We start from the raw sequence: 56,775 nt of genomic DNA on the forward strand, positions 1-56,775 counted from the left end.
CGCCAGCAGCGCCGCCGCCCTCGTCAGTGACCGCCTTATAGAACTACCCTCCCAAAACAGTCAACACCATTTCGCAAAAAAACTATCACAAAATCGTAAGTGGCTGAATATGAATGAGAAATTCGGACCGAGGCGAAGTTTTGGCTTTGGCTCGCCTTTTTGATGTGGCGTCCACATGTCGACGCAAGGCAAAAGGGCCGGCTGTTGCCAGCCGGCCCCTGTTCATCGATCGGACAGCCTTCAGAGGCGGCCCGTCAGCCCGCCTTCCGGACGGGAAAGGCTTCCCGGCGCGGTGTCGTAGGGCTGCGTCTCGTCAAAGGTGGTCCAGCCGCTTTCGCTGTATTCGCGGCGGCGGAGGTTCCAGTCGACGCGGCGGGATTCATCGAGGATGCGGGCAGCCGTCGGCGCCATGGCATCTTCCACCCGCGCCGTGACCAGGGTACCTCCCCGGCGCAGGCTTTCCGCATAGACATGTGCTTCGTCTTCCGGAACGCCCGCATCGGTCAGTGCGCCGATGATGCCGCCCGCAGCACCGCCGGCGACCGCACCCGCAGCAAGGCCGGTGATGGTCGAGGCAAGCCAGCCGGCAGCCACGACCGGGCCCACGCCCGGAATGGAGAGCATGCCGAGGCCGGCCAGAAGACCGCCGGCACCGCCGGCGAGAGCGCCGAGCCCGGCACCGGTCTCGGCACCGTCGACAGCGCCGTCACCGTTCCGCACGTTTCCGTCTTCGTCGCGGGACACGATGCTGATCGAGTCGCGCGGGATGTTGGCATTCTCAAGGGCGCGCACGGCAGCCTGGCCGTCGGCATAGGTGTCGAAAATTCCCGTTACAGTTCGCATGGGGCAATCCTTTCGGTCGTGATGTTGTCTTGGCGGCTTACTTGGTCACCACGTTGCCCTGGTAATCCATCACCAGGTTGACGCTGGTCTGACCCTTCATGGCCGTGGCGTTCCAGAAGCCCTTGTCGTCGAGCTTGAGGTCCTTGACGTCGGTGTACCCGGCTTCCTGCATCCGCTCGCGCGCCTGCTCCTCGGTGAAGCTGTTTTCACCCGGGACCGGGGCCGACGGATTGTTGGTATCGGGCGTGGCCACTGCGGGGGTTTCCGCATCGGTGCCACTGTTTGTGCCGTTCTGGGTCTGGGCCAGGGCCGACAGCGGCATGAACAGGCCAACGGCAGCGATAAGAACGTATTTCCTCATTATTACCTCGCTCGGATTTGATGATTGACGTTCCCTCGTCGTCCTATTCAACCGATACGAAGCAAAAGCGTTCCCTATTTTGTCACGCAATCTTGGCGGAGCGGACCTTTTCCTCGAGGTGCTCCTCGATATCCTGGCGCACCTCCGCCGATTTGCCTTCCTCAGCTGCCTTGAGCTTGGCGTCGAGCAGAGCTCTCAGACGTAGAAGCTCTGCCTCGCCCAGCGCCTCCGCCCCGATGAAGCAGTTCTCCGCCCGCGCATTGGTGAGGATCAGCTCGTCCAGCTTCACCTGCAGGGCCTTGGCGTCGCGGTTCTGGGAATTCTGCAACACAAAGATCATCAGGAAGGTGATGATGGTCGTGGCGGTATTCACCACCAGCTGCCAGCTTTCGGAATAGTCGAGAAAGGGACCGAGGGCCGCCCAGATGCAGATGCCGCCGACGGCGAGCACGAAGGTGACGGGCTTGCCCGCCCATTCGGACACGGCATTGGAGAAGAGGGCGAAATAATCCGTCTTCGGCTTTTCGGTTTCCTGGGAAGCATCCATGGGGGTCATCGGGATTCTCCTTCCTGTTGACGGGGCATGAGGGGACGTTTGCCAGCGACAACCGTCGCGTCCGGGGGAAAGGGCTTGCTGAGAAACCGCGAGCGGTGCCTGCCGAAGCGCCACGGCCTGTCGACGGCGCGGCTGATCCCGATGCGCAAGCCGGTCACCACGGTGCTCGCCTCCTGCGGCGGCAGAAGGGCGAAAGGCTCCTCGAGAAGGCTGGCTCCATTGAGGCCGAGCCCCACGCCCAGCGCCTGGGCAAGTCGGCCGGGGCCGCTGCACAGCAGCCGCGCATCCTCGAGGGCCCGGCGTTCGGCCATCTCCTTCAGGCCGGAGACCGGCTCCAGCGCCCGGATCAGCACGGCGCCCGCATCGCGGCACACGAAATTGAGACAGCGATGCAGCCCGTAGATCCTGTAGACATAGGCGGTTGCCGGCGGACCGAACATCGCGGCATTGGCCGTCCTGGGGCCGCGAAAGCTGTGGGACGCCTCGTCGTCGCGCGTGTAGGCCTCCGTTTCGACGATCACGCCGCCGATACCGGCAATCCTGAAATCCCATCCGATGAGATCCTGCGCCACCGCGGGCGCGGGCCGATCGAAAAAAGCGCGGGAGATCGGCAAAGTCCGGCTCTCAGGCCCCGGCCCGGTCACGCGTGCCTCAGGCAATGGCAAGCCGGTTGTCGACATCGACGCCCTCGAAGGCCTCGCGCAGGGCAAATTCCGCCCGCTCGGCTTCTGCAGCCGAATTCACGAAACCGCTCAGCACGAAGCGGCCATCGGCGACTACCAAGGACACCTGGGTCACGTCGAGCTCGGCGAGGCTGGCAAGAAAATCCGCGCCCTCGGCCTCGAGGGCGGCCGCATCGCTCGTTGCACGGGGCAAGACGCCTTCGTCTTCCGGCTCGGACTGATGAAATCTGCGTTCCTTGAAAATCATGATCTTCTTTCCTCGCCGTCGGCATCCGGTCTCGTCTAGAACGCCGGCGATACTGCCCGGTTCCTTTATTGCCTCGAGCCGGGAGATTTTTTGCCGAAGGTTGGAACCCGCGCCGCTTCCGGGCGTTCAGCGCAAAGCGGCCATTGCATCCATGCCGCGCCCTGAGGGAGGCAGCACGACATGAGAGGACCGTTGAACCGGACAGACACGGGCGGGCGCTCCCATGCGCTCGCACTCGGTGCGACCTATCCATACTGGACCGCCCTGCCCTATCGGGAGCTTCCCGTCGCCCAGCGGCCGGCGTCGCGATCCTATGACGTGGTCATCGTGGGCGCCGGACTGACGGGCGCTCTGGCCGCGGAAGCCCTGAGCGACGGGCGCCGCAGCGTTCTGGTCGTCGATCGCCGGATGCCGCTGGCCGGCAGCACCTCCGCCAGCGCGGCCCTCATCCTTTCGGAACTCGATGCGCCCCTGACCGCGCTGTCCGCCTCGATCGGGCAGGAGCGGGCGGAGCGTCTCTGGCACCGGTCCGCGACGGCGGTGGAAAAGCTGCTGTCGCTGATCGCACGGCTGGGCATCGACTGTGGCCTTTCCACCCGCAAGAGCCTCTACCTTGCCGGAGACCGGATGGATGCCGAGGCCATGGCGGCGGAAGCGCGCGCCCGCAACCTCACCGGCCTGCGCAGCCAGTTCATTCCGCGCGACGCCCTGATGGCGCAGTACGGCATCGACCGTCCTGCCGCCCTGCTGTCGTCGATGGCGGCGGCCCTCAATCCCGTGCAGCTGACGGCCGGGCTCCTGGCAGCCGTGGCCCGCCGCGGTGGCGAGATCGTCGCCAATACCGAGGTGCTCGATGCCCGCCAGAGCGGCGGAAGGATCCACCTTCTCACCTCCGACGGCGATTTCCTCAGCGCGGGGCATGTCATCTTCTGCACCGGCTATGACATACCCGATGGCCTTCAGCCGCACGAAAGCCAGATAATGTCGACCTGGGCGATCGCGAGCGAGGCGGGCTGCGCCCGGCCCCGGTGGCTCGATGCCACCCTCCTCCGCGAGGCATCGGCGCACGGGCTGCACATCCGCACCACGCCGGACGGCCGGATACTGGCCAGGGGCGAGGAAGAACCCGATCCGTTCGCCTATCACGCCCCCGACAAGCTGGCGGAAAAGACGGCGCGTCTGGCGGATCGCGTCTCGACGCTGATCGGCATGGACATCGGCAAACCGGAACATGCCTGGAGCGGCGCCTTCGGCACGACGCCCCTCGGGCTTCCCGTGATCGGGGAAATCCCCGGGCTTCCGCAGGCCTGGGCCATTCTCGGCTATGGCAGCAATGGCATGACCTTCAGCCAGATCGCCGCAGACATCGTGCTTGCCGCCATTCACGGCCGGGACGACCCCGACGCGATGCTCTTCTCCTATCCCGAGGGCTCTCTCAACCGAATGCCCGCCTGATCCTCCCATATCCACGCATGGACACGAAGGAAGAATGCCTGATGAGCCTCGCCGCAGATCCGCCCGCTGATGCAAGGCCATCCCCATCCGACGCCAGTGACGACGGTACCGTTCCCTTCCAGTGGTCGGACACACCGCTCGGACCCGTTTCGGCCTGGCCGGCATCGCTGCGCGCCACGGTCAATCTCGTGGTGGATGCCGCGGTCCCCATGATCATCCTGTGGGGCCCGAGAGGCATCGCGCTCTACAACGACGCCTTTGCCCCGCTCGCCGGGGACCTGCATCCCGATCTCTTTGCCAAGCCCATCGGCGCCTTCAACCATCCGCTTTGCAGCCTGCACGCCCGCGCCCTGGACGCGGTGTTGAAGGGCGAATGCGTCTCGATGCGCGATCAGGCGCTCACCATCCGCCAGAACGACCGGCCCGAAGATATCTGGGTCACCCTCGACTACAGCCCCTTGCGGGACGAGGACGGCTCCATCGCGGGCGCTCTCTGCATCATGAAGAACACCACGGAGCGCAAGCGCGCCGAGCAGGAGATCCGGGAGAACGAAAGCCGCTGGAAAGCGCTTTTCGAACAGATGAAGGAAGGCTTCTTCATCGGCGAGGCTGTCCGGTCGACTGAGGGCGAGATCGAGGATTTCCGCCTGCTGGAGTTCAACACCGCCCTGCAGCAGCAGTTCAGCCTGCCCCCGGATCGGCCATCCGGCCGGTCGCTGCGGGATGTCGTGCCGCATATGGAAGGGCCGGTGCTGGAGGCGCTGCGGCGCACCCTGTCGAGCGGGGAGCCGACGGAATTCGAGCTGAGCCTGAACGGCCCGCCCCTGCGCTGGTACGAGGCGCGGGCGCAGAAGGTGTCACAGGAAAGGCTCGGCGTGCTGTTGCTGGACGTGACCTCGCGCAAGCAGGCGGAGCTGACAATCACCGAAAGCGAGGCGAAATTCCGGCTTCTGGCGCAGTCCATGCCCAACCATGTCTGGACCGCCCGTGCGAACGGGCATCTGGACTGGTTCAACGAGCGGGTCTACGACTTCGGCGGCCTGGCGCGCGGCACGCTGGACGGGGAAAACTGGATCCGCATGGTTCATCCGGAGGATCTGCCGCGGATCAGCGAGGCATGGCAGGCCGCGGTCGCCAACGGCCACCTCTACAACAAGGCGGAGCTTCGGCTTCGCCGCCGCGACGGCGTTTACCACTGGCACATCGTGCGCGCGGTTCCGGTCCGCAACAAAGCCGGGGACATCAAGCGCTGGATCGGGACAAACACCGATATCGACGATCAGAAGAGCGCAGAGACAGCCCTGGCAGAACTTGCGGCAACCCTCGAGCAGCGCGTGGAAACCCGCACCGCCGAGCTTCTGAAAACCCAGGATGCCCTGCGCCAGAGCCAGAAGATGGAGGCAATCGGCAACCTGACGGGCGGGATCGCCCATGACTTCAACAACCTGCTGCAGGTCATCAGCGGCAACCTCCACCTGATCGCCAAGGACATGACGGGCAACCCCGTTCTCGAGGCGCGGCTGCAGAACGCGATCAAGGGCGTGACCCGCGGCGCCAAGCTCGCCTCGCAGCTGCTGGCCTTCGGGCGGCGCCAGCCGCTGACGCCCAAGGTTCTGAATATCGGCCGCCTGATCCGCAACATGGACGACATTCTCCACCGGGCTCTGGGAGAAGCCATCACGGTGGAAACGCTGGTCGACGACCATCTCTGGAACACGGAGGTGGACCCCGGGAACATGGAAAATGCCATCCTCAACCTGGCCATCAACGCCCGCGACGCGATGGACAACAGCGGTCATGTGGTGATCGAGGCCCGCAACGTCATCATCGATACCTACACGATGCGCGGCAACATGGAGCTGACAGCCGGCCAGTATGTGATGGTGGCCGTCCGCGACAGCGGCTGCGGCATGAGCGAGGCGGTGATGGAAAAGGTGTTCGAGCCCTTCTTCACCACCAAGCCGGAAGGCAAGGGAACGGGCCTCGGGCTTTCCATGGTCTATGGCTTCGTGAAGCAATCGGGCGGCCACGTCATGATCGAAAGCGAGGAAGGACGCGGAACGACGATCCGCCTCTACCTGCCCCGCTCGGCAGCGGGAGAGGAATCCGAGCTCGCCAGCGAGGAAGAGGGGCTGCCGGTCAGCGGCGGTTGCGAGACCATCCTGGTGGCGGAAGACGACGAGGCCGTGCGCGAAACGGTGGTGGCGATCCTGGCCGATCTCGGCTACCGGGTGTTGCGCGCCCGTGACGGTGCGACCGCATTGACCGTGCTTGAAAGCGGCGCCCCCATTGACCTTCTCTTCACCGACATGATCATGCCGGGTGCCATGAAGATTGCGGATCTGGTGCATCTGGCCCGCCAGCAGCGCCCGCGGATCGGCATTCTTCTGACATCGGGTTATGCGGGGGCAGGAGAACCGGAATTGCAGGACAGCGGCATCGAACTGTTGCAGAAGCCCTATTCGCGCGAGGCACTGGCGATCAAGGTGCGCCGGGCCCTCGATGGCGCCCGCGCGGGCGAACCCGGCCTTCCGCAAAGATCGCAGGCACCGTCGGCGCCAGCCGCGAGCGAGACGCCGGACGATCAGCGGCAGGCGCGCCCCGATGGAAAGCGCGTGGTGCTTCTGTGCGAGGACGATTACCTCATCCGCCTGACGACGGCGGAAATCCTGGAGGAGGAGAATTACGCCGTGCTGGAGGCCGGAAGCGGGGCGGAAGCCCTGGCGGCGCTCGAAACCACGGAGGTGGATGTGCTGGTGACGGATTTCGGCCTGCCCGACATGACGGGGGTCGACCTTCTGCACCGGGTGCGGGACCTGCGTCCCGGCCTGCCCGTCCTTCTGGCCACCGGCCATGTGGATGTGGGCGAACTTCCCGAAGGGCCGACGGAGCAGCTGACGAAGCCTTTTGCGGATACGGACCTGACCGCAGCGCTCGGGCGTCTTCTGAAAGCCTGAAATATCGAAGGCCCGGGCGGTTCCGGGGGCGCGGCGCCCGCCTCCCCCGCCGCCGCTCCCTCAGAGCGGCGAATTGGTGACGGGACGGGACGTGACCGCGGTCGAGGCGGCGTCGGGGCCATAGTCGCTCTCGCCTGAAACCCCGAGGATCTCCTGCAGGCGCTGACGCGCGCGGCTCACGCGGCTCTTGATCGTGCCGACGGCACAAGTGCAGATCTCGGCGGCTTCCTCGTAGGAAAAGCCGGATGCACCGACCAGAATGATCGCCTCGCGCTGGTCCGGAGGAAGGGTGTTCAGCGCCATGCGGAAATCCTGGAGATCCAGCGCACCGTGCTGGGCCGGATGCACCGAAAGCCGTTCTGTCAGGATGCCATCGCTGTCCTGCACCTCGCGTCCGTTCTTCCGCATCTGGCTGTAGAAGCTGTTCAGCAGGATCTTGATCAGCCAGGCCTTGATGTTCGTACCGATCTCGAAGCTGTCCTGTTTGGCCCAGGCCTTCATGATCGTGTCCTGCACCAGGTCGTCGGCGCGGTCGTGGCGCCCCACCAGCGACACCGCGAAGGCACGCAGGTTGGGAAGCGCGGCCAGAAGCTCGCGTTTGAAACGGCGCTTGTCGGATTCAACTGTATCGTTCATGGATTCTCGGTCGCCTTGGCAGAATTTTCCGCCATATCCAGTTTCTCGAGGAGGTCGAGGAACCGCTCGGGGATGGCTTCGTTTTGAACGCTGTCATAAAGTTCCCGCAGAACGCGCGACACCAGAGAGTTCGGGTCTATGATGTGGGATTCCGCATAAGTCTGAACATTTTCGTCAGCCTCGTTCGGTTTTTCGTGCATGATGAATGGCGACCTGTATTGGTTTGTTACGGGGTAAATGTCCGCCGGGAGAAAAAGTTCCAAGCGAAAGGAACTTTATTTTTTCGTGCGCGTTTAGTCGACCGTCGGGGTATACCGACGCAACTGGAAAGCTACAAAATGTCTCTATCGGTTCGCATTGCAGCCCATCTTCCCCTCCTCCGTCGTTATGCTCGCAGCGTCAGTGGTTCCCAGACCTCCGGTGACGCCTATGTTGCCGCCACGCTCGAGGCCCTGATCGCGGACATCAGCATCTTCCCGAAGACGTCCAGCGATCGCGTTTCGCTCTACCAACTCTTTGCAACTATATTTGGTTCCGCTGAAATAGAAATTCCCGAGGTCGAGTCGCCCTTCGCCTGGGAAAAGCGGGCCGCCGCAAACCTCGCCTCGCTGCCCACCCGTGCCAAGCAGGCCTTCCTGCTGACAACCGTCGAAGGTTTCACGGTGTCCGAGACGGCGGAGATCCTCAAGGTTGCGGAAGACGACGTGAAGCCGCTCCTCGACCAGGCCTCGCGCGAGATATTGGAGCAGATCGCCACCGACATCATGATCATCGAGGACGAGCCTCTGATCGCGATGGACATCGAGCAGATGCTGCAGGAGCTCGGCCATTTCGTCACCGGCATCGCCCGCACCCACCGGGAAGCGGTGGAACTGTTCCACAAGACGAAGCCGAAGATGGTGCTGGCCGATATTCAGCTCGCCGACGGAAGCTCCGGTCTCGACGCGATTTCCGACATCCTCAAGGAAGCAAGCATTCCGGTCATCTTCATCACCGCCTGCCCCGAGCGCCTGCTGACCGGCGAGCGTCCGGAGCCGACCTTCCTGGTGACCAAGCCGTTCAATCCTGACGTCGTCAAGGCAATGATCAGTCAGGCCCTGTTCTTCAATGCGAGCGTCTCGAACCCCGCGTGACCGGCATTGCCGGTCACGGGAGTTCCGGTAGAGGAGCGAACTTTACCATGACACGCGCTCTTTGGCTTCAGCCCGCACCTGGCGGCACGGGCCGAAACAGCTTGCTGGCCCTGGCCCTGTCAGGGTCGGCAAGCTGCATTCTCATGCAGGACGAAGCCTGGAACTATCTGCTGGTGGCGAACCTTCCGGAGTGCTGGCAGCGCGACCAAACGGAAGACGGCGTGCGCACCGACGACAGCCTCTTCGGCGCGGAAATCGCCGAGAAGCTCGCGGATCTCAAGCGCAACCTGGAGGCATCGGGCGTCGAGCGCAGCCTCGAGGTGGAGGTCGACGAACAGGTCTTCCGCTTCACCCTCACCCGCATCGCCGATGGGGAGGGCGGCCTTTTCTACCAGACCCGCATCGAGGACATCACCGATGCCCGCAACAGCGAGCAGATGCTGCACTCGCTGCAAAGGGAAGGCAGCCATCGCTCGAAGAACATGCTGGCCGTGATCCAGAGCATCGCCTCCCAGACGGCGCGCCATTCGGCCTCGCTGCAGGAGTTCCTGAAGAAGTTCAGGGATCGCCTGCACTGTCTGTCCCAGTCACAGGACCTGATCACCGGTTCGCGCTGGCGCGGCGCCCATTTCTTCGATCTCGTCTACCAGCAGACCAAGCATCTTTCCCCGGAAAACCGGCGGCTGCTCGAGATCGAGGGCGACAACGTCTTCCTGACCCCCAATGCATCCATGCATCTGGGGCTGGCCATGCACGAGCTGATGGTGAATGCCGCCAATCACGGCACCGTCTTCGAAAGCCGCGACGCGCCGATATCGGTGACCTGCACGCGCATCCACGAGTCCGACGGCGAGGCGATCCGGTTCGAATGGCGCGAACCTTTCGAGGCGGAGTGGAAACGCCTGACCACGAGCGGATACCAGAAGCATTTCGGCAGCACGGTGCTGGAGCATGTCGTGCCTGCCTCCGTCGGCGGCGATGCGGACTACCGGCTGACGGACACGGAGATCACCTACATCCTGACCTTCCCGCTGGAGCAGCACAGCTGAAAGCCGGCCGGCGCCCGGTCAGCACGCCAGGCGGTCGTCCGAGCGCTCGATCAGGTCGGGCATCAGCAGGGCCTGAAGGCGCTCCGCCGGCTCGCCTTCCATGCGCCGCAGGATGAACTGGCCGAGCAGAGCGCTTGGCGTGCTGATCGGCAGGAAATAGGTGGTGATGGGCGGGGCGAAGTAGCCGCTGATGTTGAGGTCGTCCGTGGCATTGACGACGGCATCGCGCCCGTGGACGAGGCCACGCGCATGAAAGCCGGAAAGCGCGCCGAGCGCGGACGCCTCGTTGGCGCAGATATAGGCCGTCGGCGGGTCCGGCATCTGCGACATGGCGATCACGTTCTCCCGTCCGAAGGCCGGGATCAGCCGTCCCTGCGCGACAAGCGCCGGATCGAAGGAAAGACCTGCCTTTTCCAGCGCCTCCCGATAGGCTTCCAGGCGGACCGCCGAATAGGTGAGCTCGGCGACAGGGTTGATCAGCGCAATGCGCCGGTGCCCCCGCTCCGCGAGGCGGGCGACTGCCGCAAGGATCATCTGCCTGTTGTCCTGATCGACGAAGGCGTGCACTCCGTTGGACAGCGTCATGCCATAGGTGACGAAGGGAAAATCCGCATCCTGCATCAGCTGCACGCGCGGATCGTCCGTCCGGGTCCCGGAGATGATGATGCCATCGGCCTTGCGCAGCGTGACGATCTGGCGGACGGCGGCCAGGCTTTCGGTAAAGTCTCGCACCGGATGCAGGGCCACGCGATAGGGCGTTTCCTCAAGCGCGAAGGAAATGCCGCTGAGCAGCTGGGCGTATTCCACGCCTTCCCACTCGCTTTCGCCAGCCGCCGGCGCGGTCATCACGGCGGCAACCTGATAGGTCTTGCCGGTTCTGAGCTGCACGCCGTGCAGATTGAGCTCGTAGCCCACGCGGGCGGCGGACTTGAGCACCAGTTCCCGGGTCTCCGGCCGCACCTGCGGGGAATTGTTAAGCGCCTTCGAAACGGTCGCAATGGACAAGCCGGTGTCCTGCGCAATGGTCTTGATCGTCGGTCGCTGCGTGCTCATGTCGTCCCTTGTCGGGCGGCGAATCGCGCCTGTGCCCTTGCCCCGGAAATCCAGTTATAAGGATGACTTCGGCTTGCGCCAGAGCCGGTATGCGGCAGCGTTTGGCAAAGGCACTCCCGCCGGCGCCGGAGATAGGGTAAGGCACGGCCCACAGGAGACGGACGAAAGGATTTCCAGGCCATGGCGGCAGCAGGCGTTGCGATCTTCGGGGGCGGTCCGGCCGGCCTCATGGCGGCCGACCGGCTTTCGGCGGCGGGCCATGCCGTGACCGTTTACGAGGCGATGCCGACGGTCGGGCGAAAGTTCCTGCTGGCCGGCAAGTCCGGTCTGAACCTCACCCATGCGGAAGGACTGGAAAGCTTCCTCGGCCGCTACGGGGAGGCGCGGGCCGTTCTGGAGCAGGCCGTTCGCCGTCTCTCCCCGGACCGGCTGCGCCAATGGGCGGACAATCTCGGCGCGGAGACCTTTGTCGGCAGCTCCGGGCGCGTTTTCCCGAAGGTCATGAAGGCCTCGCCGCTGTTGCGAGCCTGGCTGAAGACGCTGCAACTGCAGGGCGTCACCATCCACACCCGGCATCGCTGGCTGGGGATGGCCGCGGAAGGCGGCCACAGGATTGCAACGCCGGACGGGGAGCGGATCGTCAGGCCGAAAGCGGCGCTGCTTGCCTTCGGCGGTGCAAGCTGGCCGAAGCTCGGATCGGATGGCGGCTGGATCGACAGCCTGCGCGCCCTCGATGTCGAGGTCACGCCCTTTCGTCCGGCCAATTGCGGTTTCGAACGGGCGTGGTCGGCGTACTTCCGGGAGCGCTTCGCTGGCGCACCGGTCAAGTCGGTGACCGCCACCAGCGAGGCCGGCACCGTGCAGGGCGAGTTCGTCATCAGTACAAGCGGCGTCGAGGGCAGCCTGATCTACGCCCATGCCGCGGCGCTCCGCGATGCCATAGACCGCTCCGGACACGCCGTTCTCGCGCTGGACCTGGCACCGGGACGCGACCGGGCGAGGCTGATCGGCGAGTTGCACCGGCAGGGCGGCAAGGCCTCCTTCTCCAACAGGCTCAGAAAGGCGGCTGGCCTCGATCCCGTCAAGATTGCCCTCCTGCGCGAGATTTCCCCCGATGCGCCCGGCCTGTCCGCCGCCGACCTCGCGCACCGCATCAAGGCGCTTCCCCTCCGCCTGGACCGGACGCGGCCCATAGAGGAGGCGATATCTTCCGCCGGTGGCATCCCCTGGTCGGAGATCGACGAGCGATACATGCTGCGCCGTATTCCCGGCCTCTTCGTCGCCGGGGAAATGATCGACTGGGAGGCCCCGACCGGCGGATATCTCCTGACGGCCTGCCTCGCGACCGGCGATGCCGCGGCATCCGGAATCGACACCTATCTCGCCGCTGGCGCATAGAACCCCTCGCCCGTTTCGGTGAAAACGAGCAAGTTCGGCGCGGAAGCGTGCCTTTGCGCATAAAGGCTGCGCGCACCCTTTCCTTTTGCCTCGAGATCGCCGAGATTCCTCTCAGGCGCTCACGCTATCATCGGGTCCTCGCTGAACACGGGAGGATTGAGCGATGCATCTGGGAAATGGCAGGGATCTCTGCCAGCCGCCGGCAGCCGTCACGGTCCCGGCCGCCTTCCCCCGCGCCACGAAATTCCGTCCCGAGGCTTTTCAATGCGGAGTGGCATCATGACATCCACCTATCCCTTCACCTCCGATCCGGTCGTCATCGTATCAGCGGCGCGCACGCCGATGGGCGCCTTCCAGGGCGCGCTGGCGCCCCTTGCCGCCCCCGAACTGGGAGCGATCGCGATTTCCGCGGCCGTCCAGCTTTCCCGCGTGGAGGCCGGCGAGGTGGATGAGGTCTTCATGGGCAACGTGCTCAGCGCCGGGCTTGGCCAGAACCCGGCCCGGCAGGCAGCGCTGAAGGGCGGATTGCCCGAGAAGACGCCTTCGACCACGGTTTCCAAGGTCTGCGGCTCCGGCATGAAGGCGCTGATGCTCGCCCATGACGGGCTGATCGCCGGCAGCAACCGCGTGGTGGTGGCCGGGGGCATGGAGTCCATGACCAACGCGCCCTACCTTTCGATGAAGACCCGCTCGGGCGCCCGGCTCGGGCATGTGGAGCTCAAGGACCACATGTTCCTCGACGGGCTGGAAGACGCCTATTCGGGCCGTCTCATGGGCACCTTCGCCGAGGATAGCGCAGCATCCTACGGCATCGGCCGCGAGGCACAGGATACCTATGCCCGCCAGTCTCTGGAGCGGGCCCTTGCGGCGGAAAAAAGCGGCGCATTTGCCCATGAGATCATCGGAATTTCCCAGGGCGAAGGCCGAAACGGGGTCCGGCTGGACCACGACGAGCAGCCGCGCAAGGCCGATCCGGAAAAGATCGCGCGCCTGAAGCCTGCCTTCCGCGAAGGCGGAACCGTGACTGCCGCCAATGCCTCGTCCATCTCCGACGGAGCCGCCGCACTCGTCCTGATGCGGGAGAGCGAGGCGCGTTCCCGCGGTCTTGAGCCGATGGCACGGGTGCTCAGCCATTCCGGCCATGCGCGGGCACCGGCGCACTTCACCTCCGCTCCGGTCGGCGCGGTCGAAACCCTTCTCGCCCGGATCGGCTGGAAGGCCGGTCAGGTCGATCTGTGGGAGATCAACGAAGCCTTTGCGGTCGTGGCCCTTATCGCGATCCGCGAACTCGGCCTCGACCGGGAGAAGGTGAACATCCATGGGGGCGCCTGTGCGCTCGGCCATCCGATCGGCGCCTCCGGCGCAAGGATCGTCGTCACGCTTCTGCATGCCCTGAAGGCACGCGGCCTGAAGCGGGGCGTCGCTTCGCTCTGCATCGGTGGCGGCGAGGCAACGGCGCTGGCGGTCGAACTCTACTGAGGAACGGGCATGAAGATCGAAGGACATCATTTCGTCGTGACCGGCGCGGCCTCCGGACTGGGGGCTGCGACGGCAGAGCATCTGCTGTCGCGCGGCGCGAAGGTCACGCTCGCCGATCGCAATGCGGATGCGGGGCAGGCGCTGGTCGGGAAGCTGGGAGACAATGCCCGCTTCGCAGCCCTCGACGTCAGCGACGACAGGGGGATGGAGACGGCGCTTGCCGAAGCCGCCGTGGCCTTCGGCCCGCTGCGCGGTGCGATTGCCTGCGCCGGCATCGCGCCATCGGAAAAGGTGCTTGGCAGAAACGGGATCCATGCGCTCGAGAGCTTCGAGAGGACCCTTTCCGTCAATGTCACCGGCACCTTCAATCTGATCCGTCATGCGGCAAAGCTCATGGCGGAGAATGAGCCGCTGGAGGACGGCGAGCGCGGCGTGCTGATCGCCACCGCCTCGGTGGCCGCCTTCGAGGGCCAGATCGGCCAGGCGGCCTATGCCGCGTCGAAGGCCGCCGTTGCGGGCATGATCCTGCCCGTCGCGCGCGAACTGGCCCGCAGCGGAATTCGCGCCATGGCCATCGCCCCCGGCATCTTCGAGACACCCATGATGGCCGGGTTTCCCGACCATGTGCAGGCGGCACTGGCCCAGTCGGTTCCCTTTCCGCAGCGGCTCGGACGGCCGGCGGAATATGCCCGCCTTGCCGCGGAAATCATTGAGAACACCATGCTGAACGGCTCGGTCATCCGTCTCGACGGAGCGCTCCGCATGGCTGCGCGTTGAACCCGGACATCAGCCGGGAGGAGGAAAGACATGCCCATGAATGACAGGTTGAGCCTGCATGTGCCGGAGCCCGAGGTGCGCCCCGGCGACAAGCCCGACTTTTCCCGGGTGGAGATTCCCGAGGCGGGATCGGTGCGCCGCCCGCCGGAGGACGCGGAAGCAGAAAGCATGCGCGACCTCGCCTATTCCATCATCCGGGTGATGAACCGAGACGGCGAGGCGGTCGGCCCCTGGGCGGGCTCGCTCAGCGACGACGAGATCATCGAGGGCCTGCGCCACATGATGACCCTGCGCGCTTTCGACCAGCGCATGCTGATGGCGCAGCGGCAGGGCAAGACTTCCTTCTACATGCAGCATCTGGGCGAGGAGGCGATCTCCTGCGCCTTCCAGAAGGCCCTGAAGCCTGGTGACATGAACTTCCCGACCTATCGACAGGCGGGCCTGCTGATCGCGGGCGGCTATCCGATGGTCGACATGATGAACCAGATCTACTCGAACGATGCCGACCCCCTGAAGGGCCGGCAGCTGCCGGTGCTCTACTCGGCGCGCAGCCACGGTTTCTTCTCGGTCTCCGGCAATCTCGGCACCCAGTATATCCAGGCCGTGGGCTGGGCCATGGCCTCCGCCATTCGCCAGGGAACGGAGATTTCGGCCGCCTGGATCGGTGACGGCTCGACGGCGGCTTCGGATTTTCATGCCGCGCTCGTCTTTGCCTCCACCTATCGCGCGCCGGTCATCCTCAACATCGTCAACAATCAGTGGGCCATTTCCACCTTTCAGGGGATTGCCCGGGGCGGTTCCGGCACCTTTGCCGCGCGCGGCCTCGGCTTCGGCATCCCGGCGCTCCGGGTGGACGGCAACGATTACCTCGCCGTCCATGCGGTTTCCCAGTGGGCTGCGAACCGCGCCCGCCGCAATGGCGGTCCGACCCTCATCGAGCACGTCACCTACCGGGCCGGCGCCCATTCCACCTCGGACGACCCGTCCGCCTACCGTCCCAAGGAGGAATCCAACGCCTGGCCGCTCGGCGATCCCGTCCTGCGGCTGAAGAACCATCTGACCCTGCGGGGCCTGTGGAGCGAGGAGCGCCACCGCCAGGCGGAAGCCGAAATCCGCGCGGAGGTGATCGCCGCGCAGAAGGAGGCCGAGCGCCACGGCACCCTGCATGCGGGCGGAAAGCCGTCCGCCCGCGACATGTTCGAGGATGTCTATGCGGAAATGCCCGCGCATCTGAAACGCCAGCGCCAGCAGGCGGGAGTCTGACCCATGCCACGCATGACCATGATTGAAGCCATTCGCAGCGCCATGGACGTTTCCATGGAGCGCGACGACCGGGTGGTCGTCTTCGGGGAGGATGTCGGCTATTTCGGCGGCGTCTTCCGCTGCACCCAGGGCCTCCAGCAGAAATATGGCCGCACCCGGTGCTTCGACGCGCCGATCTCCGAATCCGGCATCGTCGGCGCCGCGATCGGCATGGCGGCCTATGGCCTGAAACCCTGCGTCGAAATCCAGTTCGCGGACTACATGTATCCGGCCTACGACCAGCTGACCCAGGAAGCGGCGCGCATGCGCTACCGCTCCAACCACCAGTTCACCTGCCCGATGGTGGTGCGCATGCCGACCGGCGGCGGCATCTTCGGCGGCCAGACCCACAGCCAGAGCCCGGAAGCGCTCTTCACCCATGTGTGCGGCCTGAAGGTGGTCGTCCCCTCGACCCCCTATGATGCCAAGGGGCTGCTGATCGCCTCCATCGAGGATCCGGATCCGGTTATCTTCCTTGAGCCGAAGCGGCTCTACAACGGCCCCTTCGACGGCCATCACGACCGGCCGGTAACACCCTGGGCGGGTCATCCCGCGGCCGATGTTCCGGAAGGGCATTTCGTCGTGCCGCTCGGCGAGGCGGCAACGGTGCGGGAAGGCTCTGCGGTGACGATCGTCACCTACGGCACCATGGTTCATGTGGCCGCCGCAGCAGCAGAGGAGACGGGGATCGACGCCGAGATCATCGACCTGCGCACGCTCCTTCCGCTCGATCTCGAAGCCATCACCCGCTCCGTGCGCAAGACCGGACGCTGCATGGTGCTACACGAGGCGACGCTCACCTCCGGTTTCGGCGGGGAGCTGGCGGCACTGGTCCAGGAGCACTGCTTCTACAATCTGGAAGGCCCCGTCGTCCGCGTTGCCGGCTGGGACACGCCCTATCCGCACGCGCAGGAATGGGACTACTTCCCCGGCCCGGCCCGCGTCGGGCAGGCACTCAAGGACATGATGGAGGCCTGATCATGGCGATGCAAACGATCAAGATGCCCGATGTGGGCGAAGGTGTCGCCGAGGCGGAAATCGTGGAATGGCACGTGAAAGTCGGCGATCTCGTGCGCGAGGACGACGTGCTGACCGCGGTGATGACCGGCAAGGCGACGGTGGAGATCCCCTCACCCGTCGAAGGCAGGATCAGCTGGATCGGACCGGCCATCGGCGACATGGTTCCCGTGGGAACCCCGATCCTCCGGATCGAACATGCCGACGAGGGAGAAGACCATGCCGGCGCGGACGAGGACATACCGGCGCTGGCGCCGGACGCCGCGACCGAAAGGCCGGCAGCGGCTCCCCAGCCCGCCGAAGCCGCACCGGCACCGGCGCGGATGCAGACGGAGCGGCCCGCGCCTGCGGCCGCTGCCGCACCCGCAGCAAGGCCCGTCCATACGCCCGGCGCTCCGAGAGCGGAGGGCGAAAAGCCCCTCGCCTCCCCGGCAGTGCGCCTTCGGGCGCGCGAGGCCGGTGTCGATCTGCGGCAGGTTCCGGGTACCGGCCCGGCAGGGCGGATCACCCACGAGGATATCGATCTTTTCCTGGAGCAGGGTCCCGTAGCGCCGGCCGCTGCAGGCCGCAAGGCCGATCTCTCCGTCAAGGAGATCAGGATGGCCGGTCTTCGCCGGCGCATCGCCGAGCAGATGAGCCGCTCGAAGAGCCGCATTCCGCACATCACCTATGTGGACGAGGTGGACATGACGGCACTGGAGGAGCTGCGCGCCGGCATGAACAGGACGCTGAAGCCCGGACGCGTGAAGCTCACCCTGCTGCCCTTCCTGATGCGGGCCATGGTGAAGGCCATCGCCGATCAGCCGATCTTCAACGCCCTCTATGACGACGAGGCCGGCATCATCCGCCAGCACGGCGGCGTCCATATCGGTATCGCGGCCCAGACCCCCTCGGGGCTGATGGTGCCGGTTGTGCGGCATGCGGAGGCCCGCGACATCCACGATTGCGCCCGGGAAGTGGTGCGCCTGAGCGAGGCGGCACGGACGGGCACGGCGCTCCGGGAAGAACTTTCGGGATCGACGATCACCATCTCCTCCCTCGGCGCGCTCGGAGGGATCGTGTCCACGCCCGTCATCAACCACCCGGAGGTCGCGATCATCGGCGTCAACAAGATGGCGATCCGCCCGCACTGGGACGGCACGCAATTCGTGCCGCGCAAGATGATGAACCTCTCCTCCAGCTTCGATCACCGCGTGATCGACGGCTACGATGCAGCAACCTTCGTGCAGCGCATCAAGGCGCTGCTCGAAAACCCGGCCATGATCTTCGTCGAGGACTGACATGAAGGAAATCCACTGCAAGCTTCTCGTCATCGGCGCCGGCCCCGGCGGCTATGTCGCGGCCATCCGTGCCGGCCAGCTCGGAATCGACACGGTCATCGTCGAGCGCGCCCGCCCCGGGGGCACCTGCCTCAACATCGGCTGCATTCCGTCGAAGGCGCTGATCCACGCCGCCGAGGACTTCCACGCGGCCGTGGGCCGGGCCGGGAAACCCTCGCCAACCGGCCTCAGCCACGGCGCGCCGAGCCTCGACTTTTCGGCGACACAGGCCTGGAAATCCGGCATCGTCGGCCGTCTGACGGGGGGCGTGGCGGCCCTTCTCAAGAAGGCCGGCGTGAAGACCGTCGTCGGCCACGCCCGTTTCCGTGACGGCCGGACGGTGGCCGTCGAGACCGAGATCGGGACGCAGGTGATCCATGCGGAAAACACCATCATCGCCACCGGTTCCGCCCCCGTGGAGCTTCCCGTGCTGCCCTTCGGCGGCAACATCATTTCCTCGACCGAGGCATTGTCGCTCGGCGCGGTGCCGGAAAGCCTGACGGTCATCGGCGGGGGCTATATCGGCGTCGAACTCGGAACCGCCTATGCCAAGCTTGGCGCCAGGGTGACCATCGTCGAAGCACAGCCTCGGATCCTGCCGCTTTACGATGCGGCTCTTGTGCGTCCCGTCGAGAAGCGCCTGGCATCGCTGGGCGTCACCCTTCTCACCGGCACCCGGATCAAGGGCGGCTCCGAGGATGGCCTGGTCACGATCGAGGGGACGGATGGCCGGCCGCGCGAGATACGCGCGGACAAGGTACTCGTCACCGTCGGGCGTCGCCCCGTCACCGAAGGCTGGGGCAGGGAGGAACTGGTGCTCGACATGGCCGGGCCGTTCATTCGCATCGACGAGCGCTGCCGCACCTCCATGCGCGGCATCTACGCGATCGGCGACGTGACCGGCGAGCCGATGCTTGCCCATCGCGCCATGGCACAGGGGGAAATGGTGGCGGAGCTGGTCGCCGGCCGTTCCCGTCTTTTCGACAAGCGCGTCATCCCGGCTGTGTGCTTCTCTTCACCGGAAGTGGTGAGCGCCGGACTGTCGCCGGAGGAGGCAAAGGCCGCCGGTTACGAAACCGTGCAGGGGCAGTTCCCCTTCCTTGCCAACGGACGCGCGATGACGCTCGGCTCGGACGACGGCTTCGTCCGGATCGTCGCCCGGGCGGACAATCATCTGGTGCTCGGCATCCAGGCGGTTGGGGAGCATGTGTCCGAACTGTCTGCCGCCTTTGCGCTCGCGATCGAAATGGGGGCGCGGCTGGAGGATGTGGCCGGCACGATCCATGCCCATCCCACGCTTTCGGAGGCCTTCCCCGAGGCTGCCATGGCCGCCCTCGGCCACGGCCTGCACATGTGAGCGTGACGGCGCTGCCGGTCAGCCGATCGGCAGCGCCGTCTTGTAGACGACGCGGCGCAGCGCGGAGCTGGAGCGGATCGACTTCACCTGCTTCATCTTGATCAGGCGCGAGCGGAGAAGCTCCTCGAATTCGTTGAGATCACGGGTGACCACGCGCAGCAGATAGTCGTAATCGCCGGTCATCAGGTAGCATTCCATCACCTGCGGGATGGTGGCGATATCCCGCTCGAAGGAGGAAATGTTCTCGTCATCCTGGCTGACAAGCTGGACGGAGACGAAGACGCTGACCTTGAGTCCCAGTTTTTCCTGGTCGAGCAGCGTGACGTAGGACTGGATCACGCCATCCTTTTCCAGCTGCTTCTGCCGGCGCTGGACAGGAGACGGCGACAGGTGGATTTTGTCCGCAAGCTCGATGGATGTGAGGCGCGCATTGGTCTGGAGCGCCTTCAAGAGCTGAAGATCCTTGTCATCCATGCGATTCGAGTTCCTCCCCCTGACGCGAGGAGCGAGTTAGCCCTCCGATCGGGCGATTGGCAAGCGAAAGTCCCGACAAGGCGGCCTCTCCCACCGCTTTCGGTCCCGCGCGACGGACCGGCGCTCCCCGACCCTATCCTTGCCCTCGCCCGGCCCGCGGCTATTCCGCAGCCAGCGACTGGCTGAGAATGGGCGCTCCCGTGTTCTTGCGGCCGATGCACCAGTATTCGAAACCCGCCTCCGTGACCGCTTCCTCGTCATAGATGTTGCGCAGGTCCACCAGGAGAGGCAGCCGCACGCGCGAGCGGAGCTTCTGAAGATTGAGATCGCGGAATGCGCTCCACTCCGTCAGCACCACCACGGCGTCGGCACCGTTTGCCACGTCGTAGGGATCGTTCACATATTCCACGTTCCCCAGGATGGCCCTGGCATTGTCCATCGCCTCGGGATCGTAGGCCCGCACGATCGCACCGAAATCCTGCAGCGCCTGGATGACCGGAATGGCCGGGCTGTCGCGCATGTCGTCGGTATCCGCCTTGAAGGCGAGGCCGAGCACGGCAATCGTCTTGCCGCGCACATTGCCGTTGCAGGCATCCACCACCCGCAGCGCCATGGCGCGCTTGCGATGCTCGTTCACCTGGATGACGGTCTCCACCGTCCGCAGCTGCACGCGGTAGTCGCGCGCGGTCTTGGAGATCGCCAGCGTATCCTTCGGGAAGCAGGAGCCGCCATAGCCGGGCCCGGCATTGAGGAACTTCTCGCCGATGCGGCTGTCGAGGCCGATGCCATGCGCCACATCCCGGACATCGCCGCCGACGGCCTCGCAAAGATCCGCGATCTCGTTGATGAAGGTGATCTTCATCGCCAGAAACGCGTTGGCGGCATATTTCAGAAGCTCGGCAGACCGGCGGGAGGTCTGCAGGATCGGAACGCCCTCGAAAGCCCCGGCGTCATAGATCCTGGAGATGATCTCGCGCGCCCATTCGTCCTCGCTGCCGATCACGATCCGGTCCGGGCGCATGAAATCGTTGATCGCGACCCCCTCGCGCAGGAATTCCGGATTGGAGACCACCGAAAAGCGGATGTCCCGCCCGGCGGCTCTGAGGATGCGCTCCACCTCGTCGCCCGTTCCGACCGGAACGGTGGACTTGTTGACAACGACGAGGTCGCCCGTTGCCTTTTCCGCGAGCGAGCGGGCGACGGCGTAGACATACTTCATGTCGGCATGGCCGTCCGTTGCCCGCGGCGGCGTTCCGACGGCAATGAAGGCGGCATCCGCATCCCTGACGGCTTCGGACAGGTCCTGGGTGAAGGACAGGCGGCCTGCGGCGAGATTGGTCTTCACCAGCACGTCCAGCCCCGGCTCGTAGATCGGCATGATGCCCTTGCGGAGCCGTTCGATCTTCGCCTCGTTGTTGTCGACGCAGACCACCTCATTGCCCGTTTCGGCAAAACAGGCTCCGGCGACAAGCCCCACGTATCCTGATCCGATAATGACGATTTTCATCTGGGATACTCCAATTAGGCCCGGCCGGCGCTGGAAAAGGACGGCATGTCTACGAACTGGCGGAAATAATCGATGGTCTTCTCGAGGCCCTGGCGCAGCGGCGTCCGGGGCTCCCACCCCAGATGATCCCGCGCCCGGGAAATGTCGGGGCAGCGCTGGGTCGGGTCGTCCTGCGGCAGGGGCAGATTGACGAGCTTCGAGGGGGATTTCGTCATGTCCAGCACGAGCTCGGCCAGCTCGCGGATGGTGAACTCGCACGGGTTGCCGAAATTGACCGGGAAGCTCACCGCGTCCGGCGCATTCATTAGGCGGATGATACCCTCGACGAGATCGTCCCGATAGCAGAAGGAACGGGTCTGGCTGCCGTCGCCATAAATGGTGAGGTCGTCGCCACGCAGCGCCTGGATGATGAAATTGGATACCACGCGGCCGTCCTGGGGATTCATGCCGGGACCGTAGGTGTTGAAGATCCGGACGACCCGGATGTTCAGCCCGTGCACCCGGTGATAATCGTACATCAGCGTCTCGGCGCCCCGCTTGCCCTCGTCGTAACAGGAGCGGATGCCGATGGAATTGACATTGCCCCAGTACTCCTCCCGCTGGGGGTGGACCAGTGGGTCCCCGTAGATCTCGGAGGTGGATGCCTGCAGCACCTTCGCTCCGGTCCGGCGCGCAAGCTCGAGGATGTTGAGCGTTCCCAGAACGCTCGTCTTGAAGGTGTAGATGGGATCCGCCTGATAATGGGGCGGGGACGCGGGTGAAGCCAAGTTGAATATCTCGTCATAATTCCCATCCAGCGGATCGATGACCGACTGCTCGATGAGTGAAAATCCGTTTCGCCCTATAAAGCGGCGAATGTTTGCCTTGGTTCCCGTGTAGTAGTTGTCGAGGCACGTCACCTGGTTTCCTTCATCCAGAAGACGTTCGCAGAGGTGGCTGCCCAGAAATCCAGCACCTCCGGTTACAAGTATTTTCTTCATCACTTGGTCCTCAGATAAACAAAAAAGAATAAATCGGCGAGCGCCCGACAATCCTGCTCAAGCGGGCCAATGAACTCTTAGGGTGGTGTACCGAAGCTCCAAGTCAAGCCAAAGACAGCTGTTTTCATCGCGAAAGAAGGCCATGCGGGCGTGATTCCGCACGCGAGGGCGACGGAGCCATTCCCGGGCCGGCCCGGTTCGTTAATCTCAATTTTAGCACGAGATTTTCTTCAAGCCCATGGCCGCCCGTTCACCGTCGGGGAACTGTGCGTTGCCGGGAGGTTCACGGGTTCAGAAAGCGGCGGATGCGCGATTGCGCCTCTTCGCTTTCCCACCGGTCGGCCAGTGCCTTTTCGCTGAAGGCGACGGGATCTTCCACTTCCCCCCGCGCCAGGGTGCGGATCAGGCTCTTGGCCTCGGAAATCGCGCCGGGCGCACAGTCGAGCAGCAGCGCGACCTCTTCCTCGACGGCGGCATCGAGCGCATCGGGCGCCGCGGAGCGCGAAACCAGCCCGAAGCGGAGCGCCTCGTCCGTGCCGAAACGGTGGCCATTGAGGAAGGTGCGGCGCGCCGCCCCCTCGCCGATGCGGCGGATCACATAGGGGCCGATGGTTGCGGGTATCAGGCCCAGCCGTGTCTCGGTAAGGGCGAAGCGGGCATTCTCGGCGGCAACGACGATATCCGCCACGGCCATCATGCCGACGCCGCCGCCAAAGGCATTGCCCTGCACCCGCGCGATCAGCGGCTTGGACAGGCAATCGAGCCGGGAGAGCATGGTGGAGAGCTGGCGGGCTCCCTCGATCTTACCGTGCCGGTCCCGGGCTGCCTGCGCCTGCATCCAGTTGAGGTCGCCTCCCGCGCAAAAGCTCTTTCCATGGGCGCTGAGAATGACCGCACGAACGGCCGGCGTGGCTTCGACGATATCGGCGGCCTCGACCAGCTCGTGCATCATCGCCTCGTTGAGCGCATTGTGCTTTTCGGGCCGCGCGAGGCGCAGTGTCGCCACTCCCCGTTCGTCCCAGCTGAGATCGATGGTTTCGAAGGACATCAGGCTACCTCCCTGAGACGGCGGACGAACGCTTCCGCTTCCGCCAGTGCAACGAGATCGATGCCGGTCCGGTAACCGGCCTCTTCCAAAAAGCGCACCACCGGGCCCGTCGCCACATTGCCCGCGGCGCCGGGAGCATAGGGGCAGCCGCCGAGGCCGCCCGCTGCCGCGTCGAAGACGCGAAGCCCCTTGCCGAGGGCGACCGCGATGTTGTCGAGCGCCCGCCCTCCCGTATCGTGAAAGTGCCCGGCAAGTCGGTCAGCCGGCACCCGTTCCAGCACGCAATCGAGCATGGCGCCGATGCGGTCCGGCGTCGCCCGGCCCAGCGTATCGCCCAGCGAAACCTCGTGGCAGCCTAGCCCGAGCAGCGTTTCCGCAACGCGGGCGACCGCGGCGGGTTCGACACGTCCCTCGTAGGGGCAGTCGGTGACGCAGGAGACATAGCCGCGCACGGGAATGCCGGCTGCCCGGGCAGCCTCCATGACCGGGCGGAAGCGCTCGATGCTCTCTTCGATCGAACAGTTGATGTTCTTGCGGCTGAAGCTCTCCGAGGCGGCGGCGAAGATGGCGACGCGGTCGGCTCTCGCCTGCCTTGCTGCCTCGAAGCCGCGCAGGTTCGGCGCAAGGGCGGTGTATTCGGTTCCGGGGCGCCGCGAAATGCCGGCCATCACCTCTGCCGCATCGGCAAGCTGCGGCACCCAGTCTGCCCGCACGAAGCTGGTCACCTCGATGCGGGGAAAGCCGCAGGCCGACAACAGGTCGACCAGCCGGATCTTGTCGGCGGTCGGGATGAGCGCCTTCTCGTTCTGAAGCCCGTCGCGCGGGGACATTTCATGGATGAGCACGAAATCTCCCATGATCAGCTTTCCCCGGCCGCGTCGAATGTGGCGATCAGCGTGCCTTCGCCAACCTGCTGGCCCTCCGATACGCCGACCGTCCTGACCTTGCCGTCAAAGGGCGCGGCGAGCGTGAGCTCCATCTTCATGGCTTCCATCATGGCGACCGGTTCGCCCGCCTTCACGATCTGTCCCGTTTCCACCATCAGCCGCTTGACGAGGCCGGGCATGGGAGCGGCAATGGTATCCCCGCCGGCACCGGTCGTCACACTGCCCTCCAGCGGATCGTGCAGGCGGAAGCGGTTTGCACGCGAGCCCCTGCGCAGTTCGACGGACCCGGCGGTCTCCAGAACGCGCCAGCGGCTCGAATGGCCGTCGCTCTCGACATGGAGGATGCTCCTCGAAAGCGGTTTCAGCCGGAAGGAAACCGTCTCGTCATCCCGCTTCGCCTGCCACTGCCCGGCGCTTCCCGGCAGGAGACGGATGCAGTGCGGCCCATGGCTGCCCTCGAGCAGGACCACTTCTTCCGCCTCGCCCCACAGCCTGAAACCGGCAAGCGAGGACCACGGATCGGCGTCGGCAGGGCGCTGGTGAAGGCCGGACAGGACGATGGCGGCAACGGCCTCCTCCAGCAGGGACGGCTGATCCTCGGCCACGAGCGCATCCTGCGCCCGGGCAATCAGCCCCGTATCGGGCCGGCCGTCGGCAAAATCGGGATGCCGTGCCAGCCGGGCGAGGAAGCGGCTGTTCGTTTCGACACCCGCCACCTCCGCCCCATCCAGCGCGGTCAGCAGCTTCGCAAGCGCATCCGCCCGCGTCTTCCCATGGACGATCACCTTGGCGATCATCGGATCGTAGAAGGGCGTGATCGTATCGCCTTCCCGGATGCCGCTATCGATGCGGGCTGTTGCTTCCGGCAGATGGAGATGGGTGATCGTGCCGGTGGAGGGGAGGAATCCTTTCGCGGGGTTTTCGGCGTAAAGCCGGGCCTCGAAGGACCAGCCCTCGATGGAAAGATCCTCCTGACGGAGCGGCAGCGGCTCACCGGAGGCAACCCGCAACTGCCATTCGACCAGATCCTGACCGGTGATCGCCTCCGTGACGGGATGCTCCACCTGGAGCCGGGTGTTCATTTCCATGAACCAGAACCGGTCCATGCGCAGCCCTTCCGAGGCATCGGCGATGAACTCGATCGTGCCGGCGCCGGAATAGCCTATAGCCCGGGCGGCGCGAACGGCGGCCTCGCCCATCGCCTGCCGCATCTCCGGCGGCATGCCGGGAGCGGGCGCTTCCTCGATCACCTTCTGGTGCCTGCGCTGCGCCGAACAATCCCGCTCGAACAGATGCACCACGTTGCCGTGATCGTCGGCAAAGACCTGGATCTCGATGTGGCGGGGATGGGAAACGTATTTCTCGATCAGGCAGGCGGGATCGCCGAAGCTAGCCTGCCCTTCGCGCTCGGCGCTTTCGAGTGCCGCCAGAAAGTCTTCGGGCCGCTCGACGCGGCGCATGCCCTTGCCCCCGCCCCCGGCGCGCGCCTTGATCAGCACCGGAAAGCCGATGCGCCGCGCCTCCTCGAGAAGGACGGCCGGATCCCGGCTTTCGCCGTGATAGCCGGGAACGACCGGGACGCCGGCCTGCTCCATGGCGGCCTTTGCGGCATCCTTCAGCCCCATGGCGCGGATGGCCGATGCGGGCGGACCGATGAAGCGGATCCCGGCTTTCGTCACCGCCTCGGCGAAATCGGGGTTTTCCGAGAGGAAGCCGTAGCCCGGATGAACGGCGTCGGCGCCGGTCCTCCGCGTAGCCTCGATGATGAGGTCCCCGCGCAGGTAGCTTTCCGATGCGGTCTGCCCGCCAAGCGACACGGCTTCGTCGGCCATGTCCACGAACAGTGCATCCTTGTCAGCATCCGAATGGACCGCAACGGTGGCAATCCCGAGCCTGCGGCACGTGCGGATGATGCGGACGGCGATTTCGCCGCGATTGGCAATGAGGACCTTGCTGATCACGTCCAGTCTCCTCACATCCGGAACACGCCGAAGCGGGTGTCGTCCACGGGGGCATTCAGCGCGGCAGACAGGCTGAGGGCCAGCACCTCGCGTGTTCTCGCGGGTTCTACGATGCCGTCGTCCCACAGGCGCGCGGACGCGTAGAGCGGATGACCCTGGGTTTCGAACTGGTCGATGACCGGCTGTCGGAAGCGCGCTTCGTCTTCGGCGCTCCAGTCCTTGCCTGCCCTTTCGAGCGCCTCACGACGGACGGTGGCCAGAACGCCGGCCGCCTGCGGGCCGCCCATCACGGAGATCCGGCTGTTCGGCCATGTCCAGAGGAAACGCGGCGAATAGGCCCTTCCGCACATGCCGTAATTGCCCGCGCCGAAGGAGCCGCCGACCAGCAGCGTGATCTTCGGAACCGAGGTGGTGGCAACGGCAGTGACCAGCTTGGCGCCATGCTTGGCGATCCCTTCTGCCTCGTATTTCCGACCCACCATGAAGCCGGTGATGTTCTGCAGGAAGACCAGCGGGATCCGGCGTTGCGAGCAGAGCTCGACAAAATGCGCCCCCTTCAGCGCGCTTTCCGAGAAGAGCACGCCGTTATTGGCGATGATCCCCACGGGAATGCCCATGACATGGGCAAAGCCGGTCACCAGCGTCGTGCCGTAGCGGGCCTTGAACTCGTCGAAGCGGGAGCCGTCGACCACGCGCGCGATCACTTCCCTGATATCGTAGGGGGTGGTGAGCGAGGCCGGCACGATGCCCGCGATTTCTTCCGGATCGTAGAGGGGCGCTTCGACCGGCTGAAGCGCCACGTCCGGGCGCTTCCGGTGATTGAGCGAGGCAATCGCGCGCCGGACCAGGGCGAGCGCATGGGCATCGTCCCGGGCCAGATGATCAGCCACGCCGGACAGCCGGGTATGGACATCGCCGCCGCCCAGCTCTTCCGCAGAGACCTCCTCGCCCGTGGCCGCCTTCACGAGCGGCGGGCCGGCGAGAAAGATCGTGCCCTGTTTCTCGACAATGATCGATTCGTCCGACATGGCCGGCACATAGGCGCCGCCGGCCGTGCAGGACCCCATAACCGCGGCGATCTGCGGGATGCCCGCAGCGGACATGCGCGCCTGGTTGAAGAATATCCGCCCGAAGTGATCGCGGTCGGGAAAAACCTCGTCCTGGTTTGGCAGGTTCGCCCCGCCGCTATCCACCAGATAGATGCAGGGCAGACGGTTTTCGGCGGCGATTTCCTGCGCCCGCAGATGCTTCTTGACGGTCATCGGATAATAGGTGCCGCCCTTCACCGTGGCATCATTGGCCACGATCATCACTTCCCGGCCCTCGACGCGTCCGATCCCGGTGATGATGCCGGCGGATGGAGAGGCCCCCTCGTAAAGCCCGTGCGCGGCCGTGGTCGCGACCTCGAGGAAGGGGGAGCCGGGATCGAGAAGGCGCTGGACGCGCTCGCGCGGCAGGATCTTGCCGCGCTTTTCATGACGGCTGCGGGCTTCCGCGCCGCCGCCGGCACGGGCGATCTCGATCGCGTGGCGAACCTCCGCAATCTTCTCGGCCATGGCAGCACGATTGGCAGCGGCCTCCGCGCTCGCCGGATTGTAGGACGACTTCAGGACAGTCATCGGGCGGTTTCCTTGAAGAGTTCACGCCCGATGAGCATGCGCCGGATTTCGGAGGTGCCGGCGCCGATCTCCATCAGCTTGGCATCGCGCAGGAGACGGCCGGTGGGGTTGTCGTTGATGTAGCCGTTGCCCCCCAGCGCCTGGATCGCCTGCAGCGCCTGCTGCGTTGCCTGTTCCGACGCATAAAGGCAGCAGGCGGCAGCATCCTGCCGCGTGACCTCGCCGCGGTCGCAGGCGGACGCGACGGCATAGACATAGGCGCGCGCCGAATTCATCGCCGTGTACATGTCGGCGATCTTTGCCTGGATGAGCTGGAATTCGCCGATCGCCTGGCCAAACTGCCGGCGCTGGTGCACATAGGGCATCACCACGTCCAGGCAGGCATGCATGATGCCGACGCCGATCCCCGCCAGCACCACGCGCTCGTAATCGAGCCCCGACATCAGCACCTTGACACCACCGCCCGGCGATCCGAGCACGTTCTCCTCCGGCACCTCGCAATCGGTAAAGACCAGTTCGCAGGTATTGGACCCGCGCATGCCGAGCTTGTCGAGTTTCTGCGCCGTAGTGAAGCCGGCAAAGCCCTTCTCCACCAGAAAGGCAGTAATCCCCTTCGGCCCGGCCGCGGGATCCGTCTTGGCATAGACCACCAGCACGTCCGCATCCGGTCCGTTGGTGATCCACATCTTGTTGCCGTTCAGCACGTAGCGGTCGCCGCGCTTTTCCGCCCTGAGCTTCATGGATACCACGTCGGACCCGGCGCCGGGCTCCGACATGGCAAGCGCACCCACATGCTCGCCGTTGCACAGACGCGGCAGATATTTCGCCTTCTGCTCGGTGTTGCCATTGCGGTTGATCTGGTTGACGCAGAGATTGGAATGGGCGCCGTAAGACAGAGCGGTGGAAGCGGAGAACCGGGCGAGTTGCTCGACGGCGATCACATGAGCGAGATAGCCGAGGCCCGAACCGCCGAATTCCGGATCGGCGGTGATGCCGAGAAGGCCGAGCGCCCCCAGTTCCGGCCAGAGATCGCGGGCAAATTCGTTGCTCCGGTCGATCTCGTCCGCTCGGGGGGCCAACCGCTCGCGACCAAAGCGCTCGACCGTCTCCCTGACCGCATCAACGTCTTCACCGAGCGCAAAGCGCATCGTTGCCTGAAACATGGAAACCGCTCCTCCGGGACAGCGCGGCATCTCTCCCGCTAGCCGCTCTACGTCCTTCTAAATCAATGACTTAAGCCATCACCTGGTGAAAAAGGATGCCACAGTCGAGCGGGCTTGAGAAGTGGCGAGACCGTCAAATTCTATTTTATTGTTACGTCGTTGCGCAATTTTATTGCTCATTTTGATCTCGGACGAAACAAGCGCCAAGCCTCGCTGCGCTCAGGCCAGATCTTCCATCGGAATGCGGATCCGACAGCGTATGCCCTCGGGGAGAAAATCCAGATCTGCCCCGCCGGCCGGCGAATATTGCAGGCTGCGGGTGATGACGGTCTGGCCGAAGCCGCTGTTGCCGGGGGTGCTTACCGGCGGGCCGCCGCTTTCGAGCCATTTCAGCTCCGCGTAGGCGCGGCCGGCCTCGCACAGAAGTTCGACATCGACCCGCCCCTCCGGCGCGGAAAGCGCTCCGAACCGGACCGCATTCGCCGCCAGTTCGTGAATGATGAGCCCGAGCGCAATCGCGGCCCGGGGCAGAAGGGCAATCTCCTGCGCCTTGAGATGGACACGCTTCGACACGTCGGGCGGAAAGGGCCGAAGCTCCGCCTTGATGATGTCGGCAAGCAGGATCGACGACCAGGACCGCTCCGCGAGCGTATTGTGCGTTTCAGCAAGCGCCCGCATGCGCCCGGAAAAGGCGGTCCGGAAACCTTCCACCGTCTCGGCCGAAGAAGCAGTGCGGTTGGAGATCGACAGCACGAGTGCGAGGGTGTTCTTCACCCGATGCTCGACTTCGCGCATCAGCTGTTCAGCCTGCTGCTCCATCAGCAGCTGACGGGAAATGTCGTAGAAGGTCATGGCAACCGCGGGACGGTCGCCGGCTTCGAAGGGCACGGCGACCACGCGCAGCACCCGCTGCACCCCGGCAAGGGGAAGACGCAGCTCGGACTCGCATCTGCCTGCCTGCAATGCCTTGGGAGCGAGAGACCGGAAGAGCGTCTCGGCGCCTTCCGGCACCGTTCGGGGGTTACGCTCGAGATCGCTCCGGGAGGGATCGGACTGGAGGAGACGCAGCAGCGCGGGATTGGCGTAAAGCAGGTCGCCTTGCGCCGAAACGGCCGCGACTGCGGCATCCTGCGCAGCCAGCAGCGATCGATGGGCCTCTGCCTCAGGCAGTTCCGGCAGCGCATCGGCGCGCTCCCGGTGCCATTTCGACTGGTTCAGGTCGAGGCGGTAACGGACCCGTGCATGCTTTTTTTCCACAAGATCTTTCCCACCCGCCTTCATACGCATGCCCATAATGCAAGATGGGGCCGAGGCCCCCTGACCGATCACGATACGCCGGCAGGAATGGGGAGCGCCCGTCCCGATCGAAGCGGCAGGCTGGCCCGGGTAAGCGGGCCAGGCGTGCGCGATTCCATCCTCAGCGTTCATCCGAAACCGCTGAAACGGATAATCGTTGCATGTGGGTGAGAGATTTGGCCATGAGTCCTCGAGTGACAAATGGCGTGTGGAAACAAGGCCATCCCGGCGGTTCGCCGGAATGGCGCGCCTGTGTCAGGCCTGTTCGGCGGCAACGCCTTCCGCAGCGGCCACCAGCTCGCGGCCATAGGCGCTGCCGAGGTTCCGGTGACGCAACTGCTCGACGCCGGCAATTTCCTGGATCTGCCCTGCCTTCAGCACCGCGAGACGATCGCAGAGAAAGGACACCACCGGCAGGTCATGGGTGACCAGCAGGAAGGTCAGCCCCCGCTCGGCACGCAGGCCCTTCAGAAGATTGAGGATCTCGGCCTGCACAGAAACGTCGAGGGCGGAAGTCGGTTCGTCGAGCAGCAGGATGTCCGGCTCCAGCATGAGGGCACGCGCGATGGCGACGCGCTGCCGCTGACCGCCCGAAAGCTGATGCGGCAGGCGGAAGCGAAATTTCCGCGCGAGACCGACGGCATCCAGCATCGAAAGAATCCGCTGGTCGCGATCGCCGAGACCGTGGATCTGCAGCGGTTCGTCGAGGTGGTCGTCCACGGTGCGGCGCGGGTGCAGCGAGCCGTAGGGGTCCTGAAACACCATCTGGACACGGCGGATCAGCTCCCTGGGATGCTTGCCCGGTGACAGTCGGACATCGCCGAGATCGACCGTGCCGCTCCAGTCCCGGATCTGCCCGGCCAGTGCCTTGAGCACCGTGGACTTGCCCGAACCGCTTTCGCCCACCAGGGCAAAGCTCTCCCCGGTCGCTATGTCGAGCGAGACATCCCGCACCACATGGGCCGATCCATAATGCACATTGAGCTTGTCGATACGGATCATGTCACAGGCCTCCCAGGGACTGGCGGTCGAGGACGGGCAGCGTCTGGCGGGTCTCGTCGAGCCTTGGCAGCGAGGCAAGCAGGCCGCGCGTGTAGGGATGGGTCGCCTCGCCCAGCTTTCCGGCGGCGCAGGTTTCCACCACCCGGCCGTTGAACATCACGAGAATGCGGTCGCACCAGCGCGCGACCATGTTGAGGTCGTGGCTGATCATGATGAGGCCCATGCCGGTCCGCTGCACGAGATCGTCGAGGATCTCCAGAACCTGCCCGCGAACGGAAACGTCGAGCGCCGAGGTGGGCTCGTCCGCGATCATCAGGTCGGGCTCGAGCACGGCCATCATGGCGATCATCACCCGCTGGCCCATGCCGCCCGAAACCTCGTGCGGATAAAGCCGGTAGACCCGCTCCGGATCGGTGATGCGCACCGCCTCCAGCATCTTCAGCACGCGCTGCTTCTGTTCGCGCGCCGACATTCGCCCATGGAAGGCCAGCGCCTCGCCGATCTGCTCGCCGATGGTCATCACCGGGTTGAGGGAGAATTTGGGGTCCTGCAGGATCATCGAAAGCCGCGCCCCGCGCAGCCGGCGGAACGCCCTTTCGTTCAGGCGGGTAAGGTCTATACCGTCGAACTGCATGCGGTCCGCGGTGACCACGCCCGGCTTCGGGATAAGGCCGAGCAGCGCACGGCCCGTCATGGATTTGCCCGATCCGCTTTCGCCCACGATGCCGAGGCGCTCCTGGCCGAGCGAGAAGCTCACGCCCTTCACCACCTCGACCATGCCGGATTCGGAGGGAAACCGGACTTTCAGGTTTTCGACTTCGAGAAGGGCCATGTCACTTGCTCCGCTGGCGAGGATCGAGAACATCGCGCAGCCCGTCGCCGAAGAGGCAGAAACCGAGGCTGACGACGACGATGGCGAAACCGGGCATGGTCGCGACCCACCACTGATCGAGGATGAAGGTACGTCCGCGGGAGATCATCGCTCCCCATTCGGGTGCCGGCGGCTGTGCGCCGAGACCTATGAAGCCGAGGCCAGCCGCGGTGAGGATGATGCCGGCCATATCGAGCGTCACGCGGATGATCGTGGACGAAAGGCAGAGCGGCAGGATGTGGCGGGCCACGATCCGCCAGTGGCTTCCGCCCAGCATCCTTACGGCGGCGATGAAGTCGCTGTTGCGGATGGTCAGCGTTTCTGCCCGGGCGATGCGGGCATAGACGGGCCAGGCGGTGATGGTGATGGCGATGACCGCATTGCCGATGCCCGGCCCCAGCGCGGCGACGAAGGCAAGCGCCAGGATCAGCCGCGGCATGGAGAGAAAGACATCGGTCACGCCCATGAGGGCCCGGTCCACCCAGCCGCCGAAATAACCCGCGACGGCCCCCAGCACCAGGCCGATAGGCGCCGAGAGAACGGCCACGAGCAGAACGATGTAGAGCGTGATCCGCGAACCGTGGATGACGCGGGAGAGAATGTCCCGCCCGAGTTCGTCCGTGCCCATCCAGTGTTCGGCAGAGGGTGGCAGGAGGCGGTTCGAGAGCGACCCCTCGATCGGCGAATAGGGAGCAAGCCAGGGCGCGAAGGCCGCGACAACGAGCAGGGCGAGGATGATGACCAGACCGAGAACCGCCAGCGGATTGCGCATCAGGGCGCGCGTCATCCGGTAGGACTGGCCAAGCTTCGCCTGAAGGCGCGTTTCGGGGTTTTCGTCCAGCAGCCAGTCACGGGAAAGAACAGAGAGGGTCACGGGCGTCTCCTCAGCGGGCGCGCGGATCAAGGATGCGGTAGAGCGCATCGGAGATCTTGTTGATGGCGATGAAGACGGCGCCGATGACCAGCGTGCCGCCCAGAACGGCGTTCATGTCCGCATTGAGAAGCGCCGTCGTGAGGTAGTTGCCGATCCCGGGCCATGAGAAGACCGTTTCCACCATCACAGAGCCCTCGAGAAGGGCCGCATAGGACAGGCCGATCACGGTGATCAGCTGGACGCGGATGGGCCGGAAGGCATGCCGCCAGATGATCACGCGCGCCGGCACGCCCTTCACCCGCGCCGTGATGATGAACTCCTGGCCCAGCTGGTCGAGCATGAAGCTGCGCGTCATCCGGGCGATATAGGCAAGGCTGAAGAAGCCGAGGATGGTGGCCGGCAGGATGATGTGGCTGAACGCATTGGTGAAGCTTTCGAAATCGCCTGCAATCAGGCTGTCGACCAGAAGCAGGCCCGTCACCGGCGGCACCATGCCATCGAGGAAGATATCGATACGGCCGGGACCGGCCACCCATTTGAGCTGCGCATAGAAGAGGACGAGCCCGACCAGGCCCAGCCAGAAGGCCGGAATGGCATAGCCGGCAAGTCCGATCACCCGGATCACCTGATCGATGATGCTGCCCTGCCGGGCGGCGGCAAGCGCGCCGAGCGGCACACCGATGACCACGCCGATGAGAATGCCGAGCGTCGCCATTTCCAGCGTCGCCGGGAAGTAGCGGGCGATATCCTCCATCACGGGACGCTGGGTGCTGACCGAAAGGCCGAAGTCGCCGCGCAGGATGCCTGCCACATAATGCACGAACTGGAGGATCAGGGGATCGTTGAGGCCCATGCGCTCCTTCGCCGCCTCGTAGACGGCGGGCGGAGCCCGGTCCCCGACGACGGCCAGAACCGGATCGATGGGCACCACCCGGCCGATGAAGAAGGTGATCGCCAGCAACCCCAGGCCGGTCAATGCCAGCGAAAGGACAAAGCCGATCGCCGTTTTTGCCCAGGCGGGGAGAAGACGGCCGCTTCCCTTTTGTGTCATAATAGGTCCCCCATAAAGTTTTTTTGACATAGCAAAAAATTTTTACTAGGGTCAAAAGAAATATCGGAACAGCTTCGCATGAACTCGCCACTTCCCAGATCCGAGGGTCCCTACTCTCCCCAGTTCGGCAGCCGCATCCGCGAGCTGCGCCGAAAAAATGAGTTGACGCTTCAGGCGCTTGCCGATCAGGCGGGCATCTCGGTCGGCTTCCTGAGCCAGGTGGAGCGCGACAAGGCGACTCCCTCTCTCGGCACCCTTGCGGCGCTTGCCTCCGCACTCGGGGTGGAGATCGACTGGTTCATCGCCACACCCAAGCCTCGCGACAGCATAACACGGGCCGGGGAACGCGAACGATTTTCTCTGGCGGACAGCTCGCTTGTCTATGAGCGCATCACGACAAGCCTTCCCGGCGGCACGCTGTCTTCGCTGATCATCGAGATACCGCCGGGCTACCAGTCCGAAATCACCGCGCATACGGGCGAAGAGCTGCTTCTGGTGCTTGAGGGCACCGTGCGGCAGACGCTCGGGGATACCGCCATGGTGCTCTATCCCGGCGACAGCCTGCATTTCATGGGGGATACCCCGCATTCCTTCGGCAATATCGGCGACCGTCCTGCCCGTCTCCTGTGGACCGGCACGGCGCCGCGCTTGCTGGGCAAGACCCCTGAATAAGCCCGAGGGGGCGGGGTTTTTCGGTCTCCGGCGTCGACAGGCTCCGGGACCGGCACGACAAAAATCTGAAAAAACGAACTGGAGGGAACATGTCCATTTTCAGAACGACACTTGCCGTCAGCCTTCTGGCGCTCGCCACGGCGCCGGCAATCGCGGCCACGCCCGACGATGCGCTCGTCGTCGCCCAGAACATCGACGACATCGTCACCATCGACCCGGCGACCGCCTATGAATTCAGCTCCGGCGAATATGTAGCCAACGTCTACGACCCGCTGGTGCGCTACGACGCTGCCGACCCGTCCAAGCTTGCGCCTGGCCTCGCCAGCGAGTGGACGGAAGATGCCGCCGGCAAGTCCATCACCTTCACCCTGCGCGACGGCGTGACCTTTACCTCCGGCAATCCGGTGACCGGCGAGGATGTGCTCGGCTCCTGGAAGCGTGTCGTGAAGCTGAACGACGCCCCGGCCTTCATCCTGACCCAGCTTGGCTGGACGCCCGAGAACATCGGAGAGATGGTCAAGGTCGACGGCAACAAGGTTACCGCCAAGTGGACCGGCGACTTCTCGCCCTCCTTCGTTCTGAACGTTCTCGCATCCCGCCCGGCATCGGTCGTGGACATGAAGACGGTGATGTCGCATGAGGAAAACGGCGACATGGGCAAGGCCTGGCTGAACCAGCATTCCGCCGGCACCGGTCCCTTCGAGCTCGTCAATTTCCGCCCGGCGGAAATGCTGTCGCTGAAGGCAAACCCGAACTATTTCGGCGGCGCGCCCACCATGCAGAAGGTGGTGATCCGCCATGTGGCCGAGGCCGCCACCCAGCGTCTGATGCTGGAATCGGGCGATGCCGACATGGCGAAGAACCTTACCCCCGACCAGATTGCCGGCCTGTCCACCAATGCCTCGATCAAGGTCGAGACCTATCCGCAGGCCGCGGTTCACTGGCTGTCCTTCAACCAGAAGGTCGAGGCCCTCACCAATCCCGCCTTCTGGGAAGCCGCCCGCTACCTCGTCGACTACAAGGGCATGACGGACACCATCCTGAAGGGCCAGATGGAAATTCACCAGGCCTTCTGGCCGAAGGGCTTCCCCGGCGCACTGAATGACACGCCCTTCACCTATGACGTGGCCAAGGCCAAGGAAATCCTCGAGAAGGGTGGCGTGAAGCTGCCGCTCACCATCAAGATGGACGTCATCAACGCCAACCCGTTCAACGACATGGCCCAGGCGCTGCAGCAGTCCTTCGCACCCGCCGGCATCAATTTCGAGATCGTGCCCGGCACCGGCTCGCAGGTCATCACCAAGTACCGTGCCCGTACCCATGAGGCGATGCTGCTCTACTGGGGCCCGGACTTCATGGATCCGCACTCCAACGCCTATGCCTTTGCGCACAATGCCGACAATGCGGATGACAAGTACGCTTCGACGACGACCTGGCGCAATGCCTGGATGCCGCCGAAGGAGCTGAACGACAAGACCATGGACGCCCTCAAGGAGCAGGATTCGACCAAGCGCCTGAAGCTCTATGAGGAACTGCAGAAGTCCGTGCAGGACAGCTCGCCGATCGTCGTGATGTTCCAGGAAGTCAAGCAGGTCGCCATGAATGCCAAGGTCACCGGCTACGTGAACGGCGCGATCTCCGACTTCGTCTACTACCGCCTCGTCAAGAAGAACTGATCGCGGCGACGAACCGATTTTGCGAATTGGCGGGGCCTTCAGGCCCCGCTTCACTCAGAGCCACTGATTCAGGACCATTGCGCATGTCTTCCGATCCCCAGACCGTTTTTGCAGATCTTCACCGGACAATCGACGCGGCCGTCGGTGCACGCCTGTTCACCGTCACCGTGCTTGACCGCAAGGCAAAGCTTGCCCGCCGCGCCTATACGTCCCATCCGGCGGAGTATCCGACCTCGGGCGTCAAGCCCATGCTGGTGGACGGCTGGAGCGAAAAGGTGATCGACCGCGGCGAAACCTTCATTGCCAACACCACGGACGGCTTCTCTCCCTATTTCCCGGATCATCCGCTGATCAACAGCCTTGGATGCCATTCCGCGATGAACCTGCCCGTCATCGAGGAGGGCGAGGTGATCGGCACGGTCAACCTGCTGGATATCGAACAGCATTTCACCCCGGAGCGGGTGGAGCGTATCCGTTCGCTCGTCGAGGAAAACAAGCCCGCCCTGGTGCGCGCCATGCGCGATACCCCGATGACGGCCTGAGAGAAACCGCATACCCTTCAGGAGGGCGCCCCGGTGGCGCCCTTTTCGCATTCAGGGAAGGTGGAACATCTTCGCGAGCGGCACCTGAACCGGGGTGTTGTCCGGCTCCGTCTCCATGATGTCGGCCATCATGTCCCACCAGCGGCGCACGATGGGCTCCATCGGCAGGCGATCCATTCCATGGTCGTCGCTCCGCTTCAGGACGCCGAAGAGATGGTTCGTCTCCTCGTCCAGCCAGATCGAGTAATCGGCAACGCCCGCCTCTTTCAGAAGAGCGGCAAGCTCCGGCCAGATCGCATCATGACGGCGTTTGTATTCCCCGGCCATGCCGGGGAAGAGGTTCATGCGGAAGGCAATCGTCTCGGCCATGGAGTCCTCCTTGATCAGGGGCCGGCAAGCGCACGCCAGCGCGCGGCATAGGCAGCAAGCTGCGGGTCCGGCTCGGCGGCGGGGGAGTGATCGGGCTGCAGCGCAATGCCCGCAGGTCCAAGGGCAAGACAGGCTGCGCCGAAGGAGGTCCCCGTCTTTCGCCCTTCGCTGACGATGGGCTGGCGGCCTGTGAGCGTGGCCAGCATGGAGATGAAATCGGCATTCCCGGCAAAAGGCCCCTCCACGATCGTGTCGCCCTCGGCACCGATCAGTTCCCGCGAGACACCTGCCATCAGTGCCAGATGAAGCGAGACGGCAAAGAGCCTTTCGCCCGGCGTCTGCGGCTCAGCCATCCAGCGCCCGGCGACATGGGGAAAGGGTCCTGAACCCGCTGGTACGGACGGCAGCAGCATGACCCCGTCACTCAGCACCCGCCGCCGCTCTTCCGGGCTGATCTGAACCAACCCGCCCGGCACGAGCATTTCAAAGGCCCGTCCGCCCATGAAGCGGGAAGATGGCGTTTTCGCCCCGAGTGCATTGACGTTGAACAGCGTGTCCCGCTCCTCGTCCAGCGCCATCTCCCGGCCTCCGACGGCAAGCGTGACGACCCAGGTGCCTGTCGACATCACGCAGAAGGGCGCGCGCCGTGTAAGAAGATGCGGGAGAAGCGAGGCGTTGGAATCGTGGATGCCCGAATGGACGGGGATGCCGGCTGGCAGGCCCAGCTCCGCCGCAAGCGCCGGGCGCACCGCCCCGAGCACGGCGCTCGCCGGGCGGATTTCCGGCATCAGCCGCTCCCAGCCGAGGTCTGCGACCAGGCTGGAAAAGCGGCTTTGGTGCGGATTCCACAGGTCGGTATGGACACCGAGCGAGGTGAGCTCGTTCGCAATCACGCCGGTCAGCCGGTAGGCCCAGTATTGCGGCCAGGGCAGGATGTGACGCACACGCCTGAAATCCTCCGGATGGGTCTTTGCCTGCCAGTGAAGCATGGCGCCGGCATTGAGCCCCATGGGCAGGCGCGGCGACCCGGTTTCCGCAAAGGGAGGACGCAGGGCGCGGTAAGCGCCGTCGAGCGAGTCCGGCGACGGATCCTCGTAATCCATCACCGGCATGGCGAGCTCTCCCGCCCCGTCGAGCAGCGCGAAGCAGGCTCCGTGCGTGGTGATGGAAATGGCGTCCATGCCGCCGTTGCGGCCGATCTCGGAGAGCGCGTGCCGGATGAAGCTCCACAGTGCATCCGTGTCGAAATGACTGTAGGGAGCCGGAGCAGGCGTGTTCCGGAAGGAATGCTGCTGGGTCTCGCGCCCGGCGCCGGCGTCGAAGAGCACGACCTTGGCGTTGGTCTTGCCGATATCGATGACGGCAATGCGCTGCGGTGTCGCCATGATCAGCCCTTCCGCCTGACCTGGCGGATACGGGTGACCAGCTTGGGAACAGCGATCACCAGGATCAGCAGAAGTCCGACGAAGATGGACATCACGATGCCGGGAACGTTGAGGAGGCCGAAACCGAAGGTCACCATGCCCATGATCAGCGCGGCCAGGACCACACCGCCGATGCGCCCGGATCCGCCGAGAATGTTGATGCCGCCGAGAACCACCATGGTCACCGCTTCGAGTTCCCAGCCCGTGGCGATGGAAGGACGGGTGGATCCGAGCCGCGAGGTGAGGCAGACGGCCGCAAGTCCGCTCATCAGCCCGGTGAGCAGGAACAGGATGAACTTCACCCGCTCCACCCGTACGCCCGAGAAGCGGGCCGCCATCGGGTTGTTGCCGATGGCATAGACGGTCCGGCCGAAGCTCGTCGCGTGCAGCAGCACGGCAAACACCACCGCCGTCAGGACGAAGAGCACGAGCTCGAAGGAGATGACCCAGAACACATAGCCCTGGCCGAACCAGGCAAAATCCGACGGATAGCCGGTGAAGGCCTTGTCGCCGAGGATGATGAAGGCAATGCCCCGGAAGAGGCTCATGGTGCCGATGGTCACCACGATCGACGGAAGACCGAGGCCGCTGACAAGGAAGCCGTTCACGGCACCGCAGGCAAGACCGGTCAGAAGGCCGATGGCGACCAGCTCCGGGGTACCCGCGCCGTGGCTCATCGCAAGCCCCATCAGCGTGGATGAAAGCGCCAGGATGGCGGCCACCGAAAGATCGATCTCCCCGGATATGATGACCAGCGCCAGAGCAAAGGCGATCAGTCCCTTTTCGGTGAAGTTGAAGGTCGCATCCGACAGGTTCCAGGGATCGAGGAAATAGGGAGAGGACCAGACATTGATGGCGAAGATGATGACCGCGACGGCGAGAAGCAGGGCCTCCCAGCTTCTGAGAAGCCGTTCACCCCGACCCTGCAGCCGGTCCTTGATGAAGCGCGCCTGCATTTCCTGGCTGCTCATGCCACCACCTCCGCCTTCTTCAGGATCACCCGGCCTTTGCGCCGCTCCGCCCTCGCATTGAAGGCGACCGCGAGGATGATCACGCTGCCGGAAATCGCCAGTTGCCAGAAGGGCGAGATGTTGATGACCGGCAGCGCGTTCTTGATCGTGCCGAGGAAAAGCGATCCGAGAACGGCGCCGAACACCGTGCCGATGCCACCGGCGATGGAGATGCCGCCGATGACGCAGGCAGCAACCACGTCGAGTTCGAAACCCAGCGCGATGTCCACATAGGCAACCGCATAGCGCGCGATCCAGAGGTAGCCGGCAAGGCCCGAAAGCGCGCCCGAAAGGACGAAGGACAGGAACCGCGTATAGCCGACGTCGATCCCCGTATAGACCGCCGCATGCGGATTGCCGCCGACAGCATAGAAGGCGCGCCCTGTCGCCAGACGGCGAAGCAGCACGGCCATGATCGCGGTCACGGAAAGCGCCATCCAGCTGAGAACCGGTATGCCGAGGAAATCCGCCCGGGGCACAGCCTTGAAGGCATCGGTCATCTCGTGGGCATTGATCCACTTGCCATCGGAGATCAGGAAGATGATGCCGCGATAGATGGTCATGGTCCCGAGCGTCACCACGATCGGCGGGATATCCAGCCGCCATACGAGGAGGCCGTTGATCGCCCCTGCCAGAACGCCGGTCAGGATGGCGACGACAACAAGCAGGAGCACCGGCAGATCCGGGTACAGGTTGTTCAGCATGGCCGCGACCATGCCGCTCAGCGCCAGCGTTGCAGCCGTGGAGAGATCGACGCACTTTGTCAGGATGACGGTCATCTGGCCGAGCGCGAGAATGATCAGGATCGACGTATCGTTGAACACGTTTCCAAGGCTTGCCGGAGCGACGAAAGACGGGAAACGAAGGGCAATGAGACCCACCATGGCAAGGATGACGGCCACGAGCTGGGTTTCGCGATGTTTCAGCAGCGCCTTCATGCTTCTTCCCCGATGCCGGCAGCCGCACGCACCAGAATTTCCGGGGTCAGCCCGTCCCGCGCGAAGGTACCGGCCATTCGCCCTTCGCGCATCACCACCACGCGATCCGCCATGCCCATGATCTCGGGAATTTCCGACGAGACCATGATCACCGAAAGCCCCTGCCCCGCCAGCTCGCTCATGAAGGCGTGCACCGCCGCCTTGGAGCCGATGTCGATCCCCTTGGTCGGCTCGTCCAGGATGATGACCTTGGGGCGGGTCGCGAGCCACTTGGCGATCACGACCTTCTGCTGGTTGCCCCCCGAAAGCGTTCCGACGTCCTGATCGAGCGCCGCCGCCCGCAGATCGAGGCGCGCGGTATAGTCCCGCGCCAGCGCAAATTCTTCCGCCATCCGGATGAACCCGTGACGCGATGTACGATAGAGGGAGGGCAGCGTCACGTTGGAGACGATGGGCATGCCGATGATGGCGCCCTGACGACCTCGGTCTTCCGGCACGTAGACGATGCCCCGCGCAACGGCTTCGGCGGGCGTCCTGATGACGGCCACCTGGCCATCGATCCGCACCGCGCCGCGCGAGGGCCGGGTCACGCCGAACAGGGCCTGCATGACTTCGGAACGCCCGGCGCCGATGAGGCCGTAGAAACCGAGGATTTCCCCGCGGCGCAGCTCGAAGCCGATATCCTCGAACTCCGTCGGGTGGCAGTAGCCGGCCACGGTGAGAACAGGCTCGCCGATGGCGGCCGGAACCTTGGGAAAGACCTGCCCGACGTCGCGGCCCACCATGAGCCGCACCAGTTCGCTCTGCGTCGTCTCGGCCAGAAGGCCGGCGCCCACCATCTCGCCGTCGCGGAAAACGGTGTAGCGATCGGCGATCCGGAATATCTCGTCGAACTTGTGGCTGATGAAGAGGATGGCCTTTCCTTCTGCCTTCAGCCGCTCGACTAGCTCGTAGAGCTCCCCGATCTCCTTGTGCGACAGCGCCGCCGTCGGTTCGTCCATGATCACGACGCGGGCATCGATGGAAAGGGCACGGGCGATGGCGACCAGGTGGCGGTTGGCGATGCCGAGATCCCGCAGCCGCATGTCGGGCTCCAGCCGGGCACCGATGCGCTCCAGCAGCGCGCGGGCTTCCGCATTCATCCGCTTCCAGTCGATGAAGCCGAAGCGGGTGCGCGGCTGATGGCCGAGAAAGATGTTTTCGGCGACGGAGAGTTCGTCGAAAAGAACCGTTTCCTGATGGATGGCAGTCACGCCCGCACGGGCGGCATCCATGGTCGTTGCGAAGCGGACCGGACGTCCATCAAGCTCGATATGGCCTTCGTCCGGCTGGTAGATGCCCGTGAGGATCTTGACCAGGGTCGACTTGCCGGCGCCGTTCTCGCCCACCAGGGCGGTGACGGAGCCGGGAAAGAGCGACAGCTCGACACCGCCGAGCGCACGTACGCCCGGAAAGGTCTTGGCTATGCCCGCAAGCCTGATCACAGGCGCTCCTGCTGCAGCCGGATGCGGGATCGGGCCGGCTTCATCGGGTGAAGCGGCAAAGGATTGTGGGGTCACAGGCATCGGTCCTGCTGGCATGATGGAATGGCAAGCCCCTGGCGATACGGCCGGGGCGGGGAAAAGCGGAGGGCCAGGCCATGCCCGGCCCTCCGGCCGTCATCAGAAGATCTTGGCGAATTCCTCGACGTTCTTGGCGTCGTAGACGAAGGGATCTGCCATGGCGCCTTCGCTGTTGTCGTCCAGCTTCACTTTGCCCATGCGGCCCATGGAGAGCTCCGCGCCGGGCTTTGCCTCTTCCTTGCCGGTGACGAGGTTGTAGGAGATCATCGTCGCGGCATAGCCGAGGTCGATCGGGTTCCAGATCGCGAAGGACTTGGACGCACCCGACTTCACGTGGCCGGCCATTTCCGAGGGAAGGCCGAGGCCGGTGACGTTGATCTTGCCGACCATGCCGGCATCGGTCACGGCCTGCGCGGCGGCAACGATGCCCACCGAGGTCGGCGCGATGATGGCCTTGAGGTTCGGATAGGCCTTCATGAGGCCCTGTGCCTCGGTGTAGGACTTGTCCGTCTTGTCGTCGCCATAGACGGTGGCAACGATGTTGATGCCCTTGTAGTTCGGCAGAACCTTCTTCATTTCCTCGATCCAGGTGTTCTGGTTCGTGGCGGTTGCTGCGGCGGAGAGGATTGCGACATCGCCGCCTTCCGGCAGGTTGTCGGCGGCCATCTTCACGCACATGTTGCCGATGAGCGGATTGGACGAGGGATTGAGATGCATCATCCGGCCTTCCGGCGCCACGCCCGAATCCCAGGAGATGACCTTGATCCCGCGCTCCATCGCCTTCTTCAGGGCGGGAACGAGCGCGTCCTTGTCATTGGCGGAAATGGCAATCGCATCCACCTTCTGCGCAACCAGCGAGTTGATCACCTCGATCTGGCCTTCGGCCGTCGTGTCGGTGGGCCCGGTATAGATGATGTCGACATCACCCAGTTCCTTGGCGGCTTCCTGAGCGCCCTTATTGGCGGCATCGAAGAAGCCAATGCCGAGCGCTTTCACGACAAGCGCGATCTTCTTGTTTTCCGCATGCGCGACATTCGCAATGAGGGCCGTCGAAATGGCGGCCGTTACAAGCACTTTCTTCAGCAATCCCATTTTTTCCTCCCGTAGATGGTCTGCTAATGCCGCGCGGTCGTTCTCACGCCAGCGCGGCGGATGGATTCGATTTCACCTCTGGCACTTTGGCGACAATCAGGTTGACGCCTGCTGCTTCAAGCATCGCGGCGTGCCGGTCCTCGATGGCTGAATCGGTAATGACGGTGGCGACCCGCTTCAGGCCGCACAGGATGAGGCTGGAGCGCTTCGAGAACTTGGACGAATCCGCCAGCACGACGAGTTCGTCTGCCTGGTCGATCAGCTTCTGCTCTGCCTGGATGAGAAGCGGGTCGGCCTCCATGAGCCCGAGCGGCCCGAGACCCTGCGCTCCCATGAACATGCGCTTCGCATAGAAATTGCGCGTCACGTCGTTCTCGAAGGGCGACAGGATGATGTTCTGCTCCCGGTAGATCGTGCCGCCGGAGAGCATGATGGTGTTCTTCGAGTTCTTCAGCAGGTGCTCGGCGATCGGAAAGGAGTTGGTGAATACCTGCAGACGGCGGTTGGCGAGGAAATGCACCATCTGGAACGTGGTCGTGCCGCCGTTGATGATGATGGGATCCCCATCCTCGCACAGGGTCACAGCCTCCTTGGCAATGGCCTGCTTCTGCCGGATGTTGATCGTCTCGTTGACCGAGAAGGGCCGGCCCGCGAGCCCCACGAATTGCGGCGGATGCAGCGCCTCGGCGCCACCGCGCACCCGTCGGAGCTTCTTCTGGACGTGCAGAGCCGCGATGTCACGGCGGATCGTCGCCTCGGAGCTGTCGGTCAGTTCGACCAGCTCCGCGACTGTCACGACGGGCTTTTCCTGCACCGCGGACAAGATGATCCTGTGGCGTTCTTTCTCGTGCATGGCTCCTCCAATATCGTCATGCTTCCATCACTTCCGTTCAATGTCAATCAGTTCTGATCATTTTATTTCATTGTGCAGCGCAATATGATTGGAAATGATCATTTTTGATTGACATCGCCGGCGGCTCGTGGGATTCAACCTCCGAGACAATAGCGCGGTTTCTGCCGTCAGAAATCCGCGGCCGGGAGGAAACGGACCATGCCCTCACAGAATTCTTCGCCCAACGAGCGAAACAAGCCGCTTGCCGATCTCTGGAATGCGAACCGCGCCCAGGCCATGAGCGAGCCCGAGCGTCTCGTCTATCGATCAAACCTGCTCGGTTCCGACAAGCGCATCACCAATTACGGTGGCGGCAACACCTCGGCGAAGGTGATGGAAAAGGATCCGCTGACGGGCGAGACGGTCGAGGTGCTCTGGGTCAAGGGCTCCGGCGGCGATGTCGGCACCATCAGGCTTGACGGTTTTGCGACGCTTTACATGAACAAGCTGCAGGCCCTGAAGCGGCTCTATCGGGGGCTCGCGCACGAGGACGAGATGGTGGGGTACCTGCCCCACTGCACCTTCAACCTCAATCCGCGCGCCGCCTCGATCGACACGCCGCTCCACGCCTTCGTGCCGAAAAAGCATGTGGACCACATGCACCCCGACGCCATCATCGCCATTGCCGCATCGGAAAATTCGAAGGCGCTGACGCAGGCCATCTTCGGGACCGACATCGGCTGGCTTCCGTGGAAGCGCCCCGGCTTCGAGCTTGGCCTCTGGCTCGAGAAATTCTGCCTGGAGAACCCCACCGCCCGGGGCGTCATCCTGGAAAGCCACGGGCTGTTCACCTGGGCCGACACGGCGGAGGAATGCTATCGGGTCACGATCGAGATCATCTCCAAGGCCATGGCCTGGTTCGACGGCCAGAGTGGCAGCCCCGCCTTCGGTGGCGAGAAGGTGAAGGCGCTGGCCGCCGCCGACCGTCGCGCCGTAGCCGAGCGCCTGATGCCGGTGATCCGCGGCATGATCAGCGGCGCGGAGCGCAAGCTCGGCCACTTCGACGACAGCCCTGCCGTGCTCGAATTCGTCTGCTCCCATCGTCTTCCGGACCTTGCAGCCCTCGGCACATCCTGCCCGGACCACTTCCTGCGCACCAAGATCCGGCCGCTCGTGCTCGACTTCGACCCGGCACGTCCCGACATCGAGGGCCTGGTGGCGGGCCTTCCCGCGGCGGTCGCCGCCTATCGGGAGGACTATGCCGCCTATTACGAGCGCTGCAAGCGCCACGACAGCCCGCCGATGCGCGATCCGAACGCCGTCGTCTATCTGATCCCCGGCGTCGGCATGATCACCTTTGCGCGCGACAAGGCCACGGCACGGATTTCCGGTGAATTCTATGTCAACGCGATCAACGTGATGCGCGGCGCCTCTTCCGTCTCCCGCTATTGCGGCCTGCCGGAACAGGAGGCCTTCGACATCGAATACTGGCTGCTGGAGGAAGCAAAGCTCCAGCGCATGCCGAAACCCAAGGCGCTTGCGGGAAAGGTGGCCTTCATCACCGGCGGGGCCGGCGGCATCGGCAAGGCGACGGCAAACCGCTTCCTGCAGGATGGCGCCTGCGTGGTGATCGCCGATATCGATGCCGAGGCGCTGGACACCGCACATCGAGAGCTGGCCTCCCTTCACGGCAGCGATCAGGTCCGCTCCATAAGGCTCGACGTGACCGACGAGGCGGCCGTGGATGCCTCCTTCCGCCAGTCCGCGGTGGAGTTCGGCGGAGTGGACATCCTTCTGTCGAATGCCGGCATTTCCTCTTCCGCGCCCTATGACGAGACCGAGCTTTCCATGTGGAACCGCAACATGGACATTCTGGCAAAGGGCTACTTCCTCGTGTCCCGTGCGGCCTTCCGCCTGATGAAGCGGCAGAAGATCGGGGGCGAGATGGTGTTTGTCGCCTCCAAGAACGGCCTGGCCGCATCTCCGAATGCCGCGGCCTACTGCACGGCGAAGGCTGCCGAGATCCATCTCGCCCGATGCCTGGCGCTCGAGGGCGCGGAGTTCGGAATCCGGGTCAACGTGGTCAATCCGGACGCGGTGCTTCGCGGCTCGAAGATCTGGACCGGCGAATGGCGCGAGCAGCGCGCGGCCGCCTACAACATGTCGCCGGACGAGCTGGAAGAGCATTACCGCAAGCGCTCGATGCTGAAGCGCAGCGTCTATCCGGAAGATATCGCGGAAGCCGCCTTCTTCCTGGCCTCCGACATGAGCGCCAAGTCGACCGGCAACATCATCAACGTGGATGCGGGCAACGCCCAGTCCTTCACCCGCTGAGCAAACCTGGAAGACGGACGGGGGCGGCGGAGGAGCCGGCAGCCCGGGAGGATTGAGCATGACATCTGCGATGATCGACAGCGATCTGGTCGACAATGCAAACCGGACGGCCATGGATGGTCTCAAGGCCGATTACGATTACCTCGGCACCGCGCTCGCCCGGCGCGGCATCGACATCGATGCCGTCAAGCGGAAGGTTAAAGCCTTCGGCGTGGCCGTCCCCTCATGGGGCGTCGGGACGGGAGGGACCCGCTTTGCCCGGTTCCCGGGCAAGGGTGAGCCCCGGCACATCTTCGACAAGATGGAGGACTGCGGGGTCATCCAGCAGCTGACGCGGGTAACCCCCACCGTCTCCCTTCACATTCCCTGGGACCGGGTGGACGATATCTCCGCGCTCAGGGAGGCGGGAGACAGGCTCGGACTCGGCTTCGACGCCATGAATTCCAACACGTTCCAGGACCAGCCCGATCAGGCGCATTCCTACAAGTTCGGATCGCTGACCAACACTTCCTCCGCCGCACGGGAACAGGCCATCGCACACAACATCGAATGCATCGAGATCGGCCGGAAGCTGGGCTCGAAGGCGCTTACCGTCTGGCTGGGAGACGGTTCGAACTTTCCGGGGCAGAGCCATTTCACCCGCGCCTTCGAGCGTTACCTTTCCTCGATGCGCGAAATCTACAAGGCACTCCCGGACGACTGGCGGATCTTCACCGAACACAAGATGTACGAGCCGGCCTTCTATTCCACCGTGGTGCAGGACTGGGGAACGAACTACATCATTGCAACGGAGCTCGGCCCCAAGGCGCAGTGCCTCGTCGATCTCGGCCATCACGCACCGAATACCAATATCGAAATGATCGTCGCCCGGCTCATCCAGTTCGGCAAGCTCGGCGGCTTCCACTTCAACGATTCGAAATATGGGGACGACGATCTGGATACGGGCTCGATCGATCCCTACCGGCTGTTTCTCGTCTTCAACGAGCTGGTGGATTCGGAAACAGCGGGCATCGAAGGCTTCCATCCCGCCCACATGCTGGACCAGAGCCATAACGTCACCGACCCCATAGAGAGCCTGATGGTATCGGCGATGGAGGTGGTGCGTGCCTATGCCCAGGCGCTGCTGGTGGATCGCCGCGCACTCTCTGCCTATCAGGAAGAAAACGATGCGCTGATGGCGACCTCGACCCTGAAGACCGCCTTCCGGACCGATGTGGAGCCGATTCTCGCCATGGCGCGCCTGGAAAAGGGCGGGGCCATCAATCCCGTTTCCGCCTACCGTGCCTCGGGTTATCGCGCCCGCGTCGCCCGGGAACGCCCGGCCGTAACCGGTACCGGCGGCGGCATCGTCTGAAGCCTCGCGCTCAGACCACGGTCTCGCCGCCGTCCACCACGAGGATCTGGCCGGTCATGTAGGACGACCGGTCGGACACGAGGAATAGGATGGGCTCGGCGATCTCCGATACATCGGCCCACCGCCCCATGGGTACCTTGTCTGCGATGTAGCTCTCTATCGCATCACGCCCGCCCATCTGGGCGATGAAGGGCTCGTTGAAGGGCGTGTCCACCCAGCCGGGGCAGAGCGCATTGGCGCGAATGCCGAACCTCGCATAATCCCCGGCCATCTGCCGGGTCATGGCGATGACGGCATGCTTGGATGTGGTGTAGGCGATCATCTCCCGGTCGTAGAGAACGCCCGATGAAGAGGACGTGTTCAGGATCACACCCTTCTTCTGTGCCTTCATGACCGGGGCAACCAGGCGGGCTGCCATGAAGTGGGCGCGGACGTTGAGCGCCCATGACTTGTCGAAACCCGCAATATCCACGCTTTCGAGATCGCCTGCCACCTGCGCACCGGCGTGGTTGTGCAGGATGTCGATCCGCCCATGCCGGTCTGCGACGCCATCGATCAGCCGGCGAAGGGCCTCGTCGTCGGTGACGTCGAGAACTGCCGCTTCCGAACGCCCGCCGGACGCCTCGATCCTGAGGCGCGTTTCTTCGGCGCGCGCGGCATCGCGATCGACGATGACGACATGCGCGCCCTCCCGCGCCATGATTTCGGCACCGGCCTGGCCGATCCCGGAGCCGGCGCCCGTGACGATGGCTATGCGTCCGTTGAGAATTCCAGTCATGCTCGCATCAGTTCCGTTAGCTGTTCGCCGTCCGGTCGCGCATCAGGAAGCGCGCCGACAGGATGAGGATGAGGGAGGCCACGAGAACCATGGCAGCGATCGCGTTGATTTCGGGCGTGACACCGCGCCGGATCGAGGCGAAGACATAGATCGGCAGCGTGGTCTTCGAGCCGGCGACGAAGAAGGCGATGATGAAATCGTCGAAGGAGAAGGTGAAGGCAAGCAGGAAGCCGGCCAGCACCGACGGCAGGATCTGCGGGAAGACGATCTGCCAGAAAGTGGTCATCGGCGTGGCGTAAAGATCGCTCGATGCCTCGACGATATCCCGCCCGAGGCTTGCAATCCGTGCCTTCACGATCATGGTGACGAGCGCCATGGTGAAGAGCCCGTGTGCTGCGATGATCGAGCCGAAGCCGAGCTGCATGCGCGGCGGCGCCTCGCCCGGCCAGACCGAGGCGATCAGGCTGTTGGCAAGGCCGAACACCTCGACCAGCGCCACCAGCGTTGCAATGCCGATGACGACGCCCGGCACGACGATGGCAGCCGCAAACAGAGCGTCGAACACCGCGCGCGTCTTCGCCGATACCCGCTCGAGCCCCAGCGCGGCCATGGTGCCGAAAAGCGTGGCGAGGCCGGCGCTGGTAAAGCCGACGATCAGGCTGTTCTGCAGCGCCTCCATGAGGAAGGCGTTGGAAAGCGCCTTGCCGTACCACTCTGTCGAGAAGCCGACGAACTCGCTCGCATTGCGACCGGCATTGAAGGAGAACAGGACGATCAGCACGATCGGCGTGTAGAGGAAAAGGTAAACGAAGGTGACGAGCGCGCGCATCAGACGAGATCCACCTGTCTTGTGCCGGCAAAGCGCCAGGCAATCCGCATGGCCACCATGAGCACCACGACCACGACGGCAACCAGGGTCACGGCGATGGCAGAACCGAAGGGCCAGTTTCGCGACTGCAGGAAGAGATCGACCAGGGCATTGCCGATGAAGAACACCTTGCCGCCGCCGAGCAGCTGCGGAATGAGATATTCGCCGAGCAGAAGGATGGTGACGAGCGCCATGCCCGTCATCACGCCCGGCAGGGAAAGCGGCACCGTGATGCCGAAGAATGTGGAGACGGGACGCGCCCCGAGATCGGCGGACGCCTCGAGCAGTCGGCGATCGAGCTTTTCGAGGCTAACATAGATCGGCATGATCATGAGCGGCAGATAGCCGTAGACGATGCCGAGCAGAACCGCGCCCGGGGTGTTGATCAGCCGGACATTCTCGATGCCGATCAATTCCAGGAGATGGGGAATGCCCCTTGCCCCGAGGAGATACATCCACGCATAGGTGCGCACCAGAAGGCTTGTCCAGAAGGGCACCACGACGAGGGAGACCAGCAGCAGGCGATGGCGCGGATGCGCCTTGACCGCGAGGTAATAGGCGACCGGATAGGCAATCAGGAGACAGGCAATGGCCCCGGCAGGCGCCAGCATCAGCGTGTTGACGAAGGCTGCCGCCCGTGAACCGAGATTGGCGAACTGCTCGATGGTGAAAGCCGCCTGGTACCCCCCCTCGGGCGCCCGCTTGCCGAATGCGAAGACGAGAATGGCAATGAACGGCAGAACGAGGAAGACGAAGAGCCACAGGCCCGCCGGCCCGATCAGGGCGAGCGTTACCAGCTTTTTCCGGAATTCCTGCGTGATCACCATGGCGGAAGGTCCTGCATTGGGCCTGCGATTGGGGCAACAAGCGAAGGCACCGGGCAGGCGCGGGTGCTTCCGCACCCGCCCGGTGGCCGTGATTTTGCGCCATGCCCCCAATGCATCGGCGCAAAATCTCTCCTGATCAGGCGGACTTGAACCGGGCCATCAGCTCGGCGCGGCCCGGATCGGTCAGCGTTACGGCAGCACCGAATTCCAGCGGCGTGAGCGCGGCTTCGTCCGGGTAGACGATCTTGTTGCCGGTGATTTCGGCCGGCAGAAGGGCGATCACACGGCTGTCGGTCGTCGGAGCACCATTGGCGATGTGCTCCTTCACGGCATTCGCCGGATCCATCAGGTAGTTGAGCAGGGCGTAACCCGCGGCCTTGTTCGGCGCGTCCTTCGGGATTGCGTAGTAGTCGGTCCAGATCTCGCCGCCATCGGTGCCGAGGATATAGGCGATTTCCGGCATGTCGCGGTTGAGCTGCGCCCCGTCATTCGTCCAGCACATGGTCATCCAGGCGTCGGTGGAACGCATGGAGGGCTGATAGTCGGAGTTGATTGCGAAGAGGTGCGGCTTCACCTTGATCAGCAGTTCCTCGGCCTTGGCGAGCTCGTCGGCCTTGATCGAGTTGAAGTCGTAGCCGAGGGCGACCAACGCGCTGCCGATGGTGGTGAGCTGATAGTCGTGGACCATGGCCCGGCCATCCGCTTCCGTCTGCGCCAGATCGAAGAAATCCTTCCAGGTCTTGATCGGCGACTTTACCTTGGAGGTGTTCACCGCAAAGCCGGTGGTGCCCCAGTTCTTCGGCAGCGCATAGGTCTTGCCGTCGATCTTGCCCTGATCGGTGAACCGGGCGTTCTGGCTTTCCTGGCTGAAGTTCGGGATCTTGGAGAGATCGAGCTCCTCGATGAGGCCGAGCTTCTGGTAGGTGGAAATCGTGTAGTTGGTCGGCACGAAGAGCGACCAGCCGGACGCGCCTGCCTGGATCTTGGCGAGCATCTCCTCGTTGGAGCCGAAAACATTCACCTCCACGGCAACGCCCGTCGCCGCCTTGAAGTTCTCGAAGGTCGCCGGATCGTGGTAATTGGGCCAGGTGGCAATCGACAACTGGGTGCCGAGGTCTTCTGCCGCATAGGCTGCCGAATTGAAGGCGCCCGCTCCCGGGAAACGGCTCATGACCGCCGCGGCAAGGCCGAGACCGGTGACGCCAAGAAAATGGCGGCGGCTGACGGAGCCCTTCTTCAGGCGCATGAATTCGTCCGTCAGCTGTCTGGCGGTGATGGGGGCATTCTCGTGATGCTTCTTGCTCATGATGCTGTTCCCTTGTCTTTTGCTGTTTATGCTGCTTCCGATGGACTGAAGAGATGGACGGCGGCCGGGTCGAAGGAGAGGGTCACGGCGTCGCCGGGGGCAGCGAGGTCCGCTTCGCTGCCCTGACCGCGATCCGCCGTGACGAGGAAATCGCCGAGCCCGGCCACCGTGACCGCATATTCGACGCCGGAGCCCAGAAAGATCCGGTGCGTGACCGTGCCGCGAAGGCCGTTAGGCCCGGTTTCCTGCCGCGAAAGCCGTATGGCCTCCGGGCGCAGGGCCGCGATGACAGGTCCCGCGGGAAGGCTGTGTTCTCCCGACGTGGCAAGCGCCGTGCCGTCGGCGAGCCGGAGCATCTGGCCGCCGGGCTCCAGCCTGCCGTTCAGCCGGTTGATCTTGCCGACGAAATCCGCAACGAACAGATCGGCGGGACGGTCGTAGACCTCCTGCGGCGAACCCAGCTGCCGGATGCGGCCGGCGCTCATGACGCAGACCTGATCTGCCATCGAAAGCGCTTCTTCCTGATCGTGGGTCACCAGAACGAAGGTTATCCCGAGCTCCCGCTGCAGGGTCTGGAGTTCGATCTGCATGGCGGAGCGCAGCTTCTTGTCGAGCGCGGCGAGCGGCTCGTCGAGGAGCAGCACGGACGGACGGTTCACGATGGCGCGGGCAAGGGCAACCCGCTGCTGCTGACCGCCGGACATCTCATGCGTGCGCCGCTTGCCGAAACCGTCGAGGCGCACCATCGACAGCGCTTCCTGCACCCGGCGGTCGATTTCTCTCGCGTCGATGCGCGGGCGCATCTGCTTCAGGCCATAGGCGACGTTCTGCTCGACATTGAAGTGGGGGAACAGCGCATAGTGCTGGAATACCATGTTGACGGGGCGGCGATAGGCGGGCACGCCGTTCATCTCGCGGCCGTCGATGAGGACGGAGCCCTCGCTTGGCTGCTCGAAACCGCCGATCATCCGCAGGCATGTGGTCTTGCCGCAGCCCGACGGGCCGAGCAGCGCCAGAAATGAGCCTTTCGGCACGGCGAGGTTGATGTTCCTGACGGCAGTCACCGCGCCATAGGCCTTGGTGACCGAACGGAACTCGATGTCGTTCGGATGAGCGGATGCCACAACTGTTCCCTACGGTTGATCGTTTTGGCGGTCTTTGCGCCGCCCTGCCACCGTTTCTATCGGAAGACTATCGGCAGCCGCTTCGGGTGGTATATACCCCGAAAGAGGTATTCAATGCGGATTTGGCTTGTGGAAGGTATATAGCATCACGGAGAGCCGTCCGGCCCCCGTGGCTTCGACGGGAAGTATACCCCGCGTCCCGCAGGGACGCATGGCGGAGGATGGACTGGCGGCATGAGCATCGATCTGGAAGCGCTGTTCCGTGCCATCGTTCCCATGGTCGGACGCAGCGAGGCACGCGACGACGACACCGGCACCATGTTCCGCCAGCTGATGGCGTCGCTGGTGCGGTTCGATTTCGTGGTGGTCTTTGCCTATCAGGGCTCCGAGACCCCGATCGACCTCTACAGCACCTTCGATGCGGAGGAGAAGGTCATCTACGTGACCATGTACCAGGCCGGGCCGTTCCTTCTCGATCCCTTCTATCATACGGCGAGAGCAGGCCGCTTCGGGCTTTTCCGGATGCGGGAGCTGGCACCCGACCGGTTCTTCTCCAGCGAGTATTACCGCAGTTATTACATGCAGACGCGGCTCGCCGAGGAGGTAGGCTACTTCATCGATGCGGGCGATGGCGTGACCGTGGTGCTGTCCCTCATGCGGAAGGAAAAGACAGGTCCCTTCCCCGCGGCCGAGTTTGCCTTGCTCAAGAAGGCCGAGCCACTCGTTGCGGCCCTCGTCCGGGAAAACTGGAAAGACCTGTCCCGGCGCTTCGAGGCATCCCGGCGCAATGGCCGCAAGGCCGGTCAGGGCAAGCCCAGCGGGCGGCAGCCGGAGAACAGGGCCGAAGCCGTCTGGCGCGATCTCAAGCTGACCAGCCGGGAAACGGCCATCATCGACCTTGTCCTGCAGGGTCACTCGTCGGAATCGATCGGACTGAAGCTCAATATCTCGACCGGCACGGTGAAGGTTCACCGGCGCAATGTCTACCGGAAGCTGGGCATCTCCTCGCAGACACAATTGCTCTCCCTGTACCTCAAGACCTTCGAGTGACGGCTTCCAACGACGCCGCTCACGCCCGCCGTTCCAGAAACAGCAGCAGCCCCACGCCGCCGGCACCCGCGAGAGAGGACAGGATGGCCGTTCCCGGATAGGAGCTCAGTCCCGTTCCCGCCGCAAAGAGGAGCGCGCTGAGGCCGCTGCTGACAAAGGTGTTGACCGATATCAGCGCGCTTCCCAGCCCCGGTCTTTCCGCAATCAGATCCTGAAGGTAGGTGATCGGGATCGTGATGATCGCCGCCGCTCCGAAACCGCTGACGATCGTCAGGGCATAGACCTGCCAGGGCGCGCTGACCCATCCCAGCGCCGCGAGATAAGCCGCATAGACCGCCGAACCGAAAGCAAGCGCCCGCACTGGCCCCATGCGACGCTGCAGGCGCGCCCATGCAAAGATGAAGATGACCTCGAGCAGTGCGACGATACCGACGATGAAACCGATATCCGCCACCTCCCCTTGCGCGCTTCCCGTGAGGATGAGCGGAAGGAGCATGCCGTTCATGTGGAGCATCCCGCAGATCAGCGCGATGGCCGTCAGCCGCACGAAGACCCGTGGGGAAAGCACCTCCCCGAGAGCCGCAAGGTGCGAGAGCCGTTCCGCGACCGCGCCGGCCCCACCCCCTTCGCGCGGCATGAGGACATGAATGAGCGCAAAGCACGCGGAACAGGCCAGTGCGGCATAGAGATAGGCGGGCAGCATGCTGGGCGAACGGGCGAGAAGCAGACCCGTGATACCCGGAACGGCGATCCACGCCACGGAGATCATCGCCCGTGCGCCGGAATTGACGGTGGCGATATCCTCGGGGTTCATGTCCCGGGTGATGCTGCGCACATTGGCAAAAAGCAGGCTGTACAGCGCGCCGTAAAGCGGAAGCAGCAGGAGAAGGCTGGCCACGAAGACCGCCTGTGTCGGAACGGCGTAGACGAGGCCGAAGGCCAGAATGCCGACCGCGGAAATCCCGAGCATCATCCTCCGGTAGGAACCGATGCGGTCTGCCAGATTGCCAAGGACGATGCTGGCGGTCACGTTCACGATCGATGCCACAAAGATAAGGGCCGAATAGGTGCCATTTCCAAGCCCGAGCTCCCGGATGCCGACCACCGACTGGTAGGGCGAGGTCGCAGCGCCCGAGAAGCCGAAGGCCAGGATGGCGAGCATCGTCACGCGGACAGTCGGCTCAAGAAAGACAGGCGGCAGGTGACGGAACATGGTCTTCCTGAATGCCGGGAGTGAAAACGATGCGGGACCGGACGGGCTTGCACCCGGTCCCGCAGGAGGGAGTTGCACGGGTCTCAGTAGTGTTCGGACTGGGAAAAGGTCCGGGCGAGCTCCGCCTGCCCGGCCGTTAGCCCGCAATCGACGGGCAGACAAACGCCCGAAATGGCGCGGGCGAGCGGACTTGCGAGGAAGGCCACGGCCTCTGCAACATCCTCCGGATCAACCACTTTCTGAAGCGGATACCAGCGGCGCGCCTCCTCGAAGACATTGGGATTGGCGGCAGCGCGCGCCTCCCAGGCCTGTGTGCGGACGGTCCCGGGCGCCACTGCATTGGCGCGGATGCCGAACTTCCCGTACTCCACGGCCACGAGGCGGGTGAAGTGGATGAGGCCGGCCTTGGCCGCGCTGTAGGCCGGATGGCCGAAAACGTTCAGCCCGTTCACCGAGGCAATGTTGATGAGGCTCCCCCGGGAAGCCTTCAACTGTTCGGCAAGCGCCCGGAAAGTGAGATAGGCGGCCTCGAGGTTGAGCTGGTTGTCCATGCGCCAGATGTCGGGCGTCGTCTCGTGCAGGCTGACGGCGCGGGCCGCCCCGGCATTGTTGACGAGTGTGGAAAGAGTGCCGAGCGCTGCGGCGCGGGCAGCGAGCCTTTCGAGTTGCGCCGTATCGGTGATATCGCAGGCAAAGGCCTCGAACCGGTCTGCCGACCCCATCGCCCGCGCCGCCCGCTCGGCGGCATCGCCATCCAGATCGACCAGAAGCACGTGGTCGTGGTCGCTCGCGAGGCGAAGCGAAATGGCGCGGCCGATATCGCCTGCTGCGCCGGTAACGATGGCAATGCTGCCTGCCATGGCAATTCCTTCTGCTGTTTCAGTCCCCGAGAAGCTGACGGTCATCGCCGTCGCGGTGGGTGACCAGTTGCTGCTTGATGCGCCGCAGCGTCTGGGTTGCCTGCGGCTGTATCTTGTGTGCGACGAGGCTCGCCAGGATGTCCACGGCTGCCAGATAGGCGATGCGGGTGGACGTCGGACGATAGATGTTGGTCCCTTCCGGCATGTCGATGGTGATCACCACATCGGCTGCCCGGGCGACGGGACTGTCGCTCTGGGTCAGGGCAATCGTCGGCACCTTGCCCTCCCGCGCCAGGTTGAAGGCGCGGACAAGCTCGGTGTTGCGGCCGGAGAAGGAAGAGCCGATCAGCACGTCCTTTTCCGCTTTCGCAGCCGCCGCCATCATCAGCTGCATGCTGTGGTCATGGCTCGCCGTCACCCTGAGGCCCAGCCGGAAGAGCCGGTTCTGGATCTCGCTTGCTATCATCGAGGAGTTGCCGCCGGCACCGAAGGCATAGATCATTTCCGCCCTGGCAAGCAGCGCCGTCGCCCGTTCCACCGCTTCCAGATCGAGCGACTGGTGCAGCATGTAGAGCGCATTCTGCGCCTT

The 56,775-nt window shown here is 64.4% G+C and carries 53 protein-coding genes (1 of these 53 only partly in view); 17 read left to right on the forward strand and 36 right to left on the reverse strand.

The features are described 5' to 3' along the window. Positions 1 to 240: 240 nt before the first annotated feature. From GGR23_RS16690 to GGR23_RS16710, 5 genes are all read right to left on the reverse strand, one after another. The gene (locus GGR23_RS16690; protein ID WP_183367459.1) at positions 241 to 843 is read right to left on the reverse strand and encodes a general stress protein; all 603 of its coding nucleotides are present in this window, start codon (positions 841 to 843) and stop codon (positions 241 to 243) included. A gap of 37 nt (positions 844 to 880) precedes the next feature. Then, entirely contained in the window at positions 881 to 1,204 is a 324-nt protein-coding gene (locus GGR23_RS16695) for a PepSY domain-containing protein (RefSeq protein ID WP_183367460.1), read from the reverse strand. Between the two features lie 82 nt (positions 1,205 to 1,286). Further along, positions 1,287 to 1,760 carry a low affinity iron permease family protein gene (locus tag GGR23_RS16700; RefSeq protein ID WP_246365707.1) on the reverse strand — a complete coding sequence of 158 codons (474 nt, stop codon included), beginning with the start codon at positions 1,758 to 1,760 and terminating at the stop codon, positions 1,287 to 1,289. Further along, a complete protein-coding gene (locus tag GGR23_RS16705) occupies positions 1,757 to 2,368 on the reverse strand; it encodes a DNA-3-methyladenine glycosylase (RefSeq protein WP_382341107.1) in 612 nt (203 codons plus the stop codon). Before GGR23_RS16705 ends, GGR23_RS16700 begins: the two co-directional genes overlap by 4 nt. 43 nt (positions 2,369 to 2,411) lie before the next feature. After that, on the reverse strand, positions 2,412 to 2,690 hold the full coding sequence (locus tag GGR23_RS16710; protein WP_183367463.1) for a BON domain-containing protein: 279 nt from the start codon (positions 2,688 to 2,690) through the stop codon (positions 2,412 to 2,414). A gap of 180 nt (positions 2,691 to 2,870) precedes the next feature. Here GGR23_RS16710 and GGR23_RS16715 point away from each other — a divergent pair, with 180 nt between their 5' ends. Continuing rightward, positions 2,871 to 4,145 carry an NAD(P)/FAD-dependent oxidoreductase gene (locus GGR23_RS16715; protein WP_183367465.1) on the forward strand — a complete coding sequence of 425 codons (1,275 nt, stop codon included), beginning with the start codon at positions 2,871 to 2,873 and terminating at the stop codon, positions 4,143 to 4,145. A 41-nt stretch (positions 4,146 to 4,186) separates the two neighbouring features. Further along, a complete protein-coding gene (locus tag GGR23_RS16720) occupies positions 4,187 to 7,102 on the forward strand; it encodes a hybrid sensor histidine kinase/response regulator (protein WP_183367467.1) in 2,916 nt (971 codons plus the stop codon). Between the two features lie 60 nt (positions 7,103 to 7,162). Here the strand turns inward: GGR23_RS16720 and GGR23_RS16725 are convergent, their stop codons facing one another. Further along, positions 7,163 to 7,738 (reverse strand): RNA polymerase sigma factor, encoded by a 576-nt coding sequence (locus GGR23_RS16725; protein ID WP_183367469.1) that lies wholly within the window; start codon positions 7,736 to 7,738, stop codon positions 7,163 to 7,165. Then, positions 7,735 to 7,938: a NepR family anti-sigma factor gene (locus GGR23_RS16730; RefSeq protein ID WP_183367470.1), complete on the reverse strand. Its 204-nt coding sequence runs from the start codon at positions 7,936 to 7,938 to the stop codon at positions 7,735 to 7,737. Before GGR23_RS16730 ends, GGR23_RS16725 begins: the two co-directional genes overlap by 4 nt. A gap of 138 nt (positions 7,939 to 8,076) precedes the next feature. Between GGR23_RS16730 and GGR23_RS16735 the strand changes: the two genes are divergently transcribed. After that, complete coding sequence (locus GGR23_RS16735; protein WP_183367472.1) at positions 8,077 to 8,871, forward strand: response regulator; 795 nt, start codon at positions 8,077 to 8,079, stop codon at positions 8,869 to 8,871. Between the two features lie 47 nt (positions 8,872 to 8,918). After that, positions 8,919 to 9,920 carry a sensor histidine kinase gene (locus GGR23_RS16740; RefSeq protein WP_183367473.1) on the forward strand — a complete coding sequence of 334 codons (1,002 nt, stop codon included), beginning with the start codon at positions 8,919 to 8,921 and terminating at the stop codon, positions 9,918 to 9,920. A gap of 18 nt (positions 9,921 to 9,938) precedes the next feature. On the opposite strand, the gene GGR23_RS16745 is transcribed toward GGR23_RS16740, so the two are convergent. After that, on the reverse strand, positions 9,939 to 10,973 hold the full coding sequence (locus GGR23_RS16745; protein WP_183367475.1) for a LacI family DNA-binding transcriptional regulator: 1,035 nt from the start codon (positions 10,971 to 10,973) through the stop codon (positions 9,939 to 9,941). A 180-nt stretch (positions 10,974 to 11,153) separates the two neighbouring features. Between GGR23_RS16745 and GGR23_RS16750 the strand changes: the two genes are divergently transcribed. The 7 genes from GGR23_RS16750 (at position 11,154) to lpdA (ending at position 19,622) form a co-directional block, all read left to right on the forward strand. Further along, positions 11,154 to 12,371 carry a TIGR03862 family flavoprotein gene (locus tag GGR23_RS16750; RefSeq protein ID WP_183367476.1) on the forward strand — a complete coding sequence of 406 codons (1,218 nt, stop codon included), beginning with the start codon at positions 11,154 to 11,156 and terminating at the stop codon, positions 12,369 to 12,371. A 279-nt stretch (positions 12,372 to 12,650) separates the two neighbouring features. Further along, entirely contained in the window at positions 12,651 to 13,850 is a 1,200-nt protein-coding gene (locus tag GGR23_RS16755; protein WP_183367477.1) for a thiolase family protein, read from the forward strand. Between the two features lie 9 nt (positions 13,851 to 13,859). Beyond that, complete coding sequence (locus GGR23_RS16760) at positions 13,860 to 14,627, forward strand: SDR family NAD(P)-dependent oxidoreductase (protein ID WP_183367479.1); 768 nt, start codon at positions 13,860 to 13,862, stop codon at positions 14,625 to 14,627. A 30-nt stretch (positions 14,628 to 14,657) separates the two neighbouring features. Beyond that, a complete protein-coding gene (locus GGR23_RS16765; RefSeq protein WP_382341004.1) occupies positions 14,658 to 15,890 on the forward strand; it encodes a 3-methyl-2-oxobutanoate dehydrogenase (2-methylpropanoyl-transferring) subunit alpha in 1,233 nt (410 codons plus the stop codon). Positions 15,891 to 15,893: 3 nt separating this feature from the next. Continuing rightward, positions 15,894 to 16,907, forward strand: coding sequence for an alpha-ketoacid dehydrogenase subunit beta (locus GGR23_RS16770; protein WP_183367481.1), 1,014 nt, complete (start codon positions 15,894 to 15,896; stop codon positions 16,905 to 16,907). 2 nt (positions 16,908 to 16,909) lie between these two features. Then, positions 16,910 to 18,226: a dihydrolipoamide acetyltransferase family protein gene (locus tag GGR23_RS16775; RefSeq protein WP_183367482.1), complete on the forward strand. Its 1,317-nt coding sequence runs from the start codon at positions 16,910 to 16,912 to the stop codon at positions 18,224 to 18,226. 1 nt (position 18,227) lies between these two features. Next, positions 18,228 to 19,622, forward strand: a complete 1,395-nt coding sequence (lpdA, locus tag GGR23_RS16780) for a dihydrolipoyl dehydrogenase (protein WP_183367484.1) — start codon at positions 18,228 to 18,230, stop codon at positions 19,620 to 19,622. A gap of 18 nt (positions 19,623 to 19,640) precedes the next feature. On the opposite strand, the gene GGR23_RS16785 is transcribed toward lpdA, so the two are convergent. The 13 genes from GGR23_RS16785 to GGR23_RS16845 form a co-directional block, all read right to left on the reverse strand. Further along, positions 19,641 to 20,096 carry an Lrp/AsnC family transcriptional regulator gene (locus tag GGR23_RS16785; RefSeq protein ID WP_183367485.1) on the reverse strand — a complete coding sequence of 152 codons (456 nt, stop codon included), beginning with the start codon at positions 20,094 to 20,096 and terminating at the stop codon, positions 19,641 to 19,643. Positions 20,097 to 20,256: 160 nt separating this feature from the next. Further along, positions 20,257 to 21,603, reverse strand: a complete 1,347-nt coding sequence (locus GGR23_RS16790) for a UDP-glucose dehydrogenase family protein (protein WP_183367486.1) — start codon at positions 21,601 to 21,603, stop codon at positions 20,257 to 20,259. Positions 21,604 to 21,617: 14 nt separating this feature from the next. Then, positions 21,618 to 22,583 carry a UDP-glucuronic acid decarboxylase family protein gene (locus GGR23_RS16795; RefSeq protein WP_183367487.1) on the reverse strand — a complete coding sequence of 322 codons (966 nt, stop codon included), beginning with the start codon at positions 22,581 to 22,583 and terminating at the stop codon, positions 21,618 to 21,620. A gap of 283 nt (positions 22,584 to 22,866) precedes the next feature. Beyond that, complete coding sequence (locus tag GGR23_RS16800) at positions 22,867 to 23,631, reverse strand: enoyl-CoA hydratase-related protein (protein WP_183367488.1); 765 nt, start codon at positions 23,629 to 23,631, stop codon at positions 22,867 to 22,869. After that, on the reverse strand, positions 23,631 to 24,488 hold the full coding sequence (locus tag GGR23_RS16805; RefSeq protein ID WP_183367489.1) for a hydroxymethylglutaryl-CoA lyase: 858 nt from the start codon (positions 24,486 to 24,488) through the stop codon (positions 23,631 to 23,633). Before GGR23_RS16805 ends, GGR23_RS16800 begins: the two co-directional genes overlap by 1 nt. Before the next feature lie 2 nt (positions 24,489 to 24,490). Beyond that, positions 24,491 to 26,479: an ATP-binding protein gene (locus GGR23_RS16810; protein WP_183367490.1), complete on the reverse strand. Its 1,989-nt coding sequence runs from the start codon at positions 26,477 to 26,479 to the stop codon at positions 24,491 to 24,493. A gap of 11 nt (positions 26,480 to 26,490) precedes the next feature. Further along, on the reverse strand, positions 26,491 to 28,098 hold the full coding sequence (locus GGR23_RS16815; protein ID WP_183367491.1) for a carboxyl transferase domain-containing protein: 1,608 nt from the start codon (positions 28,096 to 28,098) through the stop codon (positions 26,491 to 26,493). Beyond that, a complete protein-coding gene (locus GGR23_RS16820) occupies positions 28,095 to 29,261 on the reverse strand; it encodes an isovaleryl-CoA dehydrogenase (RefSeq protein WP_183367492.1) in 1,167 nt (388 codons plus the stop codon). Before GGR23_RS16820 ends, GGR23_RS16815 begins: the two co-directional genes overlap by 4 nt. Before the next feature lie 219 nt (positions 29,262 to 29,480). Next, positions 29,481 to 30,518: an HWE histidine kinase domain-containing protein gene (locus tag GGR23_RS23535; protein ID WP_183367493.1), complete on the reverse strand. Its 1,038-nt coding sequence runs from the start codon at positions 30,516 to 30,518 to the stop codon at positions 29,481 to 29,483. A 294-nt stretch (positions 30,519 to 30,812) separates the two neighbouring features. After that, entirely contained in the window at positions 30,813 to 31,559 is a 747-nt protein-coding gene (locus GGR23_RS16830) for an ABC transporter ATP-binding protein (RefSeq protein WP_183367494.1), read from the reverse strand. Position 31,560: 1 nt separating this feature from the next. After that, positions 31,561 to 32,391, reverse strand: a complete 831-nt coding sequence (locus GGR23_RS16835; RefSeq protein WP_183367495.1) for an ABC transporter ATP-binding protein — start codon at positions 32,389 to 32,391, stop codon at positions 31,561 to 31,563. 1 nt (position 32,392) lies between these two features. After that, a complete protein-coding gene (locus tag GGR23_RS16840; RefSeq protein WP_343066698.1) occupies positions 32,393 to 33,304 on the reverse strand; it encodes an ABC transporter permease in 912 nt (303 codons plus the stop codon). A 10-nt stretch (positions 33,305 to 33,314) separates the two neighbouring features. Next, positions 33,315 to 34,355, reverse strand: a complete 1,041-nt coding sequence (locus GGR23_RS16845; RefSeq protein ID WP_210297003.1) for an ABC transporter permease — start codon at positions 34,353 to 34,355, stop codon at positions 33,315 to 33,317. 78 nt (positions 34,356 to 34,433) lie between these two features. Here GGR23_RS16845 and GGR23_RS16850 point away from each other — a divergent pair, with 78 nt between their 5' ends. The 3 genes from GGR23_RS16850 to GGR23_RS16860 all read left to right on the forward strand — a co-directional run bounded on the left by GGR23_RS16850 (position 34,434) and on the right by GGR23_RS16860 (position 37,245). Next, a complete protein-coding gene (locus GGR23_RS16850) occupies positions 34,434 to 35,027 on the forward strand; it encodes a helix-turn-helix domain-containing protein (protein ID WP_183367498.1) in 594 nt (197 codons plus the stop codon). Positions 35,028 to 35,116: 89 nt separating this feature from the next. Further along, a complete protein-coding gene (locus GGR23_RS16855) occupies positions 35,117 to 36,703 on the forward strand; it encodes an ABC transporter substrate-binding protein (RefSeq protein WP_183367499.1) in 1,587 nt (528 codons plus the stop codon). 83 nt (positions 36,704 to 36,786) lie between these two features. Beyond that, complete coding sequence (locus tag GGR23_RS16860; protein ID WP_183367500.1) at positions 36,787 to 37,245, forward strand: GAF domain-containing protein; 459 nt, start codon at positions 36,787 to 36,789, stop codon at positions 37,243 to 37,245. Between the two features lie 51 nt (positions 37,246 to 37,296). On the opposite strand, the gene rhaM is transcribed toward GGR23_RS16860, so the two are convergent. From rhaM to GGR23_RS16895, 7 genes are all read right to left on the reverse strand, one after another. Then, positions 37,297 to 37,614, reverse strand: coding sequence for an L-rhamnose mutarotase (gene rhaM / locus GGR23_RS16865; RefSeq protein ID WP_183367501.1), 318 nt, complete (start codon positions 37,612 to 37,614; stop codon positions 37,297 to 37,299). A 14-nt stretch (positions 37,615 to 37,628) separates the two neighbouring features. Continuing rightward, positions 37,629 to 38,999, reverse strand: coding sequence for an FGGY-family carbohydrate kinase (locus tag GGR23_RS16870; RefSeq protein WP_246365719.1), 1,371 nt, complete (start codon positions 38,997 to 38,999; stop codon positions 37,629 to 37,631). 2 nt (positions 39,000 to 39,001) lie between these two features. Further along, the gene (locus GGR23_RS16875) at positions 39,002 to 40,009 is read right to left on the reverse strand and encodes an ABC transporter permease (protein ID WP_183367502.1); all 1,008 of its coding nucleotides are present in this window, start codon (positions 40,007 to 40,009) and stop codon (positions 39,002 to 39,004) included. Next, complete coding sequence (locus tag GGR23_RS16880) at positions 40,006 to 40,986, reverse strand: ABC transporter permease (protein ID WP_183367503.1); 981 nt, start codon at positions 40,984 to 40,986, stop codon at positions 40,006 to 40,008. The genes GGR23_RS16875 and GGR23_RS16880 overlap by 4 nt, the downstream gene beginning before the upstream one ends. Further along, positions 40,983 to 42,551 carry a sugar ABC transporter ATP-binding protein gene (locus GGR23_RS16885; protein ID WP_183367504.1) on the reverse strand — a complete coding sequence of 523 codons (1,569 nt, stop codon included), beginning with the start codon at positions 42,549 to 42,551 and terminating at the stop codon, positions 40,983 to 40,985. Before GGR23_RS16885 ends, GGR23_RS16880 begins: the two co-directional genes overlap by 4 nt. A gap of 96 nt (positions 42,552 to 42,647) precedes the next feature. Then, a complete protein-coding gene (gene rhaS, locus GGR23_RS16890; RefSeq protein ID WP_183367505.1) occupies positions 42,648 to 43,640 on the reverse strand; it encodes a rhamnose ABC transporter substrate-binding protein in 993 nt (330 codons plus the stop codon). Positions 43,641 to 43,683: 43 nt separating this feature from the next. Next, entirely contained in the window at positions 43,684 to 44,493 is an 810-nt protein-coding gene (locus tag GGR23_RS16895) for a DeoR/GlpR family DNA-binding transcription regulator (protein WP_183367506.1), read from the reverse strand. A 198-nt stretch (positions 44,494 to 44,691) separates the two neighbouring features. On the opposite strand from GGR23_RS16895, the gene GGR23_RS16900 reads away from it, so the two are divergent. Continuing rightward, on the forward strand, positions 44,692 to 46,806 hold the full coding sequence (locus GGR23_RS16900; RefSeq protein ID WP_183367507.1) for a bifunctional rhamnulose-1-phosphate aldolase/short-chain dehydrogenase: 2,115 nt from the start codon (positions 44,692 to 44,694) through the stop codon (positions 46,804 to 46,806). Positions 46,807 to 46,876: 70 nt separating this feature from the next. Further along, the gene (gene rhaI, locus GGR23_RS16905) at positions 46,877 to 48,160 is read left to right on the forward strand and encodes an L-rhamnose catabolism isomerase (RefSeq protein WP_246365746.1); all 1,284 of its coding nucleotides are present in this window, start codon (positions 46,877 to 46,879) and stop codon (positions 48,158 to 48,160) included. 10 nt (positions 48,161 to 48,170) lie between these two features. Here rhaI and GGR23_RS16910 read toward each other — a convergent pair whose 3' ends face one another. The 5 genes from GGR23_RS16910 to GGR23_RS16930 all read right to left on the reverse strand — a co-directional run bounded on the left by GGR23_RS16910 (position 48,171) and on the right by GGR23_RS16930 (position 53,063). Next, positions 48,171 to 48,938 carry an SDR family NAD(P)-dependent oxidoreductase gene (locus GGR23_RS16910; protein WP_183367509.1) on the reverse strand — a complete coding sequence of 256 codons (768 nt, stop codon included), beginning with the start codon at positions 48,936 to 48,938 and terminating at the stop codon, positions 48,171 to 48,173. 16 nt (positions 48,939 to 48,954) lie between these two features. Next, the gene (locus tag GGR23_RS16915) at positions 48,955 to 49,767 is read right to left on the reverse strand and encodes an ABC transporter permease (RefSeq protein ID WP_183367510.1); all 813 of its coding nucleotides are present in this window, start codon (positions 49,765 to 49,767) and stop codon (positions 48,955 to 48,957) included. Then, the gene (locus GGR23_RS16920) at positions 49,767 to 50,633 is read right to left on the reverse strand and encodes an ABC transporter permease (RefSeq protein ID WP_183367511.1); all 867 of its coding nucleotides are present in this window, start codon (positions 50,631 to 50,633) and stop codon (positions 49,767 to 49,769) included. The genes GGR23_RS16915 and GGR23_RS16920 overlap by 1 nt, the downstream gene beginning before the upstream one ends. A 136-nt stretch (positions 50,634 to 50,769) precedes the next feature. Next, on the reverse strand, positions 50,770 to 51,939 hold the full coding sequence (locus GGR23_RS16925; protein WP_183367512.1) for an ABC transporter substrate-binding protein: 1,170 nt from the start codon (positions 51,937 to 51,939) through the stop codon (positions 50,770 to 50,772). A 26-nt stretch (positions 51,940 to 51,965) separates the two neighbouring features. After that, positions 51,966 to 53,063, reverse strand: coding sequence for a polyamine ABC transporter ATP-binding protein (locus tag GGR23_RS16930; RefSeq protein ID WP_183367513.1), 1,098 nt, complete (start codon positions 53,061 to 53,063; stop codon positions 51,966 to 51,968). A gap of 234 nt (positions 53,064 to 53,297) precedes the next feature. Between GGR23_RS16930 and GGR23_RS16935 the strand changes: the two genes are divergently transcribed. Beyond that, the gene (locus GGR23_RS16935; protein WP_183367514.1) at positions 53,298 to 54,113 is read left to right on the forward strand and encodes a helix-turn-helix domain-containing protein; all 816 of its coding nucleotides are present in this window, start codon (positions 53,298 to 53,300) and stop codon (positions 54,111 to 54,113) included. A gap of 19 nt (positions 54,114 to 54,132) precedes the next feature. On the opposite strand, the gene GGR23_RS16940 is transcribed toward GGR23_RS16935, so the two are convergent. The 3 genes from GGR23_RS16940 to GGR23_RS16950 all read right to left on the reverse strand — a co-directional run. After that, positions 54,133 to 55,326, reverse strand: a complete 1,194-nt coding sequence (locus tag GGR23_RS16940) for an MFS transporter (protein ID WP_183367515.1) — start codon at positions 55,324 to 55,326, stop codon at positions 54,133 to 54,135. Between the two features lie 83 nt (positions 55,327 to 55,409). Next, on the reverse strand, positions 55,410 to 56,186 hold the full coding sequence (locus GGR23_RS16945; protein ID WP_183367516.1) for an SDR family oxidoreductase: 777 nt from the start codon (positions 56,184 to 56,186) through the stop codon (positions 55,410 to 55,412). A gap of 19 nt (positions 56,187 to 56,205) precedes the next feature. After that, positions 56,206 to 56,775, reverse strand: the 3' portion of a protein-coding gene (locus GGR23_RS16950; protein ID WP_183367517.1) for a MurR/RpiR family transcriptional regulator. Its footprint extends 297 nt past the window's final position; the window shows 570 of its 867 coding nt (coding positions 298–867); its start codon lies off the right edge, out of view; it ends in the stop codon at positions 56,206 to 56,208.

It is taken from the genome of Gellertiella hungarica, assembly GCF_014197145.1.
Classification (GTDB): domain Bacteria; phylum Pseudomonadota; class Alphaproteobacteria; order Rhizobiales; family Rhizobiaceae; genus Gellertiella; species Gellertiella hungarica.

Coding starts and splice junctions, on each gene's coding strand:
- GGR23_RS16720 (WP_183367467.1), top strand. CDS start 4,187: ATGAGCCTCGCCGCAGATCCGCCCGCTGATGCAAGGCCATCCCCATCC.
- rhaI (WP_246365746.1), top strand. CDS start 46,877: ATGATCGACAGCGATCTGGTCGACAATGCAAACCGGACGGCCATGGAT.
- GGR23_RS16710 (WP_183367463.1), bottom strand. CDS start 2,690: ATGATTTTCAAGGAACGCAGATTTCATCAGTCCGAGCCGGAAGACGAA.
- GGR23_RS16800 (WP_183367488.1), bottom strand. CDS start 23,631: ATGTCCTTCGAAACCATCGATCTCAGCTGGGACGAACGGGGAGTGGCG.
- GGR23_RS16815 (WP_183367491.1), bottom strand. CDS start 28,098: ATGACTGTCCTGAAGTCGTCCTACAATCCGGCGAGCGCGGAGGCCGCT.
- GGR23_RS16750 (WP_183367476.1), top strand. CDS start 11,154: ATGGCGGCAGCAGGCGTTGCGATCTTCGGGGGCGGTCCGGCCGGCCTC.
- GGR23_RS16915 (WP_183367510.1), bottom strand. CDS start 49,767: ATGCGCGCGCTCGTCACCTTCGTTTACCTTTTCCTCTACACGCCGATC.
- GGR23_RS16940 (WP_183367515.1), bottom strand. CDS start 55,326: ATGTTCCGTCACCTGCCGCCTGTCTTTCTTGAGCCGACTGTCCGCGTG.
- GGR23_RS16835 (WP_183367495.1), bottom strand. CDS start 32,391: ATGGCCCTTCTCGAAGTCGAAAACCTGAAAGTCCGGTTTCCCTCCGAA.
- GGR23_RS16850 (WP_183367498.1), top strand. CDS start 34,434: ATGAACTCGCCACTTCCCAGATCCGAGGGTCCCTACTCTCCCCAGTTC.
- GGR23_RS16920 (WP_183367511.1), bottom strand. CDS start 50,633: ATGGTGATCACGCAGGAATTCCGGAAAAAGCTGGTAACGCTCGCCCTG.
- GGR23_RS16795 (WP_183367487.1), bottom strand. CDS start 22,583: ATGAAGAAAATACTTGTAACCGGAGGTGCTGGATTTCTGGGCAGCCAC.
- GGR23_RS16935 (WP_183367514.1), top strand. CDS start 53,298: ATGAGCATCGATCTGGAAGCGCTGTTCCGTGCCATCGTTCCCATGGTC.
- GGR23_RS16925 (WP_183367512.1), bottom strand. CDS start 51,939: ATGAGCAAGAAGCATCACGAGAATGCCCCCATCACCGCCAGACAGCTG.
- GGR23_RS16740 (WP_183367473.1), top strand. CDS start 8,919: ATGACACGCGCTCTTTGGCTTCAGCCCGCACCTGGCGGCACGGGCCGA.
- GGR23_RS16875 (WP_183367502.1), bottom strand. CDS start 40,009: ATGAGCAGCCAGGAAATGCAGGCGCGCTTCATCAAGGACCGGCTGCAG.
- GGR23_RS16805 (WP_183367489.1), bottom strand. CDS start 24,488: ATGGGAGATTTCGTGCTCATCCATGAAATGTCCCCGCGCGACGGGCTT.
- GGR23_RS16695 (WP_183367460.1), bottom strand. CDS start 1,204: ATGAGGAAATACGTTCTTATCGCTGCCGTTGGCCTGTTCATGCCGCTG.
- GGR23_RS16830 (WP_183367494.1), bottom strand. CDS start 31,559: ATGATCCGTATCGACAAGCTCAATGTGCATTATGGATCGGCCCATGTG.
- GGR23_RS16735 (WP_183367472.1), top strand. CDS start 8,077: ATGTCTCTATCGGTTCGCATTGCAGCCCATCTTCCCCTCCTCCGTCGT.
- GGR23_RS16690 (WP_183367459.1), bottom strand. CDS start 843: ATGCGAACTGTAACGGGAATTTTCGACACCTATGCCGACGGCCAGGCT.
- GGR23_RS16870 (WP_246365719.1), bottom strand. CDS start 38,999: ATGGCGACACCGCAGCGCATTGCCGTCATCGATATCGGCAAGACCAAC.
- GGR23_RS16895 (WP_183367506.1), bottom strand. CDS start 44,493: ATGCACGAGAAAGAACGCCACAGGATCATCTTGTCCGCGGTGCAGGAA.
- GGR23_RS16785 (WP_183367485.1), bottom strand. CDS start 20,096: ATGGATGACAAGGATCTTCAGCTCTTGAAGGCGCTCCAGACCAATGCG.
- GGR23_RS16700 (WP_246365707.1), bottom strand. CDS start 1,760: ATGACCCCCATGGATGCTTCCCAGGAAACCGAAAAGCCGAAGACGGAT.
- GGR23_RS16820 (WP_183367492.1), bottom strand. CDS start 29,261: ATGTTTCAGGCAACGATGCGCTTTGCGCTCGGTGAAGACGTTGATGCG.
- GGR23_RS16760 (WP_183367479.1), top strand. CDS start 13,860: ATGAAGATCGAAGGACATCATTTCGTCGTGACCGGCGCGGCCTCCGGA.
- rhaM (WP_183367501.1), bottom strand. CDS start 37,614: ATGGCCGAGACGATTGCCTTCCGCATGAACCTCTTCCCCGGCATGGCC.
- GGR23_RS16945 (WP_183367516.1), bottom strand. CDS start 56,186: ATGGCAGGCAGCATTGCCATCGTTACCGGCGCAGCAGGCGATATCGGC.
- GGR23_RS16775 (WP_183367482.1), top strand. CDS start 16,910: ATGGCGATGCAAACGATCAAGATGCCCGATGTGGGCGAAGGTGTCGCC.
- GGR23_RS16900 (WP_183367507.1), top strand. CDS start 44,692: ATGCCCTCACAGAATTCTTCGCCCAACGAGCGAAACAAGCCGCTTGCC.
- lpdA (WP_183367484.1), top strand. CDS start 18,228: ATGAAGGAAATCCACTGCAAGCTTCTCGTCATCGGCGCCGGCCCCGGC.
- GGR23_RS16855 (WP_183367499.1), top strand. CDS start 35,117: ATGTCCATTTTCAGAACGACACTTGCCGTCAGCCTTCTGGCGCTCGCC.
- GGR23_RS16845 (WP_210297003.1), bottom strand. CDS start 34,355: ATGACACAAAAGGGAAGCGGCCGTCTTCTCCCCGCCTGGGCAAAAACG.
- GGR23_RS16860 (WP_183367500.1), top strand. CDS start 36,787: ATGTCTTCCGATCCCCAGACCGTTTTTGCAGATCTTCACCGGACAATC.
- GGR23_RS16910 (WP_183367509.1), bottom strand. CDS start 48,938: ATGACTGGAATTCTCAACGGACGCATAGCCATCGTCACGGGCGCCGGC.
- GGR23_RS16885 (WP_183367504.1), bottom strand. CDS start 42,551: ATGCCTGTGACCCCACAATCCTTTGCCGCTTCACCCGATGAAGCCGGC.
- GGR23_RS16755 (WP_183367477.1), top strand. CDS start 12,651: ATGACATCCACCTATCCCTTCACCTCCGATCCGGTCGTCATCGTATCA.
- GGR23_RS16715 (WP_183367465.1), top strand. CDS start 2,871: ATGAGAGGACCGTTGAACCGGACAGACACGGGCGGGCGCTCCCATGCG.
- GGR23_RS16725 (WP_183367469.1), bottom strand. CDS start 7,738: ATGAACGATACAGTTGAATCCGACAAGCGCCGTTTCAAACGCGAGCTT.
- rhaS (WP_183367505.1), bottom strand. CDS start 43,640: ATGGGATTGCTGAAGAAAGTGCTTGTAACGGCCGCCATTTCGACGGCC.
- GGR23_RS16745 (WP_183367475.1), bottom strand. CDS start 10,973: ATGAGCACGCAGCGACCGACGATCAAGACCATTGCGCAGGACACCGGC.
- GGR23_RS16790 (WP_183367486.1), bottom strand. CDS start 21,603: ATGAAAATCGTCATTATCGGATCAGGATACGTGGGGCTTGTCGCCGGA.
- GGR23_RS16765 (WP_382341004.1), top strand. CDS start 14,658: ATGCCCATGAATGACAGGTTGAGCCTGCATGTGCCGGAGCCCGAGGTG.
- GGR23_RS16880 (WP_183367503.1), bottom strand. CDS start 40,986: ATGAAGGCGCTGCTGAAACATCGCGAAACCCAGCTCGTGGCCGTCATC.
- GGR23_RS16770 (WP_183367481.1), top strand. CDS start 15,894: ATGCCACGCATGACCATGATTGAAGCCATTCGCAGCGCCATGGACGTT.
- GGR23_RS16730 (WP_183367470.1), bottom strand. CDS start 7,938: ATGCACGAAAAACCGAACGAGGCTGACGAAAATGTTCAGACTTATGCG.